Genomic DNA, 44,798 nt, shown 5'->3' with positions numbered 1-44,798 from the left:
GGCGACCGGTACTAATACACCAAACAAACCAACAACCGGTTTCAACAAACCACACATCGAACACTGTTCGCGTCCACTATGCAGTCACTGACACAACACACCCAAAATTGTCACAGTGAACTCAATACAGTCCACGACACATGGACGCTCTATGAACCCCTATAGATGTGTCGGTGGTTGATAGCGGCGGGGAAACGCCCGGTCCCATTCCGAACCCGGAAGCTAAGCCCGCCCGCGCCGATGGTACTGCTCCCGGGAGGGAGTGGGAGAGTAGGTTACCGCCGACCCAACAACTTCACAACACTAAAACACCCAGGACCAACCGCATGGTTGCCCCTGGGTGTTTTTCACGCATACCCACCCCTCTTATTAGTTGGTGCACACCCACCAGCCCGCAACGCGGAATTTGCCCTTGTCGCATCGGCCCAGTTCCTGACCGTGTCGAATTAGTTGGTGAGTCCCCACTAGTCCGCAACGCGGAGAACAAAGGTCCGCAATCAGATCGCTGGCACCGGAATCGTTGGTGCACACGAACTAGTCCGCAACGCGGAGCCGGAGTATCCGCAACTTGGTTGCCGGCACCGGAATCGTTGGTGACCACCCACTTGTCCGCAATGCAGATTCGCAGTGTCTGCAATGCGGGTGAGGGGTCAGCGGGCGCCACTATGCCCCTGCATAGTCATGGGCATTTATTGACGTATCGGCGACGAGGTTGACTGCATCAGAATCGTTGGTGTTTACCAACTTGTCCGCAACGCGGAGTTTGTCCTTGTCGCATCAGCCCAGTTTTTGACCGTGCTCTTAAAGAGGTATCCCAGCAACCATGTCGAAATAGTTGGTGTATCCCCACTTGTCCGCAATGCGGAGTACGTTTGTCGGCAATGTGGAGAAATTTTCATGTGGCCAAAGGCAGTCGAGTAGTTCTACAACCTGTCTGTAGTATGCTGCACGACGCTCTCCGGCAAATGCGAACGTCGGCACGTCTGCGGGGCGCTTTTTGTAATTTTGTCATGATTCGAAAGCGTCATTTTCGGGGGTGATTCCAGCTGCTCCGGGTGCGTTTTTTAACCAGAAGGCTAAGCGATTTGCGATAGATCGTAGTTCTTCGTCGGCCTCATGCCGTGTATCCCAGGATGCGAAAAGGGGGCAGGTAATTGGTTCGCCATTTGCGCGCGCGGTTTTTGCTGCTAACCCTAGAGCGGGTAATTCGGTAACTATGGCGTAGCCGTATCCATTTGCGGCGAGGCTTTGTGCAACTACCCCCGTGGTTACATAACGTTTTCGAACCTCGCTATTCAGTGTGTTGTATTTAGAGAATACGGCGTGGGGCACGCCGGTTCTTGGGAGTATCCATTCTTCGTCTTTGAAATTTTCTAGATCGATGAAGTGGTGTTCTTTCGATACTTTTTGTATAGCAATATCTGGCGCTTGGACCCTGATATTTAGGCTAGCAACCTCCATTGAACAACGATCTGGGGGAGGTCTCAGAGTCGTGATGGCCAGGTCGGCTCCAGTCTCAAGTTGCTTGTCCGCTTCAGTGGCGTCAACGATTACTAGGTCGATGATTGGGGGGTTTACATCGGCAATGAACGGGGCGAGGATTGCGTGCGCTGTGGTCTGTGTGCATGCGATTTTGAATACAGATTTTCTTGAATATCTCAGTTTCATGAGAGCTATCGATCTGTCGAGTTCGAGAAGAATTCCTTTAGTAAGTGATACGAACTCTTCCCCGGCTGGCGTGAGAACAGTGCCTGTAGAGCGCCTGTAGAAGACTTGTGTCCCGATTTCTTCTTCGATCGCGCGAATTTGTCTGGAGACAGTTGGCTGCGCCAGTTCTAGAAAGCTGGCTGCCCGACTCATCGACCCTTCGCTAACCACAGTATGGAGGGTCCGAATTTCGCTTAAGTCCAAGGTATGTCCTAGAGGTATGGGGGGTAACGGTTGATAGTTATTCAAAGCATAGCGGCAAGATGTTAGTTTTCTGGCATCCAATTGTGAGCGCAGGCACAAATGGTCCATTGATGTAAGCGAAGGCACTATGAGGAGGGTGTGATGGCTGACTATTTCGAATTGCGTTACCTCGAAGATGAGGTTGAAATTCATGTTGATGAATGGGGCGTTCCACACATTTTCGGCTCAACGAAAAACGATGTCTTTCTAGCGCAAGGCTTCAACGCTGCGCGAGATCGTCTGTTCCAGTTAGATTTTTCCCGAAGAAGAGGGCTCGGACGGCTCGCCGAGGTATTCGGTAGTGATTTCGTGGAATGGGACAGGGCTGCACGTCTTTTTATCTACCGTGGAGATTTTCGTGCTGAGTGGCTTGCCTACGGTAACGATGCGAAAGCTATCGTGACAAGTTTTGTAAATGGGGTGAATGGCTTCATTGATTTGGTGGTGAGTGGTGCTATGCCGCTTCCCCTTGAATTCGAAAAGTTAGGTTACCTACCCGAGAAATGGGCGCCAGAGGATCTACTGAGGCTTCGTTCCCATTCTCTGTCTTTTAATGCCGCGGAAGAGGCAGTACGGGCGCGGTTAGCTCATGAATGGAACCACTCAGTTGCGAGTCTGCGCAAGCTTTTTGAGCCCGCAATAGAGTTTGAAGTTCCTGAGGGGCTAGATTTTTCTGTGTTCGCAGAAGACGTGATGAAAGACTATTGGCTTGGAACTGGGCCTATTGTTCGATCCGAAGATTCCAACTCTGGAATCGGTCGTGTGCAGCAGCCAAGTGATGGTTCAAACAACTGGGTTCTGTCTGGTGATTTGACCTCTACAGGAAGGCCAATTCTTTGTAACGACCCCCACCGCGTTACGTCGAGTATGCCGTCATTGCGGTATATTGCGCACCTATCTTGTAGGGACTTCGATGTAATAGGTGGTGGAGAGCCACTACTCCCGGGGGTTTCTATTGGACACAATGGCAAAGTCGCGTTCGGGCTTACGATTTTCGCCATTGACCAGGAAGATCTCTTTGTCCATGTGCTGAATCCGAATAACCCAGATGAGTATCAATTTGAAGGTGCTTGGCGAAAGTTCTCAGAAGTTACGGAGGAGATTCACTCGTGCGATGGGCCGGAGCAGACGGTCGTTCTCCGTTTCTCAGAGTTTGGTCCAGTTATCTATCATGACCCTGAGAGGCACGTCGCAGTATCACTGGCAGCCGCTTGGCTAGAGCCTGGAGGGGCACCTTATCTCGGTTCTATTGAATACATGCGGGCCGATAATATTGATGAGTTTCTCGAGGCGATGAATCGATGGTGTGCTCCGCCTGAAAACCAGATCGTTGCCGAACCTGGTGGGAGAATCGCCTGGCAACCTGGTGGCATTATTCCCAAGCGGAAGAATTGGAATGGTCTGTTCCCGGTTCCGGGTGATGGTCAGTACGTTTGGGATGGCTTCTATGACAACGATGTTCTGCCTGGGTTCGCGAAAGATAGCGGCTATTTTGCCACTGCGAACCAGTATCTTTTGCCAGAAGAATTCCCACGGGAAGTGCATATCTCCTATGAGTGGTACGACGATGTCCGTTATCGGCGTATCAAAGAGTGGCTAGATGACGCACGAGAGGTCACGATTCGGGAAGCATTTGATTTTCAAGCAGATGATTTAAACCTGCATGCACGGGAAACGATCGTCGTACTCAAGCAAGTCGCGCAGTTTCAGGACCATGCACTCGGGAGACTTGTTGACGCATGGGATTTTCGGATGTCGGCTGGGTCGACACAAGCGCATGCATGGGAACTGTTTTTCTGGGAACACTTGGTCCCTACCGTCCTGCGTTCTCAACTTAAGACCTTGGGATACGAGGGCGAGGCTGAGAAGATTCTTGGGATTCTTATTCCGGACCTGGCTGCTGAGAGAGATTCTCGAGTTGCTTTGAGCCTTATGCGGGATTGGGCTGACTCCGACCAAAGGAAGCTTGATCTTGCTGTAGAACATGCACTTATCAGTTTTGACGCCTTTGTCGACATGGACAAGCTTTGCCCCTGGGGTGATGTTCATATGCGCTACGCCGATCACGCGTTTGCTGATTTGCTCATCGAAGCAGGTGTAGAAGAAAAGTTGGTTCGCTCTGGGGAATATGAAGTGCCAGGAAGTGGAGAGACAGTTGGCCTGGCTGGATACGCCAGTACGGGGGATTACAGGCAGATCTATGGCAGCTCATTCAGGGTAGCGATTGACGTTGGGGAATGGGACAACTCAATTGCGCTTAATGGACCAGGGCAAAGCGGAGATCTCTCGTCTGGATACCAGTTTGAACACATGGACAGATGGGTGAAAGGAGAGCCATTTCCTTTGCTGTACTCCAAAGGTCTAATTGAAAAACACCGCCGTCAACTAATTATTTTGAAGCCGCGATAGGAGAGAAAAATGCCCGATTATATTTCGTATGCTCAATCGCCAGCCATGTGGATGTTTTCGCTAGCCGTAATGGCTGTGATTGTTTTTCAGGCAGTCGTGTTCTTTCGCCTAGCCAAGCAAAATGCCCAGGAAGGCCATATTGAGAATAAAGAACTTATGCAGGCAATGAGGGCTGGGGCTATTTCAGCGATTGGACCGTCTGTGGCAGTGGGGATCGTGGCCTTGTCCCTGATTCCTATCTTCGGTACTCCGCCCGTCCTAATGCGTATCGGAATGATTGGATCGGTGCCGTATGAGCTGGCTGCCGCAAATGCTGCCGCTGAATCAATGAATGCACCGATGGGGACCGAGAACTTTGACGCAGTTGTTTTCGCCGCGGTCTTCTTCACAATGGCGTTGGGCGCAGGAGTCTGGATGCTCGAGGTAGTTCTAGCAACTAGTGCGATGGGCAAGATGTCCGAGAAGCTAAGCGAATGGAAGCCATGGGCTATGGCTGCACTAACAGGAGGCGCACTTCTGGGTGCTTTTGCCTTCCTGACTATCAGTCAGGCCTCTGGCGGATCGAAGAACCTGGCCGTCATGGCGGGCTCTTCCGGTGCAATGGTGATCTTCCTACTGTTGTCGGAGCGATTGAATATGCGTTGGCTCAGAGAGTGGGCGCTTGGTTTTGCAATGATTATTGGCCTAGCAGTTGCATACTTTGTGGCTGCGTAATCGAGGAGCATCTGAAATGACGACCAAAGCAATGTCTGATGACGTTTACATTAACCGGATTAATTTTTGGGGCAGAATCACAGTTGGGCTCGGGTTGATTCTGGCAATGGCCGCTCCGATCTACCTCTTCACGGTCGAAGGGTTGTTCCCGGGGTGGGGAGTACTCGGCACATGTTTCTTGGCGGTTGCCGTAATTTATGCTGCGAACTGGATTGTTGAACCTGCAACCTATTTCCCGATGCTGGGAGTGTCAGGCACTTATCAAGCCTGGCTCGTAGGAAATATCTCTAACAAGTTACTTCCCGCGTCTGTGACAGCACAAGCAGCAGTCGATGCTAAGCCAGGTACGAAGAAAGCAGAGCTAACAGCAGTTGCCGCTATTTCTGGTGCTGTTATTGTTCACGTAGCAGTGATGATCCTTGCAGTAGCTATTTTCGGCAACTGGATTATTGCAGTTCTTCCTGAGAGTGTTCGCGCAACTTTTGACTACATTCTTCCCGCGATTATTGGTGCAGTCTTTGTGCAATTGGCTGTAGTGGTTAAGTCGATTCCGACGACACTTGTTTCGCTTGTGACTGCAGCCGGAATCGTATTCGCTTTCGCGCCTGCTTTCCCTGACTGGACGGCATTCTCTCTACCGATTGTTGTACTGAGCTCGGTCGCCGCATCAATGTTTTTCGGTTCTCGTGCTGCGAGCAAAGCGCAAGATGGTGGCAAGGAAACTGTCCCCGGAAGAGTTGAGATTTAATCGATCTCGAGAGTCTGCTCGCCTCACAGTCCCAGTGCCTTGATCCTTGACACTGGGATGGATGAAATTGGGAAAAGAAGAAAGAGAGCGCTTTTCCGATAACAACGCATTTGCTCAATAGGAGACGGATATGGCGTACGTTGCATTGATTGCGACTGGCGGAACGATTGCTTCAACTCGTTCAGAGGATGGAGCTTCCGTCGGGGTGACAGCCGAGATGTTTGATTTAGGGACCGAAAGCAATCTGGAAGTAAGACGGGTCGATGCCATTTTAGAGGGCAGCTACCGTCTCACATTTGAGGACTTGTCAGTGATTGCCGATGTCGTAAACCGATCTCTCAAGGACTCTGATTGCATTGGTGCCGTGATCACGCACGGGACAGACACGATGGAGGAAACTGCTTATTTTCTTGACCTTGTAATTGCGACTGATAAGCCTATCGTGCTTACTGGTGCCCAACGTACTTTCGATACACCAGACTCTGATGGACCACGGAATCTCCAAGATTCTTTGACGGTTGCTGCATCGCCGAGGGCTCGTAACCTCGGAGCTGTGGTGTGTTTTGCAGGAAATGTTTGGAACGCTCGAGGGGTTCGGAAGTGTCACACGATCCAGTCGCAGGCATTCACCGGAACGAAAGTAGGGGAGGTTTACGAAGACGCCTTTACGCTCGTTGCTTTGCCTGAGACGAACGAGACTCTTGACTTCGATGCTGGAAAGTTTTCTGAGGGAAACATTCCAATCATTACCTATGGCATTGGAACCGATACAGTCCTATTTGAAGCGGCACGCGCTACAGATCCTACGGCAATAGTTCTTGAAGGCTGTGGTTCTGGCAATGCGGGAATAGGGTTTGAAGAGGCTATTGCTAAAACTGCTGAATCGGATATTCCCGTTATTCTTGCAACACGCGTTGAAGAAGGTCCAGTGATTCCGATGTATGGGAACGGTGGAGGTGTTGACCTGGTCAGAGCAGGGGCAATTACTGCAGGAACCCTAAGCGTTTTTCAGGCTAGGGTGTTGGCCGCAGTCGCCGCAAGTACCGCAGAAAATTTTCAGGCGTTCCGCGAAAGATTTATCCGTTTGCGCGGTTGAGATGCTCTGCTAGGGGACTTGGAGTTTTAGACAGAAGCGCGGGTTCCCGTTGACACCGGTGCAAAATGTAGCTCAGCTGGCTGCATGATTTTACACTCCGCCCAGGTCGGCGAATGGTGTGATGTACGGTTTTGCATCGGCGTGCAGGGTAGGGCTGTCGGCAAGGTCAATGGGTGGCGGCAGGAAGAAGGGTTACGCTGGGTACCTGCAGAAATGGGGGATGGAGTGGGCCGAGCACTCGGGGCGGCAGGGGCCGAACAGCCCCCCCCAACAGCCAAGCGCTCCCAACAGCCCCAACAACCTCAAAAAACAAACAGAGAACTACAACTCCACGACGGTGTTCTTGGACTGCTCGAGGAGGTCCTTCTTCTTGCGGGCGCGCTCGAGTTTGGACCACTGGTCGCCGGGTACGGCGTTGCGGGCCTCGTCGATGACGGCGACGTCCGGGGTGCCCCAGGCGATCGGCATCGGGGTGACCATCTGCCACATCTTCTTGTTCTGGGCGGAGCGCTGCGCGCCGACGGCGGCGACGGGGACCTTGGTGCCCACCTTGTCGGAAGTGTTCGGGATCGGGTGATAGACGCGGGAGGTGATGCCCCAGCGGGGCGGCAGGGAGGGCTCGACGTTCATGTTCACCAGGGCGGTCAGGGTGATGGTGGTGCCGACGCGTTCGGTGATGATGGCTGGGGCCAGCGGGTTGGCGTCGTAAAGTTCTTGCGTCTTGCCCACGCTGCGGGGGATGAGCAGGCCCACGACGAGCATCATCAGGCCGAAGAGGGCGAGGCCGTACGTGCCTAGGGTGTGCCAGGGGGATTCGGGGTCGACGAAGAACCAGACGGCTGCGGCGCCGGCGAGCGAGATCACAAAGAGGGCGACGCCCGAAGCGACGAGGCTGCGGGTGTCGCGGATCATTTCGTTGTGTTGCTTTGCATACTCTTCGTCGACGTCGAACTTGAAAACCTTCATGGGGAAGAGTTTAGAGGTCGGAGGCGTCGACGAGTCGATACGCGTAGCCCTGCTCGGCGAGGAAGCGCTGGCGGTGGATGGCGTATTCGGCGTCGAGGGTGTCGCGGGCGACCACGGTGTAGAACACGGCCTCTGCGCCGTCGGCCTTCGGGCGCAGCAGCCGGCCCAGGCGCTGCGCTTCCTCTTGGCGGGAGCCGAATGTGCCGGAGACCTGGATGGCCACGGCGGCTTCGGGCAGGTCGATGGAGAAGTTCGCCACCTTGGACACCACAAGGGTGGAGATTTCGCCGTCGCGGAAAGCCTGGAAGGCTTGTTCGCGTTTCTTGGTGGTGGTTTTGCCGTCGACAAGTGGGGCGTCGATTCGCGCGGCGATCTCCTCGAGTTGGTCGACGTAGGCGCCGATGATCAAGGTCTGCTGGCCCGCATGTTTTGCAAGCAGCTTATCGACGACCCCAAGCTTCGCCTTCGAACACGCCGCCAACCGGTAGCGTTCGCGGGTTTCGGCGGTGGCGTAGGTGAGGCGTTCGTCGTCGCCAAGCGTGGTGCGCACTTCGACGCATTCGGCGGTGGCGATGTAGCCGGCCATTTCGAGTTCTTTCCAGGGGGCGTCGTAACGCTTGGGGCCGATGAGGGAGAACACGTCGTCCTCGCGGCCGTCCTCGCGCACCAGGGTGGCGGTCAGGCCCAGGCGGCGGCGCGACTGGAGGTCGGCGGCCATCCGGAAGACGGGGGCGGGCAGGAGGTGGACTTCGTCGTAGATGATGAGGCCCCAGTCGCGGGAATCAAAAAGTTCGAGCGCGCGGTACTCGCCCTTCGTTTTACGGGTGACCACCTGGTAGGTGGCGATGGTGACCGGTCGAATCTCCTTCTTCTCGCCGGAGTATTCGCCGATCTCCTCGGGCGTGAGCGTGGTGCGGCGCAGCAGCTCGTCGCGCCACTGGCGGCCCGCGACGGTGTTGGTGACCAGGATCAGCGTGGTGGTCTGCGCCTGCGCCATCGAGGCCGCACCCACAATGGTTTTGCCCGCGCCGCACGGCAACACGACGACGCCGGAGCCACCTTCCCAGAAGGACTCGGCGGCGTACTGCTGGTAGTCGCGCAACTCCCAACCGTCGTGGTTGAGTGCAATCGGGTGGGACTCGCCATCGACGTAGCCGGCGAGGTCCTCCACAGGCCAGCCGAGTTTGGTCAGTTCCTGTTTGATTTGGCCGCGGGCGGATGGGTGGACGGGGATGGTGGTGTCGTCGATACGCGATGCGACCAGCGGAATGATCTTCTTGGAGCGGGTGACCTCGGTGAGGATCGCTGGGTCGTCCGCCTCGAGGATGAGCCCGTGCGCGGGGTGCTTGACCAGCTTGAGGCGACCGTAGCGCGCCATGGTCTCCGCAACATCCACGAGCAGCGGCTGCGGGACGGGGAAGCGGGAGAACCGTTCGAGCACGTCAACGGCCTGCTCCGCGTCGAAGCCGGCAGCGCGTGCGTTCCACAACGCGAGCGGGGTGATGCGGTAGGTGTGGATATGCTCAGGTGCGCGCTCGAGCTCCGCAAACGGGGCGAGCGCAGCACGGGCCTTGGGTGCGTCCGGGTGTGCGACCTCGAGCAGCACAGTCTTGTCCGACTGGACGATAAGCGGGCCGTCGCCGAGAGCCATGCGATCTACTCCTCCTGTTCGTAGGCGTTGGTAGTCTACGGGCATGGCTGCGAAAAATACATCCGTTGTCCTCGGGGAACGATACGACAAGTTCATTGCCGAATTACTTGAAGACGGCCGCTACGCCTCCGCCAGCGAAGTGCTGCGCGAAGGTCTGCGACTGGTGGAGGAGCGGGAGCAGAAGTTTAAAGCGCTACGCAAGGCCGCGGAGAACGGCGACATTGACGCGAAGGCGTTTATCGACGAACTGCGCTAACCCCTCCGGAGCACCTGTGACCACTTGGTTACGCTGCCGTTGTTGAGGATCGTGCGCTTGTAAATGCCGGCGGCACCCCACACGACGAGCACAGTGGTGACCGCAGCGAGCGCGAAGGAGCCCGCGAGCTGGATGGCGGTGAAGTCGCCAGCTGCGTAGGTCAAGGGCGCGCTGAAGATCGAAAACGGCGGGATCCAGCTCACGACCTGCATGAAGGTTGAGTCGGTGTTGGACCAACCAAACGACGAGATGTACACGCACGCCATCAGCAGCATCAGGATCGGCATCTGGGTGGACTGCAGGTCCTCGGTGCGCTGCACCATCGCGCCGGCGGCGGCGTAGAGGCCGCCGAAGAACAGCATGGACAACAGCCAGGCGACAAGCAGGATGGGGAAGACGGACCAGTCGATTTCGACGTCGTCGATAAGCCCCGAGACCTTCAGGCCGATGCCGCCGACGGCGAGCAGCACCGCGGTGGCGAGGAAGCCGAAGATGACGGTGCCCAGCAGTTTGCCGGCGAGGAAGTCCAGCGGGCGAACGGAGGCCAAGATGAGCTCGACGACACGCGACGACTTCTCCTCGGTGACGCGGCTGCCCACCTGGGCGGCAAAAGTGATCACGGTGAACATGACGATGATCAGCGCGAAGAAGGTGGTCAGCAGGCGGGTCAACTGCTCTGCGGTGTCGTCGCCTTCGGTGTCGTTGATGTCCACCGGCACAACGTCGATCTGCGGGGAGGCAGCCTCGTAATCGGCGGGGCTAATGCCCAGGGTGCTTAAGGTTTCGGCGCGCGCCTGCTGTTGGGAGAGGGCGTCGAGGCCGGTGAGGATGGTGGTGGAGGGGGAGCCGTCTGCAAGGACTTCCCAGGTGTCTCCCTCGACGATCAGGGCGGCCTGCACGTCGCCGTCGCGGACTAACTGTTCGGCCTCGGTGCGGTCGGTGGCGGTGCGGGCGTCGTAGCCGGCGTCGTCGAGAAGCTGCTCTGCGATACCCACAGCGGCAACGGCCGGGCCGCCGGCCTCTGCTTCCGTTTCGCCCTTGTTTTGCATCCAGGAGCCGAAGCCGATCATGCCGAGAATGGCCAGCAACATGATCACGAGCGTGACAATGACGCCCTTCTTCAGCAGCAGAATCTGCACCTCGCGCTTCGCGGTGGTGGTGATGGTGTGCATGGGGGAGTAGGTCTTCATTACTTCACAACCTCCTTGAACAGCTCGGCCAGATCCGGCACGACGCGGGTGAACTCGTGGACGGGGCCTGCGGCCATGGCGGCGCGGAGGATGTCCTGGTCGTTGTCGGCGGAAGTGGTTTCGACGATGACGTGGGTGGGGGTGTCGCTAATAAGCGTGGCGGTTGCGGGGATCCAGCCGCGCGCTTGCGTGCCGACGCGGAAACGCACCGGGCCGCCCGAGCGCAGCTCATCGACGGTGTCTTCGGCCACCATGCGGCCGCGGGTGACGATGCCGATGCGGTCGCAAAGCCGCTGCACCAAATCGAGCTGGTGCGACGAGAAGATGACTGGCACGCCGGCGCGGGCGCGGTCGGTGAGCATCGTGCTCATCACGTCCACGGCAACCGGGTCCAGGCCGGAGAACGGCTCGTCAAGGATGAGCACCTCCGGGTCGTGGATCAGCGATGCGGCCAACTGCACGCGCTGCTGGTTGCCCAGGGAGAGGTCGTCGAGCTTGTCGTTGAGCCGCTCGCCGAGGCCCAACTCCTCGAGCAGTTCGGTGCCGCGCTGCTTGGCGGCTGCGCCGTCCACGCCGTGGAGTTTGGCCAGGAAGATCAACTGATCAAGGATCTTTTCCTTGCCGTAGAGGCCGCGCTCTTCGGGCATGTAACCGATGCGGCGACGGGAGTCGTCGTCAAGCGGGCGCCCATCGAGGAGCACCTCGCCAGAATCGGCGCTGAGCACTCCTAATGCGATGCGCATCGTCGTCGATTTTCCGGCGCCGTTGGAACCGACGAAACCGTACATTTCCCCATCGTGGACGGTGAAGTCCATTCCGTCGAGGGCCTGGACGTCGCCGAAGCGCTTGTGAAGGTCCTGAATCTGAAATGTAGTCACCCGACAAAATTAGCAAAGGATTCGACTTCGCTCAGGGCGGGTTTACCATGAACTCATGACTGCAACCATCTCATCCCCTGCGGCGCATCTGGCCCGCGAACTCGGCGCCGACGAGGCGCTGTCCACGCGCCCGATCGACCGCATCAAGTACGCCCACGACGCATCCCACTTCCTCTACACCCCGGATGTGGTGGTGGAGGCGCGCAACGCGAACGACGTTGCGGCGGCGTTCCGCGCGTCGGCATCCTCCGGCGCCCCGGTGGTGCTGCGCGGCGGCGGTACCTCGCTGTCTGGCCAGGCAGGCGGTGCGGGCATGCTGGTGGACGTGCGTAAGCACTTCCGCGGCGTGGAGGTGCTTGACGGTGGCAAGCGCGTGCGCGTCCAGCCCGGCTCCACGGTGCGCCAGGTCAACGCGCACCTGGCCGCGTTCGGCCGCAAGATCGGCCCGGACCCGGCGTCCGAGGGCGCCGCGACGATGGGCGGCGTGATTGCCAACAACTCCTCCGGCATGGCGTGCGGCACGGAGTTCAACACCTATAACACCATCGAGTCCGTCACCTTCGTCCTGCCGTCTGGCACGGTGATCGATACGGCTCACCCGGATGCGGAGGCGCAGTTCGCGCGCCAAGAGCCGGAGCTCGTGGACACGATTGAGAAGCTCAAGCGACGCGTGCGCGACAACAAGGAATCCGTAGACATCATCGAGCGCCACTTCGCGCTGAAAAACACGATGGGCTACAGCCTGAATTCGTTCTTGGATTACGACTCGCCGCTGGACATCTTCATGCACCTGCTGGTCGCATCCGAGGGCACACTCGCGTTCATCGCGGAGGCCGTCCTGCGCACCATCGAGGTGCCGAAACTGAAGACGACCACCATCGCGGTCTACCCGACGCTGGACGCCGCGACGCGCTCCCTGCCGGCCCTGTTTGAGTCGAAGGCGGCGACGCTGGAGTTGATGGATTCGCGCTCCATCAAGGTCGGCCGCACCTTTGATTCGGTGCCGGAGCAGATCACCGGCTTCGAACTTGGCGGCCAGGCGGCGCTGCTCATCGAATACCACGCCAACGAGGCCGAGCAGCTGCGCGAATACGAGCAGGCTGGCTCCAAACTCCTGCGCGAGTTCGACCTGCAGACCCCGGCGCAGTTCAGCACCGACCCCATCGAGGCCGCCAAGGCGTGGGCGTTCCGCAAGGGCCTCTACGCCCAGGTCGCGGAGGCGCGCCCGTCCGGCACCACCGCGCTGCTTGAGGACATCGCGGTGCCCGTCGAAGACCTCGCCGACACTTGCGGCGGGTTGCAGCAGCTTTTCGACGCCTACCGGTACGACGACGCCGTCATCTTCGGCCACGCCAAGGACGGCAACATTCACTTTTTGATCACCGACCGCTTCGAGGGCGACGAGAACCTCACGCGTTACGACGGCTTCAACGAGGACATGGTGGACCTCGTGCTCGGCGCCGGCGGCAACCTCAAGGCTGAGCACGGCACCGGCCGCGTCATGGCGCCGTACGTGCGCCGTCAGTACGGCGAGGAACTCTACGACGTGATGGTGCAGCTCAAGCGCATCGCCGACCCGCGCGGGGTGATGAACCCGGGCGTGATCATCACTGACGACGAGCGCGAACACATGAAGAACTTCAAGCTCAACCCGCAGGTGGAAGACGAAATCGACTCCTGTGTGGAGTGTGGCTACTGCGAGCCGGTGTGCCCCTCGCGCGACCTGACCATGACCCCGCGCCAGCGCATCGTCGTGCGCCGCGCACGTGCGAAGGCGCTGCAGGAAGGCGACATGGAGCTGGTTAAGCACATCGACGAGGCCTACCAGTACGACGGCATCGACACCTGTGCGGTGGACTCCATGTGTGTCACCGCGTGCCCGGTGGGTATTGACACCGGCAAGTTCATCAAGTCGCTGCGCCGCGGCCAGGCCGGTGCTGTGAAGTCCGCTGGTTGGGCGGCCGCCGCGAAGGCGTGGGGCCCGGGCAACACGTTGGCCTCCGCAGCGTTGACCGGTGCGTACGTCATGCCGACGAGCCTGGTGCAGAAGGTTACTGACGTTGCCCGCGCGCTCGTGGGCGAGGACACCGTCCCGCAGTATCGCCCGGAACTCTCCAAGGGTGGCGTGAAGCGCTCCAAGGCATTCGGCACGAAGGTCGGCGCGCCGGGCGCGGAGCCTGTTGGCGTGTTCGTCCCGGCGTGTGTGAACTCCATGTTCGGCCCGCAGGGCGATGGCGTCGGTGCCTCGGAGGCGTTTGCGAAACTCGTCGAGCGCGCCGGTCTGTCCCTCGTCGTTCCGGAGGGTATCGACGGCATGTGCTGCGGCACCCCGTGGACCTCGAAGGGCATGAGCACCGGCCACGACATCATGCAGCGCCGTGTCAACGACCAGCTCATCGCCGCTACCGACGGCGGGCGCCTGCCGGTCGTGGTGGACGCGTCGAGCTGCACGCACGGCTTCCGCGACATGGCTGAAAACATCGGCATCACGGTCATCGACGCCATCGAGTTTGTCGACGAGCACGTGCTCGATCGCCTCACGGTCAACCACAAGGTGCCGTCGGTGACGCTGCACCCGACGTGTTCGGCAACCCACCTGGGTATCGTCGATACGCTGAAGCACGTTGCGGCCGCCGCTGCAGAGGAAGTAAACGTTCCGGCCGAGTGGAACTGCTGCGGCTACGCGGGTGACCGCGGCATGCTGCACCCCGAACTCACCCACGCCGCGACGAAGCGGGAGGCTGCACAGGCCAAGGAGTTCGGCTCGGCGTGCCACGCGTCGTCCAACCGCACCTGCGAGTTGGGCCTGACGGCCGCGACCGGCGCGGACTACGAGCACATCCTGGAAATCCTGGAGCGCGCCAGCCGCTAGGCCAGCACCACTTTTGTCACCCGCGGCAGGGCGATGCGCACGACCCGGTCCTTCGCTTCGTCGAGCGCGTCCACCTGGCCCGCAGTGACACTCAGCGGCAGCACAGTGATCGTCTTGCCGCGCCCTTGCTTATCTACGTAGCCCACGGTGACGTGCCTGCGCGCCCGCGCCGCCGCGCGCAGCGTTTCAAACGCATCCCCGCTGCCAGCATCGGTGCTTTCGGCAGAGCGCAGCTTTGCGACGATCGCACGCACCTGCTCCGGCGCCACCCTCCGCGACTTCGGAAGCGTCGATGGCGTCGGCGCAACCAGGGCGGGCTCGGGAGCCATGTTGACGGAAACACCCTGGTCGTCCTCTGCGGTGGGTTGTAGTCCTGCGGTGCGCAGCGCCGTCATGAGCTTTGCCAGCGGCAGGTATGAGATGGCGACGGTGGGGGCGAGGACCCGCAGGCCTAACTTCTCTGCTGCGGTAGCGATGAGCGCCGGGTCCTCTGAGCGGATGTAGGAGAGCGCTTCGCCGGCGCGGATGGCGCCGTGGGTACGCGCGGTGTCGTCGATGATGAAGGTGATGGCCTGGGGGACCTCGCCAAGTACGTGGTCTGCGAGCCAGCCGTGGATCTCCGGGGCGGTCAGTCCACTGTCCAGGCCACGGCGCACCGAGGCCTCCGAGATACGCCACACGCTGGCAAGACCAGGCGACTCCAGATCCGCGATGCGCTCGATGAACCCGGCCATTGCGGGCTCGAACGGGCCCGGGGCTAGCACCGTCATGTCGGCCTGGGCGATCAACGTGTCCACCGAGGCGGGCACGAGCGTGGCGGTTGCTGCAGCGACGTCTTCGCCGTTGATCAGGGCTAACGTCGGGGTCGGCTGCGCTTGGTTGGCCAGCGCGCCGACGAATTCGGCTTCCCGGACAACCGCGGCGATGAGGTTGTCGGAGAACCCCGACGATTCCAGCGGGGCGTGGAAGAGCATCCTGTCCATGTCGCCCGCGTGGCGCAGCATGGTGAGGCGGGCGTGGCGAAGCGCGGGGGCGTGGGCGTCGTCGCTAAGCAACTTCGCCCCTGTATCCACGCGCCACGGGGAGGCCACCCAGCCGGCGAGCACGATCGCCCACTGATCGGACAGTGTCGCGTCAAGCCAGGTCAGGGCGTCGCGAGTGGCGGCGAGCACATCCTCATCGTCGACGTTGCCGCGGCCGACAAGACCCGCGGACTCGCCGACGGTGACAAGCAAGCTCGGGTCGAACCCAAGTGCCTTCTCCAGGTTTGCCGCCGCGCGCACGCCGACAGTGCCGTCTTTGTTCAGTACCACCGGGGTATCCATCAGCGTCATGACCAGTTGGCGCATCTGGCGCACCGCGTCGAGGCCCTGGGCGGTTGCGGTTTCGTCGATAGCGGCCTGATCGATCTCTGGTACGGCGGGTGGTGCAAGCGGGAACACGCGCGGCGTTGCGCCACGCATCGCGTCGCGCACCGGACGGGGCAGGCGCACCGTGGTCTCGTCGACGCGCACAAGCAGACCAAGCGCGAGCAACTTGGACACCGGCGCATCCGGGTCCGCATCGGGTGCAGCCGCCGCGGTTGTGCCCACCCCGCCGGACGCCGCAAGGGTGTCCAACACCTTGCGCTCACGCGCAGGCAGTGACGCCAGCGCCTCGGTCGCGCCGGGCGGCAGCGTATCGGTCACGCGCCAACCGGGAGGCAGGGCAGTCAGCGTGCCGGGGGCGATACGCAACGCCTCATCCGGACCAAACACGAGCGCCAACTCGCGCAGGTGGTGAGTGGAGCCGAAGCCGGTGGCGTTCACAGGCTCAAGCTCCGCTCCGGCATCCGCGAGCTGCTCGAGCACCGCCAGATCCGCGGCGTTGAGGAGACGCAACGCGCGCGACGCCGACCCGGGAAGACCAAGCCTGGTCGCGAGTGAGCCCACCGACGGCGGGGCGGGGAAGAAGGCATCCGGGCGTGCCTCGATGAGGGCGTGCAGCGCGTCGTCATCGAGCGAACTCAAGAATTTAGGGAACGTAGACATTGCGGGGGTGAGTTTACGTGCGTTTTTGTCTCCGGCGTGAAAGAATGAGGGGCATGGCTAAAGATGTGAAGAAGATTGGGCGCGCAAACCCCGCATGGCCCGCTAATACCCCAGGTAACCTGCACCCGGTCACCGAGATCACCTCGACGTTAACCGGTGCTTCCAGCCCGTTCGGCGACGACCTGATCCTGCCGATGCCGGCAGAAGAGACGGGCTACGTCCACCCGACGACGCGCATCAACCGCTAAACCAGCGGAACTTAAAAAACCGGCACGGTGCCTGACCGTGCCGGTTTTTGTTGTGGGGTGGCAAAGGCAAACGCCCCGTTCACAACCTGAACGGGGCGGACGATTGCTGTGCGCTATTGCTTAGCGAGCCTGGAAGGACTGCTGCACGGAAGCAACGGTGTTGTTGACCTGGTTGGCAAAGTTAGCGCCGACCAGGTTTGCCACGGCTGCGAAGTCGCCGGAGAGGGCAGCGTCGATCAGCGGCTGGTTTGCAGCGTAGAACGCGCTGTAGTCGTTGCGGTTAGCAACGTAGTTGGACTGCACGGAAGCCGGAACCTGGAAGCCGAATGCCTGGATAGCGTTACGCACCTGTGCGTAAAGGGCATCGACCTGCGGGGACTGTGCGGCCGGAGCCTGGGCCTGTGCTGCCGGCTGAGCCGGAGCGGCCTGCTGTGCCGGTGCCGGTGCTGGCTGCGGGGCCGGCTTGGATACCTGCGCGTCGCGGTTGGTCGGCGCGGAGTTCAGGCCGTAGCGAGCGGAGCAAGCCGGCCATGCGCCCCAACCCTGACCTGCCAGGGTGCGCTCGGCGACAGCGATCTGCTGCTCGCGGGTTGCCAGGTTAGCGGTCGGGGCGAACTCGCCGCCACCGTATGCCAGCCAGGTGCCGTAGGAGAACTGCAGGCCACCGTAGTAGCCGTTGCCGGTGTTGATAGCCCAGTTGCCGCCGGACTCGCACTGTGCAAGCTTGTCCCAGTCGGAATCCGGTGCTGCGGTTGCCTGCGGGGCAACAATGCCAGCCAGTGCAGCTGCTGCTGCAGAACCTGCCAGAGCCTTCTTGCCCATGGAGGTGGTCTTCTTAGAGTGGCGTCCCATTGTTTCGTTTCCTCTCATCGTTGACCGCCAATTTCTCGGGACAGCCTAACGTTGTATAACGATTGTGTCACGTAACGGTGTCGTTTTGGGGCGCAATACTCGAAAAAGCCTCACATTTCCCCAGCTCGAAGGCGTGACATGCAAAATATGTGTTCTGGGTCACACTATCGTGAACTGCTTGATTTTCGGGCGGAAATAGTAAGGTTTTGATTTTGTTTTACTTACTGGCGGTACATCTGCACGAGTGATACTGCATAAGTGATGCGTTACGGAAGGAGAGCGCCATGCCTGTCGGAAAGGTGAAATGGTACGACGCCGAAAAAGGGTTCGGCTTCGCATCCAACCCGGGAGACGAGGATGTCTTCATCGGTAAGTCCGTGCTGCCTGAGGGAGTTGAGGAGCTGGTCGCAGGCCAGCGCATCGAGTTCGACTTCGCCGCAGGCCGTCGCGGCCCGCAGGCGCTGCGCGTGAAGGTGCTGGATACCCCGAAGCGCCGCCCAGTGCACCGCCGTAAGCCGGAGGAGCTGGGAAGCATGCTCGCGGACGTGATGACGCTCATCGAGACCCAGGTCCAGCCTGCTTTGACCAACGGCCGCTACCCGGACCGCAAGGAAGGCCGCCAGGTGGCGGAGATCCTGCGGGCCGTGGCGCGCGAGCTGGATGCGTAATTAGTTAAAGCCCACGGACCATGTGGCGATGACAGGGGTTTCCTCCCCGTCATCGCCCTTTTTAATGTCCAGGGTGGTTACCTCGGCAACGACGAGCTTCGCGCCGGACTCGGTCGTAGCCGGCACGGTCTCCTCGGTTGCCTCGCCGGAGGTGAAGACGCGCTCGGAGTTGGCCTCCGGGTCGTCGTAAATGAGCAGCAGGCGCCAGCTATTCGACGCAATCTCGTCCGGAACCGTAACCACCACATCACCCTCGCCGCGCTGCATGGTGGGGGCATCACCGCCGGCGCACTCCTCGTCCAACTCACACACGGTGTACACACCGATGTCCTCGCGCTCACCGTTGGCAGCCACCGACACCGTCAGTTCATCGACCGGAGTGGTGGGGCGGGTGCGCTGGTACTCCATGACGGCGTAGACCACGCCGACGAGTGCCAGGACGCCCACGAGGGCGACCACGATGGTTTTCCACTGCTTGCTGCCTGAACGTTGTGCCATGGCGAGAAATCCTAACTAGTCAGCCTGGGCAAAGCGCACCCGGTACATGTCCGGCCAGCGCTTGCCGGCAAGGAAGAACTCGTCAGTGCCCGGGATGTGGGCGATGCCGTTGAGGACGTGGTTCGGGTCGTCGGTGGCGTTATTGGGCAGGGCGGAGGCGTCGATACGTGCGGTGACCTCGCCCGTTTCCGCGTCAATGCGCACGATGTCGGTGGTGGTGAACACGTTGGCGTAGACATCGTTACCGACGCACTCCAACTCGTTGAGGCCCGCCACCGGCTCGCCATCAAGCGTGACGGTGAAGCGTTCGCGCTCCTCGAGCGTTTCCGGATCCATGCGGCGCAGCTCTTCGGTGCCGTCGGAGAAGATCACCTCGTTCGCTTCCGGGCGTGAGCACAGCCCCCAGCCTTCGCCCTGATAGGAGGCGCGGCCGATCTCCTCGAGCGTTTCTGCGTTGCGACGAATCGCTGTCCCGTCGAGCCACGTCAACTGCCACAGGGTGTCGTCGATACGCGTAATGCCCTCGCCGAAAAACTGCGGATCCAAATCCACCGACGCGAGCTCCTCGCCCGCAACCGTGCGGGTATACAGGCGCGACTCGCCCTCCTGGCCAGTGCCAACGTAGAGGTTGCCGTCGGCGGTGACCTCGAGGCCCTGCGTGAAACTGGTCTGGTCGAACGGGAGGCGCTCGATCACCTCGGCGCGAAGGTGCTCGACGCTTGGGGTGGACGACTCCGGCGCGCAGCCAGCAAGCAAACCGCCCGAAAGCGCAGCGATAACAGACAGAGCGGACAAAGCTTCACGATGACCCATGGGTTACATCCTGCACTACATCGCGCATAATGGGTAAGCGTGTCACGATCCAGAAAACGCACTCGCTCCCGCAACCCGTTGCTTGGCAACGATGCAATAGCTATTGCGCTCGAGGCGCTTGAAGAAATCGCAGACGGCGACATCGGCGAACACATCGGTGTTACCGGGCTGACCCGCAATGTTGCCACGCACCGCTTCGAAGCCGACGTGCCCGGATACGCCGGGTGGGAATGGAACGCCGTCATCGCCTGCGCGGACGGCTCCAACGCGGTCACCGTCAACGAGGTCGCGCTCGTGCCCTCCCAAGGTGCGCTCGAAGCGCCCGACTGGGTGCCGTACTCCGAGCGGCTGCGCCCCGGCGACCTGGGCCCAGGCGATGTGCTGGAGCTCCTGCCTGACGACGAACGCGTCACCGACGATTCCTTTGCCCGCGACGCCATTACCTTCCCGGGCCGCGAAACCAAGCACTACCTGACCAAACAAGGCCTGGAGGACGCGAAGTACCGCTGGCGCACTGGCGACTACGGGCCAAACAGCGAGTTTGCCGAAAAGGCAGCCCTGTCGTGCCGCACCTGCGCCTTCTATATCCCCATGGCGGAACCGGTGGGGGAGCACTTCGGTGCTTGTACCAACGAGTATTCCGCCGACGGCCATGTCGTTGCGTCTTCCTACGGTTGCGGCGCGCACTCGGACACGGAAGTAGATAACTCCTAAGTAATTCCAATCACTGGGGCAGCAAAATAGTTGCGTTTGCCCAGGGAGAGTGAAAAGCTAAGCCCCCGTGAGTACGACCACGGGAGCAAAAATGAATAAGGACCAGCCGCAGCCGCGCGGCGGGCTGGACGCCTTCTTCCACATCACAGAGCGCGGATCCACGGTGGGCACCGAAGTGCGTGCCGGGGTAGTGACCTTCTTCGCGATGGCATACATCGTGCTACTCAACCCGCTGATCATCGGCACCAGCCCCGACCGCGAGGGCACCGTGCTGGGCATCCCGCAGGTAGCGGCCGCCACCGCCTTGGCTGCGGGCGTGATGTGTATCTTGTTCGGCCTGGTTGCCAAGTACCCCTTCGGCATCGCCGCCGGCTTGGGTATTAACACGCTCGTCGCCGTGACCATGGTGGGCCAGCAGGGTCTGACCTGGGCGGAAGCGATGGGCCTGGTGGTTATCGACGGCATCATTATCGTGCTGCTGGCCATCTCCGGTTTCCGCACCGCCGTGTTTAACGCCATTCCGAATTCGATGAAGGTGGCCATGAGTGTCGGTATCGGCATGTTCATCGCCACCATCGGTCTCGTGGACGCCGGCTTTGTCCGCCGCATCCCGGACGCCGCCATGACCACCGTCCCGGTCCAGCTGGGCACCGGCGGTTCGATCGCGTCCTGGCCGACCTTCGTCTTCATCGTCGGCCTGTTCATCTGTGGCTTCATGGTTGTGCGCAACGTGCGCGGCGGCCTGTTCATCGGCATCATTTTGACCACCATCGTCGCCATGATTGTGGAGGCAATCACGGGTTCCGGTTCTTCCGCAGACAACCCGCAGGGTTGGAGCTTGGCCGTGCCGGAGCTGCCGGATTCCTTCGGCGGCATCCCGGACCTGTCCATCGTGGGCAACATCGACCTGTTCGGCGCGTTCATCAACATCGGCGTCATTTCCGCGTCGCTGCTCGTGTTTACCCTGGTGCTGGCCAACTTCTTCGACGCCATGGGCACCATGACCGCCCTTGGCCGTCAGGCTGGCCTCGCCGCTGATGACGGCGTCCTGCCCGACATGAAGCGTGCCCTGGTTGTCGAAGGCTTCGGCGCAGTCGTGGGTGGTGGCGCTTCGGCGTCGTCGAACACGGTGTTCGTGGACTCCTCGGCAGGCATCGCCGACGGCGCTCGTACCGGCCTGGCCAACGTGGTCACCGGTGTGCTGTTCCTGCTCGCAATGTTCTTCACCCCGCTCTACGAGGTCGTGCCCATCGAGGCCGCGGCACCGGTACTCGTTGTCGTCGGTGCGCTCATGATGATGCAGGTCGGCCAGATCAAGTGGAACGACTTCTCGGTCGCGCTGCCGGCATTCTTGACCATCGTCACCATGCCGCTGACCTACTCCATCGCCAACGGCATCGGCGTCGGCTTCATCTCGTTTGCGCTGCTGTCCCTGTTCGCCGGCAAGGCGAAGGACATCCACTGGATCATGTGGCTCATCTCCGCCCTGTTCGTCGTGTACTTCGCGCAGGGCCCGATCATGGCAGCGATTAGCTAAATGCAATTGCGTATCGACGACCCCCTCGACCCCCGTCTCGACGACATCCGCGACCTGAAGCACTCCGACAAGGAGAAAACCCTTGTCTTCGCCGAAGGCCCGCTGGTGGCAGGCAGGTTGGTCGAGTCGCGCTTCCCGGTGCGCGCCGTGTTCGGCTTCGGGGGACGGCTCGAGTCCTTCATGGCCGACTACGGCGAGGAGTTGTCGCGCCGCGGCATCCCGGTCTACGAGATCACCCGCCAGATCATGGGGGAGGTCGCCGGATACGACATGCACCGCGGCCTGTTGGTCTCTGCTGATAAGCCGGAGCCGCTCACCGTTTCCGAGGTGATCGACGGGGCGCGCACCTTAGTCATCCTGGAAGGTGTAGGCGACCACGAAAACATCGGGTCCATCTTCCGCAACGCCGCCGGCATGGGGGTCGACGGCGTGCTTTTCGGGGCGGCGACCGCCGACCCGCTCTACCGGCGCAGCGTGCGCGTGTCCATGGGGCACGTGCTGCGCACCCCGTTCGCGCACCTGGAGGGCACCCCGACGACGTGGCAGCGCTCGCTCGCCGAACTTCACGACGACGGCTGGTGGCTCATTTCACTGACCCCCGCTGACGACGCCGTCGAACTTAAAGAAGCCATCCAGGGCCACGACAAAGTTGCCTTCCTTGTTGGTGGGGAAGGCCCGGGGCTGACCCCGCACGCCATGCGTGCTACCGACGTGCGCGCCAAGATTCCGATGGCGCCGGGCACCGATTCGCTGAACGTGGCCACCTCGGCCGCGATCGCGTTCTACGAGCGCATGCGCTAACCGGGCTAGCCCGGTTAGCGGTCGATGTGGCGGATGCGCTCCTTCAGCGCAGACGCCCACTGCACCGCACGGCGGCGCACACCCCGGCCGATGCGCTTCGCGGCGGCGACGGACGCGTCCGCCAGCTCGGCGAACTCGTCGCCCTCTTGTTTCTCTTGCTCGGCCTCGTAGTCGTCGTAAGCCTTATCGCGCTCCGCGAACTTCGCTGCGACCTCGTTGACCGACTTGGTGGCCGGCTTCGGCTCCTCAATCTTCGGCTCAGGCCGGCCGTCAACGGCATAGCCCACCACGTTGATGTCCGGGCCGTTCTGGCCGATCTCCGCACCCAGCCAGGCTTCCTCGGCGGCAAGCGCAAGGTCCTTCGGCTCAAACGGCAGCGCGATCCCGCCTGCTTGTTCCGCCTTCTCGCCCGCCCAGTAGGGGGCCTCAAACGGCTCGGGTAGGCCGATGTCTTCGATAACACTGGTGCGGGTGGCGCAGAAACTGCGCGACACCTTCTCGCCATTGAAGTGGGCGAAGCCGCCAAAGTCGCTATCCGTACCCAGCGCGATAACGAACACGTCCGCCGCCGGAAGCGCGGTGTGCCATTGGGTAGGGGAGGACAACTCAGTGACGTCCACACGCATGCGCACCACCGAAATCCCCGGGAAGCCCGCAATATAAAACTCGTCGCGGCCAGGCACCGACGAGCGGTTCAACGGAAACGACCCAATCGGCGTGATTGGCCACGCCGGATTCACCTGAGCCAGCAGCTTTCGGCCAAACCCGCGGTCGGCCTTCGGCTCACGACGCAACACCTCCGCAGGTTCAGCAGTGTTGACAAACCACAACGTGACAACGGCGTTGAAACTCATGGCTTACCGCTTCGGACGCTTCGTGTTGGTCCGCACGCCGAGCAGCACGTCCTCCCAGTGGGGCGTCACCGACTTGCGACGACGCTTCTGTGGCTGCTCCTCCTCATCCGGGTGGCGCAGGAAATCGCCCTCGAGCACCTCGCCCTCCTCGGCGGGTGCATCCTGAAGGATTTCGACGGGCGCGGCTGGCGCATCCTCATCCTGCTCGCCGTGCAAGGAACGCACCGCAGACAGCGAGCGCACCGGCTGGGCGAAATCTGGATCGGTCAGATCCGCAGCCATAGCGTTGCGCGCCTCAGTCTGGGCCGCGGCGCCCATGGAGCGCTTAAACGACCACAGGGCCTCGTTCTCCGTCAGGCCCGCCTGCCAGGTAACGCGCACAACCCAGGTGTCGCCCTGCTCGCGGGTAGCATCCCACTCCGCATCGGAAATCGAGTGACCACGGGCAGCAAAGGAGGTAGCCAGGATCTCCAACAACGTCTGCTTCGCCGGGCCATCCTCGCGCACCGGATGGGACTGCTTCGCAGCCTCCGCAACCTGGGCGCGCTCAAGCAGTACCGGGTGGGCATAGGACTCGAGGCGGCTTTCGGCCACACCCATCTCTTCTGCCAACTCCGCGGCGGTCGCGCCGGCGCGGATGCGTGCCTGGATCTCGTTCGGACGCATCGACAACGGAGTGGCGTAGAGCGGATCCGGCTCCGGCAGTGGGCGCGGCTCCGGGGCGGGTGCCACCGGTTGCGCAGGCTGCTCTTCCTCAGTCACCTCGGTATCGGTGGCTGGTTCTTCCGGGGCGGGGGAGTCGTCGATAAGCAACGGCGCAAGCTCCTCACGGGCAAGCTGATAGCGCACACCCTCCTCGTCGCGGAGCACAAAAAACGTCTCCGTCGACTCGTCTTCCAAGAAAACAAGCTCGCGCATAGGACTCCTTCCGCCTGGCAATACGAAAACTAAGCCTATCGGACGCACGTGCCCACATCAGGCAACCAGCCCCAAGACACCCGACGGCGCAAAGCGATACCATCCCAATACGACCAATGACGCCATAAAAATATGTGGTACATCCAGGACAATCGCAGCATTGTCGGACGCATCACAATATTTGCTAGAGTGCGTTACGTAAAAAGGTTGCCCGAAAAACGAGAGCAACACCCAACGTAGGAAAGGGAAACCAGTGGCTACTGAGAACAAGGACAAGGCCGTACTCCACTACCCGGGCGGCGAGTATGAAATGGACATCATGCGCGCCACCGAAGGCAATGACGGTGTCGTGCTGGGGAACCTCCTCGGTGAAACTGGCCTGGTCACCTTCGACCCGGGCTACGTCTCCACCGGCTCCACCGAGTCCAAGATCACCTACATCGACGGTGCAGAGGGCATCCTGCGCTACCGCGGCTACGACATCGCAGACCTGGCAGAAAACGCCACCTTCAACGAGGTGTCCTACCTGCTGATCAACGGCGAACTGCCGACCACCGACCAGCTGGACAACTTCAACTCCGACCTGCGCCACCACACGCTGCTCGACGAGGACTTCAAGGCCGCGTTCAACATCTTCCCGCGCAACGCGCACCCGATGGCCGTCCTTGCCTCCTCGGTCAACATTCTCTCCGCCTACTACCAGGACCAGCTCAACCCGCTCGACGAAGAGCAGCTGGACAAGGCAACCGTGCGCCTCATGGCTAAGGTGCCCATGCTCGCCGCATACGCCTACCGTGCATCCCGCGGTAAGCCGTACATGTACCCGGACAACTCCCTGAACCCGCGCGAGAACTTCATGCGCATGATGTTCGGCTACCCGACCGAGGACTACCACGTCGATCCGGTCCTGACGAAGGCCCTGGACAAGCTCCTCATCCTGCACGCCGACCACGAGCAGAACTGCTCCACCTCCACGGTGCGCATGATCGCCTCGGCACAGGCGAACATGTTCGTCTCCATCGCAGGCGGCATCAACGCCCTGGCCGGCCCGCTGCACGGCGGCGCAAACCAGGCCGTGCTCGAGATGCTCGAGGACATCAAGAACAACCACGGTGGCGACGCAACCGACTTCATGAACCGCGTGAAGAACAAGGAAAAGGGCGTCCGCCTCATGGGCTTCGGCCACCGCGTGTACAAGAACTACGACCCGCGCGCGGCCATCGTCAAGGACACCGCACACGAGGTGCTCGAGCACCTGGGTGGCGACGAACTGCTCGACCTGGCGATGAAGCTCGAGGAGATCGCGCTGAACGACGAGTACTTCATCCAGCGCAAGCTCTACCCGAACGTCGACTTCTACACCGGCCTGATCTACCGCGCCATGGGCTTCCCGACGGACTTCTTCACCGTCCTGTTCGCCATCGGCCGCCTGCCGGGCTGGATCGCACAGTACCGCGAGCAGCTTGAAATGAACACCAAGATCAACCGCCCGCGTCAGATCTACACCGGTTACCAGAAGCGCGACTTCGTCCCGCGCGACCAGCGCTAACCAAACCTTTCAACCGCCGAGGAACACGTCCCCTATAATTCCCAGGGGAAGTTCCCGGCGGTTTTTTAATGCCGACCGCACAAACCTCAAGGAGATTCTCACTCATGGAAATGGAAAAGCCATTCATTGAAGCCCCCGAGGGGCCGGCACCAGCTGATCTGGTTATCCAGGACATCACCGTCGGCGAGGGCGAAGAAGCGGTGGCTGGCGGCTTCGTCAAAGTCCACTACTTGGGTGTCGATTACGAAACCGGCGAAGAGTTCGACTCTTCCTGGGACCGCGGAGAAGCAGCCGAGTTCCCGCTCGCGGGCCTCATCGCAGGCTGGCAGGAAGGCATCCCGGGCATGAAGGTTGGCGGCCGCCGTCAGCTCACCATCCCGCCGGAGAAGGCATACGGCCCGGCAGGTGGCGGCCATCCGCTGTCTGGCCGCACCCTGATCTTCATTATCGACCTGCTCGACGCCCGTTAGGGGAAAGCGCATGCGAATCCCGGTAACTACGCTCAACGACGGCTACGATCTCCCGCTGCTTGGCCTGGGCACCTACAAGCTCCAGGGCGAGGACGTGGAGCGGACCGTGCGCACCGCGATCGAGCTGGGCTACCGCCACATCGACACCGCGTCGTTTTACGACAACGAGGTGCAGGTGGGCAAGGCCATCAACGACGCGATTAAGGCGGGCGACGTCACGCGCGAGGAACTGTTCATTACCACCAAGCTGTGGAATGACGATCAGGAGCGCGCCCTCCAGGCGTACAACGAGTCCCTCGAGCGCCTCGACCTGGAGTTCCTCGACCTTTACCTCGTGCACTGGCCGTGGCCGCAGAACGGCACGTACGTCAAGGCGTTTGAGCAGCTCGCTGAACTGCAGGGGATGGGCCGGCTCCAGTCGGTGGGTGTCGCGAACTTCTACCCGGAGGTTCTCGACGACATCATCAACGCCACCGGCATCACGCCGGTGCTGAACCAGGTGGAGCTGCACGCTGGTTTCACCCAGCCGGAGCTGCGTGCTTACCACGAGGAGCACGACATCCTCACCGAGGCGTGGGCGCCGATCGCCCGCGGCAAGAATTTTGACGACCCGGCCATCCGGGCCGTCGCGGATGCCCATGAGGCCACACCTGCGCAGGTGTGCTTGGCATACCTGATGAAGCTTGGCTGCTCTGTGGTGCCGAAGACGAAGAACCCGCAGCGCCTCGTCGAAAATCTCGGCGCGGTAAATGTGAAGCTCACCGACGAAGATGTTGCCACCCTCGATGCGGTGCAAGGGGAGCGTATGTCAGGGGATCCCCTGACGTTCCCGGGATAAAGGTTTTCCTGGGAGTGGATTTGAGCCCGTTCGGCCGTGGAAGCGGCCGGGCGGGCTTTTCTCGTCGCAACGAAAAGCGTGACTTTTCGGGGGTAGGGGTAGGGGTGAGAGGATTTAAACAACTCTCCGTGAGTGTGTGATACGTTACACTCCACATTGTTGAGTCGAGAATCGCGAATTGTCGGCAAGGCAAGACCCAATCCCGTGAACAAGAAAGGATCGAGGCAATGACAGGTTCCCCCGCTGTCCCGCAGCGCCGCGAGCCCACGCCAGACGAGTTTGTGGCAATGCAACAGAGCCCCGAATTCCAAGATCTGCGTGGAACATTCCGTGGCTTCACCTTCCCGGTGATGATTGCGGCGTTCCTCTGGTACGTCTTCTATGTCGTCTTTGCTACCTTCGCGCCCGATGTCATGGCGCGGCCCTTCCTAGGCCTCAACCTTGGACTGTGGCTCGGACTTGCACAGTTCTTGACCACATTCCTGATCACCTGGGTCTACGTGAAGTGGGCAAACAAGAACATCGAACCCCGTGCAGCGCACATTCGCCAGGAAATGGAGGGCTAAGCCATGCAGACGTACATCAACGCCACAGCGGCTGAAAGCACCGCCACCGGCAACCCTCTGCTGAACATCGCCATCTTCGGCGCGTTCATCGTGGTCACCCTCTTCATCGTGACCCGCGCTGGCAAAACCACCAGCGAATCCGCCGACTTCTACACCGGCGGCGCATCCTTCAGCGGCACCCAGAACGGCCTCGCCATCGCCGGCGACTACCTGTCCGCCGCGTCCTTCCTGGGCATCGTCGGCTCCATCGCGCTGAGCGGTTACGACGGCTTCCTTTACTCCATCGGCTTCTTCGTCGCATGGCTGGTCGCCCTGCTGCTGGTCGCCGAGCCGCTGCGAAACGTCGGCCGCTTCACCATGGCGGACGTGCTGTCGTTCCGCCTCCGCCAGAAGCCGGTGCGTGTGGCCGCAGCTTTCGGCACCCTGTTCGTGTCGCTGTTCTACCTCATCGCACAGATGGCCGGCGCCGGCTCGCTGGTGTCCGTGCTGCTGGACCTGCACTCCTTCGCCGCACAGGCAATCTGTGTTGCCATCGTCGGCGTGATCATGATCGCCTACGTCCTCATCGGCGGCATGAAGGGCACCACCTACGTGCAGATGATCAAGGCCGTGCTGCTCATCGCCGGCGTGCTGATCATGTCGATCCTCGCCTTCATCATGGCCAAGGGTGGCATGAATGCGGTGCTCAACCAGGCGATCGACACCCACGCCGCGTCCCAGTACATCGCGGAGAAGGGCTACCAGGCCGAGGATCTCCTCAAGCCGGGCCTGAAGTACGGTGCGACCACCACCTCGAAGCTCGACTTCCTGTCGCTGGGTCTTTCCCTGGTGCTTGGTACCGCGGGTCTGCCGCACGTGCTCATGCGCTTCTACACGGTGCCGACGGCCAAGGAAGCCCGCAAGTCCGTGACCTGGGCAATCGTTCTCATCGGTTCGTTCTACCTGCTGACCCTGGTGCTCGGCTACGCTGCTGCAGCATTCGTCGGCCCGGACCGCATCCTTGCCGCACCTGGTGGCGCGAACGCCGCGGCACCGCTGCTCGCATTCGAGCTCGGTGGCTCCATCTTCATGGCGCTGATCTCCGCGGTTGCCTTCGCAACGGTGCTTGCCGTGGTGGCAGGCCTGGCGATTACCGCCTCCGCATCCATCGCGCACGACGTGTACAACGCGGTGCTTCGAGACGGCCAAGCCAGCGAGGACGAGCAGGTGCGCGTCTCCCGCATCACCGTGGTGGTGCTCGGCATCGTCTCCATCGTCCTGGGTATCCTGGCGATGCAGCAGAACGTGGCCTTCCTAGTGTCCCTCGCGTTCGCGATCGCGGCATCCGCAAACCTGCCGACCATCCTGTACTCCCTGTACTGGAAGCGCTTCAACACCACCGGCGCGGTTGCGTCGATCTACACCGGCCTGATCTCCGCGCTGGTGCTGATCGCCCTGTCGCCGGCGGTCTCTGGCAGCCCGACCGCGATGTTCCCGGACGCCGACTGGTCCATCTTCCCGCTGACCAGCCCGGGCCTCGTGTCCATCCCACTCGGCTTCCTGGGTGGCCTTATCGGCACCTTCCTGGGCAAGCCGGACAACTTCGACGAACTCCAGGCCGAGATGGAGGTTCGTTCCCTCACCGGTGTTGGTGTGGAGGCTCCGGTCGACCACTAATCCTGGCTGAATAACAGGAAACGGGCTCAGCGTGATGCTGAGCCCGTTTTTGCGTTTGCTTTGTTTTAACCAGCCGCGCAACTCAAGCTTGCGTGCACTGAGGAATGCCGGGAAGCACCGCCATGTCTACATCTGCTCTGCGATTTCCTTCATCGCTTCCCACATGCTGCGCTGCTCGGGTGTACCGCTGTCAGTTTGCAGCAGGGTGACACAAGAATCGTGCACGGCGGAAGCAAACTCCTGGCGGAGAGAATCAGGAACCCCACGAAGGATCAGTGGTGCTGCAAGCACAACCGTATGGGCAAAGCGCGGTACCGTCGCATCGGGACTGTCATACTCTGACACGAGCGCGGTGCAGTACTGGGTCAACACCTGCGACGTTTGAGAAAGCGCCTGCCCATCCTCCGGAAGCTCGGCCAAACCTATGTCCCGTTTGCGCACGGTATCAAGGGTTGCCCTGGCTTTTTCATGACGGCCAACACGTGCGTAGTGCTCGTAGAGCTTCCTCAACGAGTAGCTGTAGTTGAGCTGGCATTGAACATCGGGGTGTGTTTGTGCGATCCACTTTGCAATATCGGTAAGTGCCTCCATGAAGCGGAGCCTTGCTTCTAGGTTTTCGGCTTGGGAGAGACCGATCAGCAGTGCGTGATGCGCAGCATTTGCAATGGCGAACGCCTCAGGCAGGTTAACGCTTGATGCTTCCGCAAGCACTCGAGAAGTATGGACGCGAACAAACCTTGCTGCCCCGACGCGAACCTCCCTTGACTGGGCGCTTTCACAGAGCTCAAGAAGAAGAGCAAATACCTTAGCAAACTCGTTCCACCCAGCCGGCGGGGCGGAGTTGAGGAAGGGGACAAGCGCCACTACCGAAGCGCGAAGCCGTAGGAAAGCGTCCATTTCTTTTTGCATCTCGATGTAAATATTCGCTAGTTCGATGCTGGTCCGAAGTATGTCGGTTGAGTATTTGCCGCCGAAGGGAACCTTCTGCGTTGCTACGACGAATTGGTTGACAGCATCCTCGAGCAGCTCCACCGGCGGGGCCATATTCGGAAAAAGCTTCCGGACAAACTGTGCTCTTATCGCCGTGGCTTCCGCTGCCAATGCGAAGGAAACAGCTGGCCCGTCGCCGCCGTCAACCAGGATGGCAGCGATCTCCATGGCTTCATCCAAGGTGGGGATCACAAGCCCATTGTTTGTAGATCCATGGATATCTGCGATCTGAAGGAGCACGCGTATCGCTTCTTCGATGGCTCTAGGATCCCTGGCTTGGAGCGCAGGAACAAGCATGTCTTGGCAGCTAAATAGCAGCTCGAGGGCTGATTTTGTGTCTCCTGCATTTGCATCCAGAAGTGCCATCTCACGTTGGGCTCGAGAATAGAAGACAGCAGGTAAAACACGATTTGGCTCGGCGTCGTACAGGGGGTCGATACTCTTAAACGCCAGGTACAGCAGTAGGCGAGCTTCCTCCACATCTTCGGTGTGTGAAGCAGCAATCGTGAGAGCTTGGCAGCGCAATAAAACCGTTTTCGCCGTGACAGGGAAGTCGTTCAATACCTCAAAACAAATTGAGGCCACACTTGTTTGTACTTGTGGGTCAGGGGAAAGATCAGCAGCCGCTAAGAGCGTTCGCAGCGCTTCGAATGATGCACCGGCCGTACGCAGATGCTGAAGGTGTTCGATTGCATAGGGCAAGTGAAGCAAGTTGGTCACAATTGCTGCGTCGTACACTGTGGTTTGCGGAAGGCAGTCGAGCGCCAACGGAATGCTCTCTAGATTTTGAGGACCCTTGGGAGCAGGCGATGAAAAGAGGTGGAACAGGAACGCCTCCGCGAGTTTGCGCTGGTTCTTCCACTGATGCTCAATGTCGTAATAATCCTCGCTTTCGAGCGCCGCATACTTTGGGGTGGTCTCGACACTGTTGCGCAGATCGGTTTCGTAAATGCGCATGAGTAGAGAATGTGTGAGCGGTGAACCAAAACTCTCCGCGGCCTCGCTAAATACTCGGTGCGTAAAGCGCATCCGTTTCTCCGGCCCATTTGGAGTTAGTTGATTCGCCAAAGAACGGAAAAGTCGGGCAACCGAGATCTCAGTATTTGTTGTGAAGCCAGCGTCGCGCAGCGCGTTGACGGTTTGTTCTTGCGAAAGCCCGATCCTAGAAGCACCCAAGAGACCTACTGCAGCGCGGGCGAGGGCACGATCGGTAGATGCGATGGAGGTTTCCAAAAAGTGGTGGGCAGCGCTTGACAGGTCATCGGGGATGAGCCACGCGCGGTCTGCAAGCATGTTTTGGATTGCGCTGGCTTGATCAGGTTCATCCTCGATGGACTTGAAATCATCACCATCGATATCGAGAAGTAGATCCAGCGTAAGCTCTATCCAAAGAGGTAAGCGTTGTTTGGACGCGATGATCTGGCGAGCGCCGCCTCCGATCTCGCGCCTAATTCTGCGCTCCCAGTCCTCTACGAATTCTCGCGCAATGTTGGCTGGCACTGGCCCAACCAAGACTTCTTTGAAATCGGAGTTCTTCAACAGAGTGACGTCCGAGCGCGAGGAAGAAGATACAGCCAACGCGGTGCGAGACGAGAGCCATTCCACTGGCCAGAATCCGCCGGCTCCATCCACAATCTGCTCTAAACCGTCGACGATGAAAAGCAGATCAGGATACTCAGCTACAACCTTTTCCATTTCTTGCCTCCAGCGCGGGCGCCAAGTTTCGGGAGAGCCCCGCCAATCGTCGAAAAGCGACAGGCCCAAGGTTGCGTTTATGCATCGCGTAATCTCGAATGCGAGCTCGTCCCCCGTCCAAATGCGGTCGTCCAGCCCCATAATGACGGTGATGGGCAACTTGCCGGATATAGATTCTCCGGAGGCCGCCAAATACTTCTCGAGTGCCAACAGAAGTGAGGACTTACCCGCGCCGGACTCGCCATAAACCACGACAGGCGAATCGATGCGGAGGAAAAAATCGATCGATTTGAGCAGTTCCTCTGACCCAAAATTACGAGTGCGGGAACCTCGAAACAGGACCTCCTCCGCGGTACCGTCGCGCGGGATGCTGCGGGCTCGCTCCAGAAGCTGCGGTTCAAGCAGACTGACCGCAAGATCCTCGAAGTGCTGCATTGAAGCAGTGGGCCACTGACCATTCTGGTCGAAGGCAACGGAGTAGCGTTTCACCGTCTCCGCATTGCCCCATCGTTGAGATACCTCGTCTTTGAAGTCAGAAATTCGGGTTGGGTCTGAGTCGGCCCAGCCGTGCGGTGGGGTGCCTTCGACCTGCCGGAAAAGGATGAACGGTGTGGTTGTATCATCTGCGTCCCAAAGACCAGCTTTGGCGAATTCCAACTCGGTGATAGAACACTCGCGAGACCTCTCGGGGTCGAGTCCAACGCGCTGTGCCGTCCATTCGAGGAGAGACTTGTCGTCTGAAATCCAACCGTAGCGGTCTCCGATGAGCCCGAGGAAGAGCGGGGCCGCGCGATCGACTTCGTCAAGGCATACGTCTAATACCTTGCGCCCAGCCGCTTCTTCATCCATGTCGTTGGTGTCGACTCCCCAGCGCAGGTCAATAAAGTGCATCTTTGCGCCGAATCGGCGCAAAGATTCGTTGAGCCGGTCACTTACGGGACCGTTGAGAATGTCACGTTCCGTATGGAAATCGCGAAAGGTCGATGACACAAAAACAGGAATGTTGAGCATGAGGCCCCTTAGCGCAGTCAGTGTTTGAACACTCATTATGCGCCAACCGGAGCATATTAGGAGGCCGACGACCGCTTGGTTTTCGCTCAACCCGCTAATATCGCCTGCATGAAAAAATGGTCCCAAGAGCGCCTTGACCAGCATCTCGCGCATGCTGCATGGTATAAACCGATCCGCAAGGTTAGGGCCCGACGCTTGGACAAAGACGCGCAGTGGCGGACTTCCACTGGCAGCGTCCTTCACGCAAAGGCGGGGGACTGGGAAGTCACTGACGGGACACGAACATGGACAGTTGCGTCTGGGGTTTTCGACAGGTCATACAGTCAGGTCGCGCCGGGTGAATACAGGAAAACGGGAAGGGTCCAAGCCCGCCGACTCAGCGAGGACGCTACGATCCCAACGCTGGAGGGAGAGGCTCACGCACACGCAGGTGATTGGGTGGTCCGTGGCGTAACAGGAGAGTGTTGGCCAGTGCCAGATGCGGAGTTTTCCGACGCCTACGAGATCCTAGAAATGCCGTAACCGAACATCCCCGCCAAGGCGGGGTACACAACTTTCACGATCTTGTGGTTGTAATCCTGGGTGTGCGAGTCGAGCTCTGCAAACGGTTTGTATGAGGGTTTCCGAGCAGGAGGTTCCTTGCTGTAGTCATAGGATGCGCGACGCTCGGTTCCGTTGCTATCAATCCATGTGCGCTTGAGCATCCAATCATCGTGCTCGGCTTCCGCCATCGAGGTGATCTCCTGTTCCGAGGGATGCTCTTCCCACCCGTAGCCGTCCTTCACAAGCTGAAAACCGTGTAGACGTAGGTTTTCAACCATGGCCCGAGCGGCTGCTTCAGAAGTTTGTCGTGCCTTCAGGATGTCGTCGTGAGAAAGCTTCTGCGATGGGGATGGCGGGCCATAAAGCGACGTGTAGGCGATGTCGAATGCCCAGCCCCAGACGGAGAAGGCGGAATCGCGGATGGCGTCGATGCTCAACCCAACCTTTTGTGGGTCAATAACTTCCAGAACTGTTCCGGCTTCGGCATCGTTCCAGACAAGACCCTGCAGTATGTGGTCAGTCACCGCAATAATCGCTCGACGTTTCCTGAGGGAGGGGATCTGAGCAGCGACGTGGACTGGATCGCCGACGAGGACAACCATATCTGCCAGGCCCTCTACCTGAGGGCTCACAATCTGTTGAACTTCCAGCTCTTTAGCGAACCGGTTGTAATTGTGAATCCACGCGTCCAACTCACGCTTTTCATCTCCCGGGCCGCATTGCTTGACCTCAACAGTGTGAGCATCGAGTGTGGTCAGCAGGTGGAGTATTTTGTCTGTGATTGCGCGAACTGTGAGGTCGGCTGGATGAAATGCTTCAACAGGTCGTCGTTGAGCGATGTGGGTAAAGCGTGCTGAGGTTGCTAACTCGGGGGACCGAAGAAGCTGGAATATTGATACCGTCTCACCGCATTGTGCGTGACGGAGGTCCTGCGCCTCAGAACTCAGGCGAGCTGTTTCGATGTCATTTTCGGCAGCGATGATCACGTGGGAAGCATGTTTGACAGTTTGAGCAACGAGCCGATCATCGCTCAGATGCTGTTTGTACCCTAAGCCAAGCGTGCCTTTGGCTGTTGGGTTTCCCTTCTCCAAGATATGAACGGGGAGCTCCCTTTCTTGGTCAAGGACTGAGCGGACGATGCTGTTCGCTTCCTCGGAGGAGCCGATCACCACTGGACCTCCTCGGCGGCGCTTGCTCGTTGCTCTCGCCCACCCGATACGCGATATTCCTAGTAGGGCAGAAATGACTGCTCCGAAGGTGACAAGGAGTGAGAGGATTAAACCTATCGTCATCCAGGTCGTTGGTGATGCCGGCTGGCCAGGCGCTGGCGCATACGAGGCGGCAAAAGGCGCGATGCTCGCGTAGATGAGCGAGACGACGGACGCGTTATGAGACTCCGAAAGCGTGACGCCGCAGTTGTAGAGGCCAATCGCAGTGGCAGACAATGCGATGACCAGACGATTTGAATCGAGCCGCATAGTGTCAGGATAAAAGTTTCGCTTCCGGAAGAAGCATTGAGCCTAAGTGCTTATCGACGACCTACCGGACCAACAGTCCATTCGACGACAGCAGGCTGCTCATCTGGAACAGGGAATCGCTTTGGCCGGGGGTCCACTGGCCCCAATCGGCGGTGTAGACGTCGTTGATGTCCACCTGGATGCCCTGGATGTATGTCTGGCGTCCGGCGACTTGGTGGATGTTGGCGCGCGGGTGGATGTTGCCGCGCGAGCCCCAGTCGTGCTGCCAGAAGTAGCTACCGATGCCGTCCTCCAGGCACCAGGCGATGGTGTAGTAGTTGCCGTACACACCCAACTGGTAGCCGGCGGCGCTGAGTGCAGCGCCCATGGCGGAAAGATAGGGGTTGATGAATCTGTTGAACTGGGCGAGCGTCGGGTTGTCGTCGATAGCCACATAGATCGGGCGCCCGGTCGGGCCGCCTGCAGCGCGGTGCAGGGCGATGGCCTGGGGTGCGTGCTTGGCAGCGCCGAGCGGACCCTGGAGCCAGTCGGCGGTGTCGGCGCGGCCGAACTGGTAGACCGACGCCACCGACAGGCCGTTGGCCTTGTAGTCCTGGGTTTCGTCGAGGGTGACGGGCTTGCCGCGCATCCAGAGTGCGTCGGGGCGGGGCTGGGATACGTAGCGCACGGCGCCGATGTGGCCGGCGGCTTTCACGGCGCGGGCGGATGGGACGGCGGCGGAGTAGTCGATCACGGTGCCGAGCACGCGGCGCTGCTGAGCCTGTGCGGCGGGGGAGAGGGCGGTGGCTGCGGCGCCGGCGGCGGCGGTGGTTGCCGCGAGTGCGCCCGCAGACTTCAGGAACGAGCGGCGATCAAAAGTAGTCACTTGCGTAACATTAGTCTCGTTTTACCTCTTGTGCACCTTAGTTTGCCTGCGTGACCACGATCCAGATGGCGACGAGGTGACACACGGCCGCCATGATCGTCGCAGTGTGGAAGTGTTCGTGGTAGCCGTAGTAGCGCGCCTCGCGCCCCGGCCAGCGGGCCCCGTACACGATGGCGCCGACCGTGTAGAGCACGCCTCCCGCGAATAGGAGCCACACCACCGCCGGCCCTGCGCTGGCCCACAGGGTGGGGATCAGCGGCACGATCACCCAGCCGAGCCCCACGTACACCGCAACGTCCAGCCATCGCGGGTGATTGATCCACACCAGGTTGAGCGCGGCACCACCCAGGCCGCCGATCCAGGACACGACGAGGATGGTCGCGGCGGTTCGCGGCTCGAACACGATCAGGCACAGTGGGGTGTAGGTCGCGGCGATGAAGATGGAGATGGTCGCGTGGTCGGCGCGGCGCCACCACTGCACCGTGGACGGGGAGCGCCACGGGTAGAGGTGGTACATCGCGGAGACCCCAAACAGCAGTACGACCCCGACGCCGTAGACGGTAACCCCGGCGGCGTGGAGCGCCGGCAGGGTCATCCACCCGTAGGTGATCAGCACGGTGGAGGCCAGCGCGAAGGCTGCGGCCGCCACGAAGTGGGCCCAGCCGCGAATCAGGGGGCGCGGGCCGCGGTCCGCCATGATGTAGGAGCGCTGGACCTGGCCTTCTTGAAGGATCGTCATAGTGACCTCACTGGGGGTGGAGGAACAGTGACGCTATGTTACTACTTGGTAACTTATGTGGGTAGCCCAGCCGATTCCGCGAACGAAAACCGCTGCGGTAACCTAAGCCCCATTGCCCTAGTAGCTCAGTGGATAGAGCACGGCTCTCCTAAAGCCGGTGTCGGAGGTTCGATTCCTCTCTGGGGCGCAAATAGAGGTTTGGTGTGGTGCCGAGATCAGATAGCGGGTGGTGAAAATGTCTATCGAACTACGGCCACTTCGCGTCGAGGACGCCACCGAGATGGCCGTTGTGCTTTCGGACCATTCCCTCTACACGTTTACGGGTGGTGAGCCGCCTACTGCTGATGAGCTTGCACGACGGTATGCGATCCAGGCTCGAGGCGAATCGAGCGACGGTACTGAAGAATGGATCAATTTCATCGTCACTCTCGGTGCGGGCAAGCAGCCGATAGGCTACGTCCAAGCGACCGTGCCTCGCAGCGGCGGTGCGACGGAGATCGCGTGGGTGATCGGGACACAGTGGCAGGGGCACGGCTACGCCAAAAGCGCCGTGAAACTGCTAAGCACTCATCTTGCGGAACGAGGCATTACGCACCTCATCGCTCATATCCACCCCGACCACGTCGCCTCGCAGCGTGTCGCCGCCACCGTAGGGTTGGTCCCCACGGCGCAGGTCGTTGATGGCGAAGTCCGCTGGGAGCGGAGAGAGTCGACCAGCCCCGAAGGATTCTCGGCGCCTACTCCTCGCCGGTGAGTTCGCGCAGCTTGGCGCGCACCGCGGAGGCCTCCGGGTTGGTGGTGTGGGTGCCGTCGGAGAAGAGCACGGTGGGCACGATGCGGTTGCCGTCGTTGACGGACTTGATCCACTCGTTGACCTCGTCCATGCCGTCGGCCTCGACGTCGACGAGGTCGTAGGGGGTTTCCGTGCGGTCGAGGCGCTGGCGCAGCTTCTGGCAGAACGGACACCAGTCGGCGGCGAAGATGGTCACGTGGGCGTTGGTTTCGGGTGCGGTGACGGTCATGTTAGATCCTTTCGAAGCGTTGGAATTTGTAGCGCAAGCCTGTCGACGAGGTGAGCCACTCCGTTTCGGAAACGAGGGTGAAGGTGTCGTCGATACGCGGGGCGTAGACGGCTTTTGCATCGGGGACGTCGGGGTGGACGTCGATAAGCGTGCGTTCGATGACGTCGACCTCGTCGAGGGTGGCGGCGTAGATTTGGGCGCCGCCGATGATCCAGGCATCGCCCTCGAGGTCCGGGATGTCGGCGACGACCGACGCCCCGCGGGACCAGGCGCCCGCCTCGCGCGAGGACAACACGATGTTCTTGCGGTTCGGCAGCGGCTTGAACGGCAGCGACTCCCAGGTGCGCCGCCCCATGATGATCGGGTGCCCGCTGGTGGTGTCCTTGAAATGCTTGAGGTCTTCGGGCAGGTGCCAGGGCATGTCCTCGCCGTCGCCGATGATGCCGTCGACGCTTTGCGCCCAGATCGCGCCCAACATCGGGCCCTGCATTAGACGGACACCTCCGCCTTGATGGTGGGGTGCGGGTCGTAGCCGACGACCTCGATGTCGTCGAAGTCGTAGTCGAACAAGGACTTTGCCTTGCGCAGTTTGAGCTGCGGATACTCGCGGGCGTCGCGGGAGAGCTGCTCGCGCACCTGCTCGATGTGGTTGTTGTAGATGTGGCAGTCGCCGCCGGTCCAGATCAGCTCGCCGACCTCAAGGCCCGCCTGCTGGGCGAACATGTGGGTCAGCAGTGCGTAGGAGGCGATGTTGAACGGCACGCCCAGGAACATGTCGGCGGAGCGCTGGTAGACCTGCATGCTCAACTTGCCGTCGGCGACGTAGAGCTGGAACATCAGGTGGCATGGCATGAGGGCCATCTTGTCCAGTTCGGACACGTTCCAGGCAGACACCAGGTTGCGGCGCGAATCCGGGTTTTTCTTCAGCGTCTCCAGCGCTTCGGCGATCTGGTCGACGTGGCCGCCGTCCGGGGTGGGCCAGGAGCGCCACTGCACGCCGTAGACCGGACCCAACTCGCCGTCGGCGTCGGCCCACTCGTTCCAGATGCGGATGCCATTGTCCTGCAGCCAGCGCACGTTGGAATCGCCGCGCAAAAACCACAGCAGTTCGCCGACGACACCCTTGAAGAAGACCTTCTTGGTGGTCAGCAGCGGGAACGACTCGGAGAGGTCGTAGCGGATCTGGCGGCCAAACACGCTGCGGGTGCCGGTGCCGGTGCGGTCACCTTTCGCGGTGCCGTTTTCCAGCACGTCGCGCAGCAGGTCCTCGTATGGGGTCTTGACCATTGGTTACTTCAGTACTCCTTCGAACGAGCCGTGCTCGTCGTGGTAGCGGGCGGCGGCTTCCAAAATGTCGTCGGCAATCTCCGGGCGACAGATAAGCATGTCTGGAATATAGGTGTCGTCGTTGTTATAGCGAAGCGGGGTACCGTCGAGGCGCGATGCGTGCAGGCCCGCCGCGAGCGAGACTCCTACGGGGGCAGCTTGGTCCCATTCGTATTGGCCGCCGGCGTGGACGTAGGCGTCGTAATCGCCCAGCAGCACGTGCATGGCCTTGGCGCCGGCGGAGCCGATCTGTTCTGTTTCGAAGCCGATCGCGTCCGCGACGTAGCGGGCGACGGCGGGCGGGCGGTTGCGCGACATGGCCACCTTGCCGGCGAACGGCCCTGAGACGTGGCGCACGTCGGAGGACTTGAACACCACACCAAGGTCGGGCAGCCCGACGGCGGCGTGGGTGGGCACGCCATTTTCGACGAGCGCCACATGCACCGCCCAGTCCTGCCGGCCGGTCGCGAACTCCTTGGTGCCGTCGAGCGGGTCGACGATCCACACCCGGTCTTTGCCCAGACGCGTGGGGTTGTCGGACGCTTCCTCGGAGAGGAACCCGTCGTTGGGGCGGTGTTGGCTTAAGACTCGCTCGATCCAGGCCTGGGCGAGATCGTCGCCAGTCTCGCCGAGTTCGCGGCCACGCAGCAGGCCCACCCCACGGATGCCTTTGAGGATTTCACCCGTGCCTTCCGCAATCAGGTTGGTCAGCCGGGAGTCGGAGTACTCAGCAGTCATGTGCCCGACTCTACCGCTAAGGTTGGCGAAATGACTGGCTCGATCTTGGACCGCTTTCACCCGCAGGTGGCGGGGTGGTTCCAGGATGTCTTCGCAGCGCCCACGGCGGTGCAGGAGCAGGCGTGGCGCGCGATTTCCGACGACGAAAACGCCCTCGTCGTCGCACCGACCGGCTCCGGTAAGACGTTGGCGGCGTTTTTGTGGGCGCTGAACTCCCTGGTGGAGCGGGCCGGCCAGCAGGCGCTGCCCATCGATGGGGCGAACACCTCCACCCACGGCGGCGTGCGCGTCCTTTATATTTCGCCGCTGAAGGCCCTCGGCGTGGACGTGGAGAACAACCTCCGCGCACCCCTGGCTGGCATTGCGCGGGTGGCGCAGCGTTTGGGCCGCGACATGCCGGACATTTCGGTGGGGGTGCGCTCGGGCGATACTCCGCAGGCGGAGCGCAACCGGCAGGTGCGAAAGCCGCCGGACATTTTGATCACCACGCCGGAGTCGCTGTATCTCATGCTCACGTCCAAGGCGGCGGGCATTCTGAAGACGGTGGACACGGTCATTGTCGACGAGATCCACGCCCTGGCCGGCACCAAGCGCGGCGTGCACCTCGCGCTTTCGCTGGAGCGCCTGCGCCGCCTCGCCGGGGACTTCCAGCGCATCGGCCTGTCGGCCACGGTCCGCCCGATCGAGGCGGTGGCCAACTTTTTGGGCCCCAAGACGACGATCATCAACCCGCCGGGGGAGAAGCGCTGGCAGCTAGACGTGCGCGTGCCTGTCGACGACATGAGCGACCTGCCCGTTCCCGAGGACGCCTCCACCATCGGCGATGCGATTCTCGACGACGCCGTGGACGACGCCCTGGACGCCCCGCCGCCCGGTGCTACCAACTCCATCTGGCCCCACATCGAGCGCGCGATTTACGACGAAGTCATGGCGCATCGGTCCACCATCGTTTTCGTCAACTCCCGCCGCACCGCGGAGCGCCTGACCAGCCAGTTAAACGAACTCTGGGCGAAGGAGCACGACCCGGAGGCGCTCTCCCCGCAGACCCGCCGCCCGCCGGCGCAGCTGATGAAGTCGGTGGATACTGCCGGCCACGCCGCGACCGTGATTGCGCGCGCTCACCACGGTAGCGTGTCCAAGGACGAGCGCGCCTTGACCGAAACCATGCTGAAAGAGGGCACCCTGCGCGCGGTGGTGTCCACCTCCTCGCTGGAGCTGGGCATCGACATGGGTGCGGTGGACCTGGTCATCCAGGTGGAATCCCCGCCGTCGGTGGCCTCCGGACTGCAGCGCGTGGGCCGCGCCGGGCACACCGTAGGGGCGGTCTCCGAGGGCACGTTCTACCCGAAGCACCGCTCCGACCTGGTGCAAACCGCGGTGACGGTGCCCCGGATGCGCCAAGGCCTCATCGAGGAGCTGCACACCCCGCGAAGCCCCTTGGACGTGCTGGCCCAGCAGACCGTGGCTGCGGTTGCGGTGGAGGACCTGGATGTGGACGAGTGGTACGACACCGTGCGCCGCGCCTGGCCGTACCGTGACCTTGCCCGCGAGGTGTTCGACTCGGTGATCGACCTGGTCATCGGCGTCTATCCGTCCACCGACTTCGCCGAGCTGCGGCCCCGCGCAATCCTCGAAGGCAATGTCTTGAAGGCGCGCCCCGGCGCCCAGCGGGTGGCGGTGACCAACGCGGGCACCATCCCGGACCGTGGCATGTTCGGCGTGTTCTTGCTCGCAGGCTCGCAAGAAGGGGACAAAGCACCCCGCCGAGTCGGCGAGTTGGACGAGGAGATGGTCTACGAGTCCCGCGTCGGCGACGTGTTCACCCTCGGCGCCTCCTCGTGGCGCATCGAAAACATCACCCGCGACCAGGTGCAGGTCAGCCCGGCGCCCGGCCACACCGGGCGCCTGCCGTTCTGGACAGGCGACGGGCTGGGTAGGCCGTATGAGTTGGGTAAGGCGGTGGGGGCGTTTCGTCGAGAAGCAAGAAGTGCTTTGGACGAAAGCTTGGACGAGCGCGCGCGTATCAACCTGCTGCAATACCTCGACGAGCAGGAGGAGGCCACCGGCATCCTCCCCGACGAGAAAACCCTTGTGCTGGAGCGGTTCACCGACGAGTTAGGCGACTGGCGCGTCGTGCTGCACACCCCGTTTGGCAAGGGTGTCAACGCGGCGTGGGCCCTGGCCACCGGGTGGCGGGTCGCCCAGGAAACCGGGATGGATGCCCAGGCGGTGGCGGGCGACGACGGCATCGTGCTTCGCCTGCCGCAAGGGGAGAGGGAGCCCGACGGGGCGATCTTCCAGTTCGACGCCGACGAGATCGCGGACATCGTCACCGAGCAGGTGGGCAACTCCGCCCTGTTCGCCTCCCGGTTCCGCGAGTGCGCCGCCCGCGCCCTGCTGCTGCCGCGCCGCAACCCCGGCAAGCGCGCACCGTTGTGGCAGCAGCGCCAGCGCGCCGAGCAGTTATTGGATGTGGCCCGGAATTACCCGTCGTTTCCAATCATCCTGGAAACCGTGCGTGAGTGCCTCCAGGACGTCTACGACCTGCCGGCGCTGCAGGAGGTGATGCGCGACATCAATACGCGCCGGGTGCGCATCGCCGAGGTGACCACCGACCAGCCGAGCCCGTTCGCTTCCTCGCTGCTGTTCAACTACACCGGCGCGTTCATGTACGAGGGCGACACCCCGCTGGCCGAGAAGCGGGCCGCGGCGCTGTCCTTGGACCCGTCGCTGCTGGCCAAACTGCTGGGCACCGTCGAGCTGCGCGAGCTGCTCGACGCGGACATCATCGCAGAGGTCGACGCCTCGCTGCGCCGGGTGGGCCGCGCGGAGACGTCCGAGCAGTTCGCCGACACCCTGCGCATCGTGGGGCCAGTGCCTATCGACGACCTGCCCACCTACACATCGGTTCCCTTGGCCTCCCTGGAGCAGTCCCTGGGGGCACGCATGATGCGGGTGCGCATCGGCGGGCGCGAACACGTGGCCCAAGTCCTGGACGCGCCCTTGCTTCGCGACGGCCTCGGCGTGCCCGTCCCGCCCGGCGTCGCCGCCCAGGTGCAGACCATCCCGGATGCGTTGGCGCAACTGGTGGGGCGTTGGGTGCGCACCCACGGGCCCTTTGTGTTGCGCGACCTTGCGGACGCGTTCGGGCTGGCCGTCGGTGCGGCGCATGCAGCGCTGATGCCGCTGGTGGACAAAGAAAAGGTCATCGAGGGCCGCTACCGGCAGGGCGTCGAGGAGCAGGAGTACGTCGCCGCCGAGGTCTTACGCATCATCCGGTCGCGCTCGCTGGCGGCGGCGCGCGCCCAGACCCGGCCCGTGTCGCAGTCTGCTTATGGGCGTTTTCTGCCTTCGTGGTCAAACGTCGCTCCGGTGGGGGTCACGCCGGCGCTGCGGGGCGCCGACGGGGTCTACTCGGTGATCGAGCAGCTCGCCGGGGTGCGCCTGCCCGCAAGTGCTTGGGAATCACATATTTTCCCGTCGCGCGTGGGCGACTACTCGCCGGTGATGCTCGACGAGCTCACCGCCAACGGCGAGGTTGCCATCGTCGGCGCCGGCAAGGCAGGGGCGCGTGACCCGTGGATCATGCTGCTGCCCACCGACTACGCGGCCCAACTCATGCCGCAGGTCGAGGAACCCCTGCTGTCGCTGACCCAAACCCAGGTGATGGAGAAGGTGCGCCGCGGCGGCGGGTTCTTGTTCGGGGACCTGCTTGAGCCCTCGACGACAACCGAGGAGCTGCGCGAGGCCATGTGGGATCTGGTCGAGGCCGGCTTCCTCGCGCCGGATTCGTTTGCTCCGATCCGGGCCCGGTTGGCGGGTGGGAAGGCGGCGCACCGGGCGCGTCGCAGGCCGCAGCGAAGCAGGGTGCGTTCGGGGCGGACCTCGTTCGCGTCGACGGTTCCGCCCGACATGGTGGGCCGTTGGTCGCTCACGCCCACGCCTGATAGCGACCCCACGCGTCGCTCGGTGGCTTTAGGGGAGTCGCTGCTGGACCGCTACGGGGTGGTCACCCGCGGCTCCGTGGTAGCCGAGGACATCCTGGGCGGGTTCGCGCTGGCCTACAAAACCTTGTCTGGTTTTGAGGAATCAGGCAAGGCGATGCGCGGCTACCTCGTGGAGGGGCTTGGGGCCTCGCAGTTTTCCACCCCGGCCACCATCGATCGGCTGCGCGGGCACCAGGACACCGACGACGTGGTGGGCTGGCCCTCCGGTGCGCGCGATCCGCAGGTGCACGTGCTGGCCGCCACCGACCCGTCGAACCCCTACGGGGCGGCGCTGCCGTGGCCGGCGCAGGGGCCGACCCGCTCGGCCGGTGCCATGGTGGTGCTTGTCGACGGCCTCTTAGCCGCCCACATCACCCGCGGCGGGAGAACCATGACCACCTTCTTCGATTTCTTCCCCGACGGGGTAGGGGACCCGATGCCGTTGGTCGTCGATGCCCTGACTCAAGCGGTCCGGGCCGGCCGCATGCAGCCGTTGAGCGTGGAAAAGCTTAACGGCGGTCCTGCCTTTTCTCTGAAAGACTTCGGGGCGACGGTGACCCACAAGGGGGCGAAGATCGGAGGGCGTGCCTCGGCACCCCCGAAGCGGCGCGGGCGCAGCATAACGGAGGCGCTGGGAGAGCTAGACGGTGCAGAGGAGGCCGA

At 61.5% G+C, this 44,798-nt stretch carries 38 protein-coding genes, 1 tRNA gene and 1 rRNA gene (1 of these 40 only partly in view); 21 read left to right on the top strand and 19 right to left on the bottom strand.

Going from position 1 to position 44,798, the window contains the following annotated elements; all coding sequences use genetic code 11:
* Window positions 1-169: 169 nt before the first annotated feature.
* Window positions 170-287 (top strand): 5S ribosomal RNA (gene rrf / locus HMPREF2690_RS06730).
* A gap of 721 nt (window positions 288-1,008) precedes the next feature.
* Here the strand turns inward: rrf and HMPREF2690_RS11685 are convergent.
* A complete protein-coding gene (locus HMPREF2690_RS11685; RefSeq protein WP_256380950.1) occupies window positions 1,009-2,019 on the bottom strand; it encodes a LysR family transcriptional regulator in 1,011 nt (336 codons plus the stop codon).
* A gap of 33 nt (window positions 2,020-2,052) precedes the next feature.
* Here HMPREF2690_RS11685 and HMPREF2690_RS06725 point away from each other — a divergent pair, with 33 nt between their 5' ends.
* The 4 genes from HMPREF2690_RS06725 (at window position 2,053) to HMPREF2690_RS06710 (ending at window position 6,917) form a co-directional block, all read left to right on the top strand.
* Window positions 2,053-4,359, top strand: coding sequence for a penicillin acylase family protein (locus tag HMPREF2690_RS06725; RefSeq protein WP_070820476.1), 2,307 nt, complete (start codon window positions 2,053-2,055; stop codon window positions 4,357-4,359).
* A 9-nt stretch (window positions 4,360-4,368) separates the two neighbouring features.
* On the top strand, window positions 4,369-5,073 hold the full coding sequence (locus HMPREF2690_RS06720) for a DUF5058 family protein (protein ID WP_070770883.1): 705 nt from the start codon (window positions 4,369-4,371) through the stop codon (window positions 5,071-5,073).
* A gap of 16 nt (window positions 5,074-5,089) precedes the next feature.
* Window positions 5,090-5,821, top strand: coding sequence for a hypothetical protein (locus HMPREF2690_RS06715; protein WP_070820475.1), 732 nt, complete (start codon window positions 5,090-5,092; stop codon window positions 5,819-5,821).
* A gap of 130 nt (window positions 5,822-5,951) precedes the next feature.
* Entirely contained in the window at window positions 5,952-6,917 is a 966-nt protein-coding gene (locus tag HMPREF2690_RS06710) for an asparaginase (protein WP_070820474.1), read from the top strand.
* A gap of 321 nt (window positions 6,918-7,238) precedes the next feature.
* Here HMPREF2690_RS06710 and HMPREF2690_RS06705 read toward each other — a convergent pair whose 3' ends face one another.
* Window positions 7,239-7,883, bottom strand: a complete 645-nt coding sequence (locus HMPREF2690_RS06705) for a DUF3239 domain-containing protein (protein WP_070820473.1) — start codon at window positions 7,881-7,883, stop codon at window positions 7,239-7,241.
* 10 nt (window positions 7,884-7,893) lie between these two features.
* Window positions 7,894-9,534 carry a DNA repair helicase XPB gene (locus tag HMPREF2690_RS06700; protein WP_070820472.1) on the bottom strand — a complete coding sequence of 547 codons (1,641 nt, stop codon included), beginning with the start codon at window positions 9,532-9,534 and terminating at the stop codon, window positions 7,894-7,896.
* A 43-nt stretch (window positions 9,535-9,577) separates the two neighbouring features.
* Here HMPREF2690_RS06700 and HMPREF2690_RS06695 point away from each other — a divergent pair, with 43 nt between their 5' ends.
* Window positions 9,578-9,790, top strand: coding sequence for a type II toxin-antitoxin system ParD family antitoxin (locus tag HMPREF2690_RS06695; protein WP_070820471.1), 213 nt, complete (start codon window positions 9,578-9,580; stop codon window positions 9,788-9,790).
* On the opposite strand, the gene HMPREF2690_RS06690 is transcribed toward HMPREF2690_RS06695, so the two are convergent.
* On the bottom strand, window positions 9,787-10,980 hold the full coding sequence (locus HMPREF2690_RS06690; protein ID WP_070820470.1) for an ABC transporter permease: 1,194 nt from the start codon (window positions 10,978-10,980) through the stop codon (window positions 9,787-9,789). The genes HMPREF2690_RS06695 and HMPREF2690_RS06690 overlap by 4 nt on opposite strands.
* Window positions 10,980-11,858: an ABC transporter ATP-binding protein gene (locus HMPREF2690_RS06685; protein WP_070820469.1), complete on the bottom strand. Its 879-nt coding sequence runs from the start codon at window positions 11,856-11,858 to the stop codon at window positions 10,980-10,982. The genes HMPREF2690_RS06690 and HMPREF2690_RS06685 overlap by 1 nt, the downstream gene beginning before the upstream one ends.
* A 55-nt stretch (window positions 11,859-11,913) precedes the next feature.
* Between HMPREF2690_RS06685 and HMPREF2690_RS06680 the strand changes: the two genes are divergently transcribed.
* Window positions 11,914-14,730 (top strand): FAD-binding and (Fe-S)-binding domain-containing protein, encoded by a 2,817-nt coding sequence (locus tag HMPREF2690_RS06680; protein WP_070820468.1) that lies wholly within the window; start codon window positions 11,914-11,916, stop codon window positions 14,728-14,730.
* Here the strand turns inward: HMPREF2690_RS06680 and HMPREF2690_RS06675 are convergent.
* Window positions 14,727-16,760, bottom strand: a complete 2,034-nt coding sequence (locus tag HMPREF2690_RS06675) for a helicase-associated domain-containing protein (RefSeq protein WP_070614194.1) — start codon at window positions 16,758-16,760, stop codon at window positions 14,727-14,729. The two genes, HMPREF2690_RS06680 and HMPREF2690_RS06675, sit on opposite strands and share 4 nt — an antisense overlap.
* Before the next feature lie 53 nt (window positions 16,761-16,813).
* Between HMPREF2690_RS06675 and HMPREF2690_RS06670 the strand changes: the two genes are divergently transcribed.
* Window positions 16,814-17,008, top strand: a complete 195-nt coding sequence (locus HMPREF2690_RS06670; protein ID WP_092101852.1) for a hypothetical protein — start codon at window positions 16,814-16,816, stop codon at window positions 17,006-17,008.
* A gap of 120 nt (window positions 17,009-17,128) precedes the next feature.
* Here HMPREF2690_RS06670 and HMPREF2690_RS06665 read toward each other — a convergent pair whose 3' ends face one another.
* Window positions 17,129-17,860, bottom strand: a complete 732-nt coding sequence (locus HMPREF2690_RS06665; RefSeq protein ID WP_070421467.1) for a resuscitation-promoting factor Rpf1 domain-containing protein — start codon at window positions 17,858-17,860, stop codon at window positions 17,129-17,131.
* Window positions 17,861-18,144: 284 nt separating this feature from the next.
* On the opposite strand from HMPREF2690_RS06665, the gene HMPREF2690_RS06660 reads away from it, so the two are divergent.
* The gene (locus HMPREF2690_RS06660) at window positions 18,145-18,528 is read left to right on the top strand and encodes a cold-shock protein (protein ID WP_070421466.1); all 384 of its coding nucleotides are present in this window, start codon (window positions 18,145-18,147) and stop codon (window positions 18,526-18,528) included.
* On the opposite strand, the gene HMPREF2690_RS06655 is transcribed toward HMPREF2690_RS06660, so the two are convergent.
* Both HMPREF2690_RS06655 and HMPREF2690_RS06650 read right to left on the bottom strand, forming a co-directional pair.
* Window positions 18,529-19,026 (bottom strand): DUF2771 family protein, encoded by a 498-nt coding sequence (locus tag HMPREF2690_RS06655; protein ID WP_070421465.1) that lies wholly within the window; start codon window positions 19,024-19,026, stop codon window positions 18,529-18,531.
* 15 nt (window positions 19,027-19,041) lie between these two features.
* Window positions 19,042-19,839, bottom strand: a complete 798-nt coding sequence (locus HMPREF2690_RS06650; RefSeq protein WP_070820467.1) for a glutaminyl-peptide cyclotransferase — start codon at window positions 19,837-19,839, stop codon at window positions 19,042-19,044.
* Between the two features lie 39 nt (window positions 19,840-19,878).
* On the opposite strand from HMPREF2690_RS06650, the gene HMPREF2690_RS06645 reads away from it, so the two are divergent.
* The 3 genes from HMPREF2690_RS06645 (at window position 19,879) to HMPREF2690_RS06635 (ending at window position 22,891) form a co-directional block, all read left to right on the top strand.
* Entirely contained in the window at window positions 19,879-20,553 is a 675-nt protein-coding gene (locus HMPREF2690_RS06645) for a DUF3027 domain-containing protein (RefSeq protein WP_083319437.1), read from the top strand.
* A 91-nt stretch (window positions 20,554-20,644) separates the two neighbouring features.
* Window positions 20,645-22,090, top strand: coding sequence for an NCS2 family permease (locus HMPREF2690_RS06640; protein ID WP_070820466.1), 1,446 nt, complete (start codon window positions 20,645-20,647; stop codon window positions 22,088-22,090).
* On the top strand, window positions 22,091-22,891 hold the full coding sequence (locus HMPREF2690_RS06635; RefSeq protein WP_070820465.1) for a TrmH family RNA methyltransferase: 801 nt from the start codon (window positions 22,091-22,093) through the stop codon (window positions 22,889-22,891).
* A 14-nt stretch (window positions 22,892-22,905) separates the two neighbouring features.
* On the opposite strand, the gene HMPREF2690_RS06630 is transcribed toward HMPREF2690_RS06635, so the two are convergent.
* Together HMPREF2690_RS06630 and sepH are read right to left on the bottom strand one after the other, a co-directional pair.
* A complete protein-coding gene (locus tag HMPREF2690_RS06630) occupies window positions 22,906-23,745 on the bottom strand; it encodes a DUF6928 family protein (RefSeq protein WP_070820464.1) in 840 nt (279 codons plus the stop codon).
* Between the two features lie 3 nt (window positions 23,746-23,748).
* Window positions 23,749-24,663 carry a septation protein SepH gene (gene sepH, locus HMPREF2690_RS06625; protein WP_070570966.1) on the bottom strand — a complete coding sequence of 305 codons (915 nt, stop codon included), beginning with the start codon at window positions 24,661-24,663 and terminating at the stop codon, window positions 23,749-23,751.
* Window positions 24,664-24,916: 253 nt separating this feature from the next.
* Between sepH and HMPREF2690_RS06620 the strand changes: the two genes are divergently transcribed.
* From HMPREF2690_RS06620 to HMPREF2690_RS06600, 5 genes are all read left to right on the top strand, one after another.
* Window positions 24,917-26,212 carry a citrate synthase gene (locus tag HMPREF2690_RS06620; RefSeq protein ID WP_083291997.1) on the top strand — a complete coding sequence of 432 codons (1,296 nt, stop codon included), beginning with the start codon at window positions 24,917-24,919 and terminating at the stop codon, window positions 26,210-26,212.
* A gap of 110 nt (window positions 26,213-26,322) precedes the next feature.
* Window positions 26,323-26,682: an FKBP-type peptidyl-prolyl cis-trans isomerase gene (locus HMPREF2690_RS06615; protein ID WP_070451706.1), complete on the top strand. Its 360-nt coding sequence runs from the start codon at window positions 26,323-26,325 to the stop codon at window positions 26,680-26,682.
* A gap of 10 nt (window positions 26,683-26,692) precedes the next feature.
* Window positions 26,693-27,520, top strand: coding sequence for an aldo/keto reductase (locus HMPREF2690_RS06610; protein WP_070570965.1), 828 nt, complete (start codon window positions 26,693-26,695; stop codon window positions 27,518-27,520).
* Window positions 27,521-27,747: 227 nt separating this feature from the next.
* Entirely contained in the window at window positions 27,748-28,086 is a 339-nt protein-coding gene (locus HMPREF2690_RS06605; protein WP_070421457.1) for a DUF485 domain-containing protein, read from the top strand.
* 3 nt (window positions 28,087-28,089) lie between these two features.
* Window positions 28,090-29,742, top strand: coding sequence for a solute symporter family protein (locus HMPREF2690_RS06600; protein WP_070570964.1), 1,653 nt, complete (start codon window positions 28,090-28,092; stop codon window positions 29,740-29,742).
* 126 nt (window positions 29,743-29,868) lie between these two features.
* Here HMPREF2690_RS06600 and HMPREF2690_RS06595 read toward each other — a convergent pair whose 3' ends face one another.
* Both HMPREF2690_RS06595 and HMPREF2690_RS06590 read right to left on the bottom strand, forming a co-directional pair.
* Window positions 29,869-33,591: a DUF4062 domain-containing protein gene (locus HMPREF2690_RS06595; RefSeq protein ID WP_070820463.1), complete on the bottom strand. Its 3,723-nt coding sequence runs from the start codon at window positions 33,589-33,591 to the stop codon at window positions 29,869-29,871.
* A gap of 344 nt (window positions 33,592-33,935) precedes the next feature.
* A complete protein-coding gene (locus HMPREF2690_RS06590) occupies window positions 33,936-35,150 on the bottom strand; it encodes a hypothetical protein (protein WP_141758803.1) in 1,215 nt (404 codons plus the stop codon).
* Window positions 35,151-35,223: 73 nt separating this feature from the next.
* Between HMPREF2690_RS06590 and HMPREF2690_RS12470 the strand changes: the two genes are divergently transcribed.
* Entirely contained in the window at window positions 35,224-35,346 is a 123-nt protein-coding gene (locus HMPREF2690_RS12470; protein ID WP_256365569.1) for a hypothetical protein, read from the top strand.
* 174 nt (window positions 35,347-35,520) lie between these two features.
* On the opposite strand, the gene HMPREF2690_RS06585 is transcribed toward HMPREF2690_RS12470, so the two are convergent.
* Both HMPREF2690_RS06585 and HMPREF2690_RS06580 read right to left on the bottom strand, forming a co-directional pair.
* Window positions 35,521-36,324 carry a DUF1906 domain-containing protein gene (locus HMPREF2690_RS06585; RefSeq protein ID WP_070820461.1) on the bottom strand — a complete coding sequence of 268 codons (804 nt, stop codon included), beginning with the start codon at window positions 36,322-36,324 and terminating at the stop codon, window positions 35,521-35,523.
* 37 nt (window positions 36,325-36,361) lie between these two features.
* A complete protein-coding gene (locus HMPREF2690_RS06580) occupies window positions 36,362-37,063 on the bottom strand; it encodes a PAQR family membrane homeostasis protein TrhA (RefSeq protein ID WP_070820460.1) in 702 nt (233 codons plus the stop codon).
* Between the two features lie 114 nt (window positions 37,064-37,177).
* On the opposite strand from HMPREF2690_RS06580, the gene HMPREF2690_RS06575 reads away from it, so the two are divergent.
* Together HMPREF2690_RS06575 and HMPREF2690_RS06570 are read left to right on the top strand one after the other, a co-directional pair.
* Window positions 37,178-37,250 (top strand) — tRNA-Arg (locus tag HMPREF2690_RS06575).
* A 48-nt stretch (window positions 37,251-37,298) separates the two neighbouring features.
* The gene (locus HMPREF2690_RS06570; protein WP_070820482.1) at window positions 37,299-37,817 is read left to right on the top strand and encodes a GNAT family N-acetyltransferase; all 519 of its coding nucleotides are present in this window, start codon (window positions 37,299-37,301) and stop codon (window positions 37,815-37,817) included.
* Here HMPREF2690_RS06570 and HMPREF2690_RS06565 read toward each other — a convergent pair.
* The 4 genes from HMPREF2690_RS06565 to HMPREF2690_RS06550 are packed head-to-tail and all read right to left on the bottom strand — an operon-like array spanning window position 37,801 to window position 40,149.
* Window positions 37,801-38,085, bottom strand: a complete 285-nt coding sequence (locus HMPREF2690_RS06565; protein WP_070820459.1) for a mycoredoxin — start codon at window positions 38,083-38,085, stop codon at window positions 37,801-37,803. The two genes, HMPREF2690_RS06570 and HMPREF2690_RS06565, sit on opposite strands and share 17 nt — an antisense overlap.
* A 1-nt stretch (window position 38,086) precedes the next feature.
* On the bottom strand, window positions 38,087-38,563 hold the full coding sequence (locus HMPREF2690_RS06560; RefSeq protein ID WP_070820481.1) for a dihydrofolate reductase: 477 nt from the start codon (window positions 38,561-38,563) through the stop codon (window positions 38,087-38,089).
* An 11-nt stretch (window positions 38,564-38,574) separates the two neighbouring features.
* Entirely contained in the window at window positions 38,575-39,372 is a 798-nt protein-coding gene (locus HMPREF2690_RS06555) for a thymidylate synthase (RefSeq protein WP_070820458.1), read from the bottom strand.
* 3 nt (window positions 39,373-39,375) lie between these two features.
* Window positions 39,376-40,149: a 3'(2'),5'-bisphosphate nucleotidase CysQ gene (locus tag HMPREF2690_RS06550; protein WP_070820457.1), complete on the bottom strand. Its 774-nt coding sequence runs from the start codon at window positions 40,147-40,149 to the stop codon at window positions 39,376-39,378.
* Window positions 40,150-40,179: 30 nt separating this feature from the next.
* Here HMPREF2690_RS06550 and HMPREF2690_RS06545 point away from each other — a divergent pair, with 30 nt between their 5' ends.
* Window positions 40,180-44,798, top strand: partial view of an ATP-dependent helicase gene (locus tag HMPREF2690_RS06545; protein ID WP_070820456.1) — the 5' portion only. 52 nt of this gene lie beyond the right edge of the window; 4,619 of the gene's 4,671 nt are visible here — the first part of the coding sequence; the start codon lies at window positions 40,180-40,182; its stop codon lies beyond the right edge, outside the window.

This window comes from Corynebacterium sp. HMSC034E11 (assembly GCF_001835905.1).
Taxonomy (GTDB): domain Bacteria; phylum Actinomycetota; class Actinomycetes; order Mycobacteriales; family Mycobacteriaceae; genus Corynebacterium; species Corynebacterium coyleae.
This window is presented reverse-complemented; position numbering and strand designations above follow the sequence as displayed.

Excerpts from the sequence above, each read along its gene's own strand:
- HMPREF2690_RS06670 (WP_092101852.1), top strand. The coding sequence starts at position 16,814 with ATGGCTAAAGATGTGAAGAAGATTGGGCGCGCAAACCCCGCATGGCCC.
- HMPREF2690_RS06565 (WP_070820459.1), bottom strand. The coding sequence starts at position 38,085 with ATGACCGTCACCGCACCCGAAACCAACGCCCACGTGACCATCTTCGCC.
- HMPREF2690_RS06605 (WP_070421457.1), top strand. The coding sequence starts at position 27,748 with ATGACAGGTTCCCCCGCTGTCCCGCAGCGCCGCGAGCCCACGCCAGAC.
- HMPREF2690_RS06720 (WP_070770883.1), top strand. The coding sequence starts at position 4,369 with ATGCCCGATTATATTTCGTATGCTCAATCGCCAGCCATGTGGATGTTT.
- HMPREF2690_RS06555 (WP_070820458.1), bottom strand. The coding sequence starts at position 39,372 with ATGGTCAAGACCCCATACGAGGACCTGCTGCGCGACGTGCTGGAAAAC.
- HMPREF2690_RS06595 (WP_070820463.1), bottom strand. The coding sequence starts at position 33,591 with ATGCGCGAGATGCTGGTCAAGGCGCTCTTGGGACCATTTTTTCATGCA.
- HMPREF2690_RS11685 (WP_256380950.1), bottom strand. The coding sequence starts at position 2,019 with ATGGACCATTTGTGCCTGCGCTCACAATTGGATGCCAGAAAACTAACA.
- HMPREF2690_RS06665 (WP_070421467.1), bottom strand. The coding sequence starts at position 17,860 with ATGGGACGCCACTCTAAGAAGACCACCTCCATGGGCAAGAAGGCTCTG.
- HMPREF2690_RS06695 (WP_070820471.1), top strand. The coding sequence starts at position 9,578 with ATGGCTGCGAAAAATACATCCGTTGTCCTCGGGGAACGATACGACAAG.
- HMPREF2690_RS06580 (WP_070820460.1), bottom strand. The coding sequence starts at position 37,063 with ATGACGATCCTTCAAGAAGGCCAGGTCCAGCGCTCCTACATCATGGCG.
- HMPREF2690_RS06655 (WP_070421465.1), bottom strand. The coding sequence starts at position 19,026 with ATGGCACAACGTTCAGGCAGCAAGCAGTGGAAAACCATCGTGGTCGCC.
- HMPREF2690_RS06615 (WP_070451706.1), top strand. The coding sequence starts at position 26,323 with ATGGAAAAGCCATTCATTGAAGCCCCCGAGGGGCCGGCACCAGCTGAT.
- sepH (WP_070570966.1), bottom strand. The coding sequence starts at position 24,663 with ATGCGCGAGCTTGTTTTCTTGGAAGACGAGTCGACGGAGACGTTTTTT.
- HMPREF2690_RS12470 (WP_256365569.1), top strand. The coding sequence starts at position 35,224 with ATGACTGCTCCGAAGGTGACAAGGAGTGAGAGGATTAAACCTATCGTC.
- HMPREF2690_RS06630 (WP_070820464.1), bottom strand. The coding sequence starts at position 23,745 with ATGAGTTTCAACGCCGTTGTCACGTTGTGGTTTGTCAACACTGCTGAA.
- HMPREF2690_RS06705 (WP_070820473.1), bottom strand. The coding sequence starts at position 7,883 with ATGAAGGTTTTCAAGTTCGACGTCGACGAAGAGTATGCAAAGCAACAC.
- HMPREF2690_RS06690 (WP_070820470.1), bottom strand. The coding sequence starts at position 10,980 with ATGAAGACCTACTCCCCCATGCACACCATCACCACCACCGCGAAGCGC.
- HMPREF2690_RS06650 (WP_070820467.1), bottom strand. The coding sequence starts at position 19,839 with ATGGGTCATCGTGAAGCTTTGTCCGCTCTGTCTGTTATCGCTGCGCTT.
- HMPREF2690_RS06700 (WP_070820472.1), bottom strand. The coding sequence starts at position 9,534 with ATGGCTCTCGGCGACGGCCCGCTTATCGTCCAGTCGGACAAGACTGTG.
- HMPREF2690_RS06610 (WP_070570965.1), top strand. The coding sequence starts at position 26,693 with ATGCGAATCCCGGTAACTACGCTCAACGACGGCTACGATCTCCCGCTG.
- HMPREF2690_RS06715 (WP_070820475.1), top strand. The coding sequence starts at position 5,090 with ATGACGACCAAAGCAATGTCTGATGACGTTTACATTAACCGGATTAAT.
- HMPREF2690_RS06635 (WP_070820465.1), top strand. The coding sequence starts at position 22,091 with ATGCAATTGCGTATCGACGACCCCCTCGACCCCCGTCTCGACGACATC.
- HMPREF2690_RS06560 (WP_070820481.1), bottom strand. The coding sequence starts at position 38,563 with ATGTTGGGCGCGATCTGGGCGCAAAGCGTCGACGGCATCATCGGCGAC.
- HMPREF2690_RS06680 (WP_070820468.1), top strand. The coding sequence starts at position 11,914 with ATGACTGCAACCATCTCATCCCCTGCGGCGCATCTGGCCCGCGAACTC.
- HMPREF2690_RS06600 (WP_070570964.1), top strand. The coding sequence starts at position 28,090 with ATGCAGACGTACATCAACGCCACAGCGGCTGAAAGCACCGCCACCGGC.
- HMPREF2690_RS06570 (WP_070820482.1), top strand. The coding sequence starts at position 37,299 with ATGTCTATCGAACTACGGCCACTTCGCGTCGAGGACGCCACCGAGATG.
- HMPREF2690_RS06660 (WP_070421466.1), top strand. The coding sequence starts at position 18,145 with ATGCCTGTCGGAAAGGTGAAATGGTACGACGCCGAAAAAGGGTTCGGC.
- HMPREF2690_RS06710 (WP_070820474.1), top strand. The coding sequence starts at position 5,952 with ATGGCGTACGTTGCATTGATTGCGACTGGCGGAACGATTGCTTCAACT.
- HMPREF2690_RS06550 (WP_070820457.1), bottom strand. The coding sequence starts at position 40,149 with ATGACTGCTGAGTACTCCGACTCCCGGCTGACCAACCTGATTGCGGAA.
- HMPREF2690_RS06675 (WP_070614194.1), bottom strand. The coding sequence starts at position 16,760 with ATGTCTACGTTCCCTAAATTCTTGAGTTCGCTCGATGACGACGCGCTG.
- HMPREF2690_RS06725 (WP_070820476.1), top strand. The coding sequence starts at position 2,053 with ATGGCTGACTATTTCGAATTGCGTTACCTCGAAGATGAGGTTGAAATT.
- HMPREF2690_RS06640 (WP_070820466.1), top strand. The coding sequence starts at position 20,645 with ATGAATAAGGACCAGCCGCAGCCGCGCGGCGGGCTGGACGCCTTCTTC.